This window comes from Sorangium sp. So ce834, assembly GCF_051521425.1.
GTDB classification, from domain to species: domain Bacteria; phylum Myxococcota_A; class Polyangia; order Polyangiales; family Polyangiaceae; genus Sorangium; species Sorangium cellulosum_D.
This window is the reverse complement of the sequence record NZ_CP150351.1, coordinates 13,007,475-13,065,145: the sequence shown is the minus strand read 5'-3', so window position 1 is coordinate 13,065,145 and position 57,671 is coordinate 13,007,475. Positions and strand designations below refer to the sequence as shown.

The window sequence follows — 57,671 nt, the reverse complement described above, 5'->3', positions numbered from 1 at the left end:
TCGAGGTCGGGCGGCAGCTTCGGGTTGTGCTCTACCTCGTCGGCGATGCCCGCCCGCAGGCGGGAGAGGAGGCCTATCGTGGCGGCGCGGAGCGCGCCCGCGCCCTTGCGCGAGGTCTCCTTCATGTCGGCGCGATCGCTGAGCATGGAGTGGAGCCGCTCGCCGGCGTCGAGGAAGCCGCTGATCCAGTCATGGAGGGTCTCTCCGCCGGCGGCGGGGAAGCGCTCGAGATCGGCCTTGTGCTGCTTGAGGATCTTCTTGCGCTCGATGGCCGCCCTGGCCTCGTCCGCGTAGCTCGCCTTGAGCTCGGACAGGGCGGGGATGAACGCGCGGCGGATCCGCGCCGCAGCGGCGACCGTCTCCGCCGAGACCTGCGGGTGCCGGAGGTAAGCCTCGGTCATGTACCAGACCGCCTTGCCGAAGCCATCATGCTCCACGTCGGTCTCCTCGAGCTCCGCCGCGAGGGCCTTCCCTCCGATCACGACGGGAGGAAGCGCGGAGATCTCCTCCAGCTTCTTCGCGAGCATCGGCTCGTAGGTCTTGCCGGAGCTGGAGCGCAAGAGCGCCGGTTTGCGCTTGTCGAACAGGTCGGTGAGCCCGAGCTTCAGATCGGACAGCGTGAGGTTTTGCATCCTGTCGAGGGTAGAAAGGCGAGCAGGAAGATCAAGCCGCCACGGCCGTCGGAACAGTGCCTGCCCGGCGGCGAACCGCGGGCGTCGCGCCGACCATCCCTGATGCCCCGGCGGCGAGGCGCGGGCGTCGCGCCGACCATCCCTGATGTCCCGGCGGCGAGGCGCGGGCGTCGCGCCGACCATCCCTGCTGTCCCGGCGGCGAGGCGCGGGCGTCGCGCCGACCACCCCTGATGCCCCGGCGGCGAGGCGCGGGCGTCGCGCCGACCACCCCTGATGCCCCGGCGGCGAGGCGAACAGACCGGAGCCACGACGGCGATCGGCAGGGCGCCGAGAAGGGACATCATGAGTCTTCCAGGACACGCCCAGGACACGAGGCCCACCTCCGCCCTGTGATACCCTCGCAACGCGCCATGGCCCCCTACCGATCGTCCCGCGAGGACCGCGCCGCGCCGAAGGCGCCGCCCCCAGGCCCCGTGGCCGACATGGTGCAGCAGTTCGCCGACCCCTACGCCTTCCTCCGCGAGCTCGTGCAGAACGGCATGGACGCCGGCGCGCGGAAGATCGCCGTGCGCGTCGAGACGCTGCCCGGCGCCTGCGCCACCTCGGTCACCGACGACGGGAGCGGCATGCGCCGCGAGGACATCGAAGGTCCGCTCCTCACCCTCTTCAGCTCGTCCAAGGAAGGCGACCCCAGCAAGATCGGCAAATACGGCGTCGGCTTCGTCTCCGTGTTCGCCATCCAGCCAGAGCAGGTCGACGTGGAGACGTGGCGCGACGGACAGGCCTGGCGCCTCCGCCTGCGCAGCGACACGAGCTACGAGCTCGAGGACGCCGGCCCCCGCCAGGGCAGCGGCACCCGCGTGACCCTGATCCAGCGGCTCAGCCGGGAGGCGTTCGTGGAGCACGCGCGGCGCGCGCGCGCGGCGCTCCGCCGCTGGTGCCGCCACGCCGAGTGCGAGATCGCCCTCAGCATCGCCGACCATGAAGGGAACGCGCGCGCACGCGTCGAGCGCGTCGACGCCCCGCTCTCCGTCGCAGCGCCCGTGTCCGTCACCGCCGTCGAGGAGGACACCACCGTCGTGGTCGGCCCCTCCGCCGGCGCCCAGCACCTCCCACCCCCCGCCGGCGGCGAGCCCGCCGCCGAGCAGGGCCAGAGCTTCGCCGGCTTCTACAACCGCGGCCTCACCCTGTTCGAGACCACCGACGAGCTCTTCGGCGGGCTGTCGGGCGTGCGGTTCAAGGTGATGAGCCCCCACCTCCAGCACACCCTGAGCCGCGACAACGTGCGCCGCGACGACGCCTTCTGGGAGGCGCTCGCCCGCGTGCGCGAGCTCGTCAAAGGGCCGCTCCGCCGCGAGCTCGCCGCCCGCCTCCCGAGGGCCGCGGCGAGCGCCGCCGCCAGCGAGGGCGCCGCCGCCACGTACGCGGCGCTGCTCGAGGCGGCGCTGTCGCCGCCGACCGCGCTCGATCCCGACGAGATCCCGTTCCCGCTCGCGAGCCCCGTCGCCGGCGACCGGGCGCGCGCCGGCCTGCGGGCGCTCGCGCCAGGGCGCGAGCCGCTGCTCGTCGCCGATCGGGCCGACGCGCTGACCGAGGCCATGGCGCAGGGCGGCCTGCCCGTCGTGCTGTGCAACCACCCCGCCACCATCGCGCTGCTCAAGCGGTGCTTCCCGGCGGCGCGCATCGAGCACGCGCGCGCGGCCTACCTGCTCGTGCGCGAGGCGCCCGAGAGCGCCCGCGCGGCCGACGCGCCGCTGCTCCAGGTGGTCGAAGGCGCGCTCGCCCGCGCCCGGCATAGGGTCGCCCGGGTGAGCCTCTGCCAGATCCAGGGCGCCCTCCGCGAGCGCGGCGCGATCCTCCTGCCCGCCCGCGAGCGCGGCGGGCCCGAGCGGAGCTGCCACGCCGCGCGCGACGTGGTGCGGCGCGCGGCGCGCTTCCGGCCAGGGCACGCCCTCTACCTCAACGTCGAGAGCGACACCGTGGCGCTCGCCCGCAGGCGCGCCGCCGTCGATCCCGTGACCGCCGGCAACCTGCTCGCCCGCGCGCTGCTCGTCGAGGCCAGGGGGCCGCTCGATCCCGACGACAGCGACCGGCTCCTCGACCTCGCCGCGAGCCCGCCGCCGCTCGCGCGCGCGCCGAGGGGGCTCCCGCGGTGAGCCGGGTCGTCGCCCGCGGCGCCATCCGCGTCGATGCCCGCCGCGCCGTCCAGAAGCTCCGGGAACACCTGCTCGTCGACCTGGACCTCTACCTGCTCGAGCTCGTCCGCGCCGCCGCGGCCGGCGGCGCGACGCGGATCGACCTCGAGTACGACGCCGACGACGTGGCCGTGACCTTCGACGGAGCGCCGCCCGACGCGCCCGTCCTCACGCGCCTGCTCGACCACGTGCTCAACGCCGCGCCCGACGCGCCGTCCCGGAGGCTCCGGCTGCTCGCGCTCGGCGTGAACGCGGCGCTCGGGCTGCGCCCCGCGCGCGTCGACCTGATCACCACCGGCCGCGGGCCGTCCGGCGAGGCCCCCGGGGCGACCTGCACGCGCGTGCGCTTCACGCCCGCCCTGCTCGAGGCGCCTGCCGACGCCCTCGCGCCGGCCGCCGCCCCCGCCTGCGACGAGGTGCCGAGGCCGCCCGGGATGCCCGCGGCCGGGCTGCGCGTCGAGGTGCGGCGGCGGCTCGGATGGTCGGTGCTGCGCCGGGCGATCACCGGCGACACCCCGCCGGAGCTCGCCCACCTGGCCGCGGCCACCGCCGACTTCCCGATCCCGATCACCCTCGCCGGCCAGCCGCTCCGCCGCGCCCTCCCGGGCGGTCAGCCCGCGGCGCTCGTGCGCGTGCCCTTCCACGTGCACGGCGCGCGCCGCGCCGCGCTCGAGATCGTCGCGCCCCGCGACCTCGCGGCCGCGCCGGCCACGGCCACGCCCCTGCCCGCGCCGCCCTCGTCGCCCCTCCCCAGCGCGCTCTCCCCCCTCCCCGCCCTCCCCGCCTTCGTCCCCCTTCCCCCCCTCTCCGGCCACCCCGCCGTCGACTACCTCGAGCACGGCGTGCGGCTCGTCCGCGAGCGCTTCCACTTCGAGCCGCGGTTCCCCTCGGCGCCCTACCAGGGCGTCGAGCTCCCGGTCCGCCTCGTCGTCGACGCGGACGAGCTGCCCACCAACGCGTCGCGCTCGGCGCTGCGCGAGGACGCGCCCCTCGGCGCGCGCCTGCGCGAGGCGGCGAGCGGCGCGCTGCTCGACGCGCTCGCGGCGCTCACCGCCGTCGCCCGCGGCGAGGGCGCCGTCCCCGAGGGCGCGCTCGTCCTCGACGCGGACCGCGGCCGGATCGAGGACGCGCTCGCGGCCTTCGCGTGCGTCGCGACCGGGGCGGCGCGCGCGGGCGGGCGGCTGCCGCCCGAGGCGCAGGCCGCGCGCGAGCTCCCGCTGCTCCGCGACGGGCACGGGCGGCCGGCGTCGCTCGCGTCGCTCGACGGGCGCGACGGGTCGCCCCTGTTCCTCCATCGCGGCGACGCGCGGCTCCCGGAGGAGCTCTCCCCCTGGGCCCACGACGTGATCTGGAGCCGCGGGGGGCTCGCCGAGCGCGCGCTCGCCGGGCTCCCGCTCGCCGACACCGAGGCGATGCTCGAGCAGGCGAAGCTCGGCGCCGGGCGCCGCAGGGCATTCCTGCTGCACGCGACCGGCGAGCCCGTGGTGCCGCCCTCGCCCGAGCACGCCTTCCGCGCCGCCTTCCACGTGGACGAGGGGCCGCTCGACGGCCTGCGCGGCGAGCTCGCCGTCTTCGCCGACGGCGGCGAGGCCCAGCGCGGCGCCGAGGTCCGGGTGTTCGTGGACGGGCGGCACCTCGAGACCGTGGCGCTCGACGCCGCCGCCGTCCCCCTGCCCGTCGAGATCGCGCTCGCGTGGGACGGGCGCGTGCGGCCGCGGTTCGGGTACGACGGCGTGGAGCGCGACGCGCGCTTCTTCCGCGCGGTCCGCCACGCGCTCGGCGTCGCGCTCGCCGCGGCCGACGCCGAGGCGCGGCGGCTCTTCGGGCCGAGGGCCGCGCACCAGGGCGCGCCGCCGCCCGAGCGCGAGCTCGCCCGCCTGAGGGGCCCGCTGCGCGCCGCGATCGGCGCGCTGTACTGCGCGCCGCCGCGCCTCGGCGCGCCCGGCGGCATGCAGGGGCGCCGGGGCAAGGCGGGGCGGCGCGACGGCGACGAGCTCGCGCCGTCGCGCCTCGGCGGCCTCCTGGAGGCGCGGCTCTGGCCGCTGCACGGGTCGAGCCGGTTCGTGAGCCTGAAAGGCCTCGCCGCGCTCGCGCGGCCGACGCGCGGCCTCTGCGCCGCGCCGCCCGAGGCGCGGGGGCGCGCGGCCGACCGGCGGCCCGTGCTCGCCGCGTCGCAGCGCGAGCTCGACTGGCTCGCCGCCGCGCTCCCGGGGTGCGAGCTCGTCCCCTACACGCCGGGGCTCTTCGGCGAGGACGAGCTCGCGGCGCGGGGCCCGGCGCGGCGGCGCGCGCTCGCGGCGTCGCTGGAGAAGCTCGCGCCGAAGGGCGCCGCGGGCGCGCCGGTCCTCGAGGTCGCCGGCGCCGGCTTCCTCGCCCTCGCCGCGCCCGGCGACGCGATGGTCGAGGTGTGGCACCACGCGTCGCAGCCGCTCGCCACCCTGAAGGCCGCGCCGCTCCTCGGCCCCGCCCACGTCGCGATCGACGACGACACGGCGGTGCCGAACCGGGCGTGGAACGGGGTCCTGTCGCCCCGCAACGACGCCGCGGTCCACGAGGTCGAGCGCGCGCTCTGCGAGGCGATCGTCGCCGCGCTGGAGGGCGACGCGGCGGCGCGCGCGCGGCTCGGGCTGCGGGACGATCCGCTCCGCCACGGCGGCAGGCCGGGCGCGCTCCTCGTCGCCTACCTCCTCGACAGCGCGCGGGCGCTCGCGGAGCGGGCCCGGGGCGCGCCGGTCGAGGCGGCTGGAGGCGGGCTCGCGGCGCGCATCCGGCGCCTGCCGCTGCTCGCGATGCTCGACGCGCGCGGCCAGGAGGTCGCGTGCTCGCTCGAGGCCCTCGACCGGGCGCACCCGTCGCCGGGGCCGATCCCGGTGCTCGACGAGGCGCCCGGCTTCGAGACGCTCGCCTGGCGCCCCCTCGTCGTCCGCGACCTGCGCGAGCGCGCGGCGCTCCTGCGGTGGGCCGGCGGCCGCGTCCTGCCGGCGGCCGGCGCGGTGCCGGCGCGGCGGCTCCGCGCCGCCATCGAGCAGAACCTCCGCAGGCGCGCCGAGAGGGCGCAAGAGACGCAAGAGACGCAAGAGACGGAAGGGGAGCGCCCGGCGCGCGGCGCGGGCGCGCCCGCGCCGCTCGCGCTGCCGGGCGCGCCGGCGCACCCGCGCCTCCGGATGAGCCCCGCGGCGCTCGGCGTGCGCGATCTCGAGGGCGAGGTCGAGATCGTCGAGGGGCCGGCGTCGGACGCCCGCCTCGTCGGCCCGGGCGGCGAGGAGCGGCGCGTCGAGGTGGATCTGCCGATCCCGCTGCGCATCGTGGCGCGCGCCTCCGCCGCGGACCCGCCGAGGGACGAGGTGCACGCGCTGCTGACGCGCCTCGCGAAGGGCGCGGGCCGCTACCTGATCTCGCTCGCGCCCCGCTTCGACGAGCTGCCGCCGTTCGTCCGGGGCCACGCGCGCCGCGCGGTCCTGCGCACGCTCGCCCAGGGCAAGCGCGTGGTCGCGGGCGCCGCGAGCGCGCCGCTGTTCCCCGACATCGAGGGGACCCTCTGGTCGCTCGACGAGCTCCGGCTCAACCCGCGCGCCACGTGGCTGTGCACCTCGACGCCGCCGCCCTACCCGACGCAGCGCTACGAGCGGCCGGTGCTCGCGCTGAGCACGCCCGAGCGGCTGCAGCTCGCGACGGCGGTGCTCGTCAAGGACATCACCGACGTCGTGGCGCGCGATCGCGCGACCGAGGAGCGGCTCGCGGCGCCGCCGCTCGCCGTCGTCGGCCTCGACGACGCGGCGCGCGCGGCGTGCTTCGCCGCCTTCCCCTTCGCCCAGCAGGAGGGCGCGCCGCCGGCGCACGGCGAGATCGGCCTGCTCGCCCCGGAGCACGCCGGCGCGGCCGGGATCGCGGTGCACGTCGGGCGGCGCCCGCTCTGCGCGATCGACGCCGGCGACGGGTGGCCGCTGTGCGCGGCCGTCAACGACGACGCGCTCGAGCCGAACCGCGCCTTCGACGGGCTCAAGGCGAGCGCGGACGCGGCGAGGCTCCGGCAGGCGGTGCGCGACGCCGCCGGCCGGTGGCTGCGCGGCCGGCTCGCGCCGCCCGGGGACGCGCTCGCGACGCGGTGGATCGACGCCGCGACGGGCGGGCCCCGGCCGCTGTTCGTGACCGGCGCGCTCTGGCTGCCGGCGCGGTGGCCCCGCGCGCCGCGGGTGCTCGTCGGCGCGCCCTCCGCGGCGATCTTCGACGAGGGTCGCGGCGCCGGCGAGGGCCGCGGCGCAGGCGAGGGCCGCGGCGCAGGCGAGGACCGCGGCGCAGGCGAGGACCGCGGCGCAGGCGAGGACCGCGGCGCAGACGAGGGCTTCACGCCGCGCGCGCTGCTCTCGGGAGCGGGCGCCGGCGGCGTGATCGGGCTCGCGCCGGTCGAGGGGATGCTCCTCGTGTGGCCGATCCACGCGGCGCCGTGGGAGGCGGTCGCGGAGCTCGCGATGGCGGCGGCGGCCTCGATGGCGGCCGAGCTCTCGGACGAGGCGGCCGCCGCGCCGTACCTGTGGAACCTGCACCTGCTCGGCCGCCTCTCCGGCGGCAGGCTCGCCGCGCGGACGGCCGGCGGGGAGGCCGTCGGCCCGGCGGCGATCCGCGCGGAGCTCGCGGCGCGCGGCTGCCTGTGGATCACCGACCGCCGCGGGAGCGCGGACGGCGATTTCCCGGAGGGGACGCCGGCGTTCGTGCTGCTCGACGACGGCTCGCCGCTCGTCGAGGTGCTGCGCCACCGGGCCGCCCCGGGCGCGCTGCGCGAGCTCGGCGCGCCCGCGGCGCCGCCGCCGTCGGCCCGCGCCGGCGCCGGCGCGGCGGAGGTCGGGGTCGCCGCCAAGGCCATCGTCTCCGCGGCGGGCGCCGCGGCGCCCGCGAGCTCGCGCGGCGCGCGGGCCGCGGCGGGCGCGCCCGGCGGCGAGGCGGCCGCGATCGCCGAGGCGCCGCCGAGCTCCCGCGGCGCGCCCGGCGGCGAGGCGGCCGCGATCGCCGAGGCGCCGCCGAGCTCCCGCGGCGCGCCCGGCGGCGAGGCGGCCGCGATCGCCGAAGCGCCGCCGAGCTCCCGCGGCGCGCCCGACTCGAGCCGCGCGCGCGCGTGGGTCGGCGCGCTGTGGCGCAGCGTGCGCGGCCTCATCGGCGGCGAGGCGGCGGCGCTGACCGGCGCCTCGCCCGAGCGGCGCGGCGCGGCGGCCGAGAGCCCGCTCGCGGCCGCGCTCGGCGAGGCCATCGCCAGGATGGGCCTCGCGGGGTCGCCGGTCCGCGCCGTCGTCGAGAGCCGCTCGGGGAGGCCGGTCCGTTACGACGCGAGCCGGTGCCACATCGTCGTCAACACCGAGCACGAGGCGCTCGCGTGGCTGCGCGGCCGCGGCGCGCCCGATCCCGCGGCCGTCGCGCTGCTGGCGGCGGCCGCCGTCGGCGAGGTGAACCGCGCGCTGAAGTCGGTCACCGACGCGGAGGAGCGCCGGGCGCTCGAGCACCTGCTGCGCTGGATGGGGTAGCGCGCGCCCGCCGGCGGGGCCGCCGCCAGCGGGACAGGGAGGCCGGGGTGGTGGCCGGATTTGAACATGAAGGCGGGAAGGCGGGAAGAAAAGATCAATGATCTTCCTGCCTTCCCGCCTTCATGTGAATCACTCCGGGGCAAATTGGGCCACCACCGAGGCCGGCGCCGGCGCGGCAGAGCCCGCCCCGCGCCTCCGCCGCGCGTTGCCCGCGCGCCGCCGGGACGCAAAGCTTCCCCCGTGGACACCGTCTTCACCGTCGGCCACGGCACGCGCAGCGTGGAGGAGCTCGTCGAGCTGCTCGGCGAGGGGCCGGCCGACACGCTGATCGACGTCCGGAGGTTCCCGGGATCCAGCCGGTCGCCGCACCTCGGCCGCGCCGCGCTGGCCGAGGCGCTGCCGCCGCTCGGGGTGACCTACGTCTTCCGCGGCGACGCGCTGGGCGGCCGGCGGACCGGGCGGGACGGCTCGCCCCACGTCGCCTGGGAGAACCCGAGCTTCCGGGCCTACGCCGACCACATGGAGACGGCCGAGTTCCAGCGCGCGCTCGCCGAGGTGGAGGCGGAAGCCCGGGCCGGACGGCGCATGGCCGTCATGTGCGCCGAGACGCTCTGGTGGCGCTGCCACCGCCGCCTCATCGCCGACGCCCTCGTGGCGCGCGGCCTCGCGGTCGTCCACCTGCTCGGCCCCGGCGCGCGGGCCTCGCACGCGCTGAGCCCCGCGGCGCGGATCGACCGCGCCGGCCGCCTCGTCTACGACGTCGGCGCCCAGCGCGCGCTGCCGCTCGGCGGCGCCGAGCGCGCCCCCGCGCCGGACCGGCCCGCGCGCCCGCGCCGCGCGCGATGATCCGCGGGCCGCGCCGCGCCGCCGGGTGCATCCGCCCCGGGTCCTGTGCTCCACTGCGGCCATGACCCAGGGCGCCGCGGCGCGAATGACCGAGAAGATTGCCACGGTGCTCGCCGGCCGCGAGCCGAGCCTGCCTGCCCGCGCCGGCGAGGCGCTCGCGCGCTGGCTCGAGCTCGTCCAGGGGTGGAACGCGAAGGTCGATCTGACGGCCGCGCGGAGCGCCGACGAGCTCGCGGACCTGATGCTCGCGGACGCGCGCCTCCTCTCGGAGCACGTCCCCGAGGGGCGGCGCGTGGTCGACGTCGGCACCGGGGCCGGCGCGCCCGGGCTGCCGCTCGCGCTGCTGCGGCCGGATCTGGACGTGACCCTGGTCGAGCCGCTGCAAAAGCGCGTCGCCTTCCTGCGGACCGCGATAGGCACGCTGGTGCAGGAAGGCGAGCTCAAGAAGGCGCCCCGGGTCGAGCGCGCGCGCGGCGAGGACCTCGTGCGGGCGGGGAGGTCGTTCGAGGTGGCGATCTCCCGCGCGACGCTCGCGCCGGACGCGTGGCTGCCCCTCGGCGCGGCGCTCACCGCGCGCGAGCCGGCGGAGCGGCGCGAAGCCTGGGTCCTGCTCGCCCGCGACGAGCCGCCGGCGCACGCCGGCTGGGCGCCCGCGATCGATCTCCGGTATCGCTGGCCGCTCACCGGCGCCGAACGACGCGCAGTGCGGTATGTGCCAGAAGCCACCAAGAATGCCTGATCGCCCGGTCGGGCGCTCCCTGAGAACGTCGCCAGTCGCGCCGATTGCGTTGCTGCCAGCGGCCGCACCGCGGTGCGCCGTCCGCTTTTGCGGAGGCTCCATTTCGCGCGCTCCTCGGTTCCCAGGTATGGCGGAGCCTCACCGATTCCGTTACTGTCCGGAAACCACATGCAGGCGCCCGACCTGGGCAGCGCCTCTTGGCTCCGGAGACAGGCATGAAAATTCAACGCATTTCGGCGGTTTTGCTGACCGCGGTCGCCACCTCGGCAGGATTCATCGGTTGTGGCTCTGACGATCCGGACGACGGCGCTGGCGGGACCGGGGCCTCGGGCTCGGCCTCGTCCTCGTCGTCGACCACGGGCGCCGTCGCCGTGAGCACCAGCAGCGGCGGCTCGCAGCTCGCGAAGTTCCTCGGCACCGCGTGCGAAGCGGACGCCGACTGCGGGCCGGAGGGCATCTGCTTTCTGGAGTCGGAAAACGACTTCTTCGGCGGCGGCCCTGCGGGCGGGTACTGCACGAAGCCGTGCGGCGGAGACGACGATTGCGAGGGGGAAGGCAGCGCGTGCATCGGCGACCTCTGCCTGCTCGGCTGCATTCCGGGCGATCCCCCGTTCACGAGCGGCGACCCGAGCGTCGATCCGGACAAGTGCCAGGGGCGCGAGGAGCTGCGCTGTGAGAGCTTCCAGGGGGCGACGGTCTGCTTGCCGGGCTGCGGCGCGGACGTCCAGTGCACCGACCGCGTGTGCGACCCCCGCAACAGCGTCTGCGTCGACGAGGCGCACACGGGGCTGCCCAACGGCGCCCAGTGCGAGCTGGACGAGGACGGCAACGATCCCTGCGCCGGGTGGTGCGTCGGCATCACCGACGAAGTCGCCATGTGCGCCGAGCTCTGCGGGCTCAATGGCGATCCCGCGCTCGACTGCGGAGGTCCGCAGAAGGGCGCCTGCGCTTACCCGCTCGAGCAGGACGGCGGTCCGGGCGACATCGGTCTCTGCGTCAATGCGTGCAAGGCCCACAGCGACTGCTTCCTGCCGCTCTTCTCCTGCGAGAACATCGGCACGGCGACGAACGTCGTGGGCTTCTGCCTCTTCGGGCCGGCCGAGTGCGAGGACGTCGGGGAAGAGTGCGGTGATGGGACCGTCTGCAGCGAGACGCCGGACGGCCTCTTCTGCCTCGATCCGGCCTTCCCGCTGGACGACGCCGGCACGGGCGGCGCCGGCGGCGGTGGTGGCGCCGGCGGCGACGGCGGCGGTGGTGGCGCCGGCGGCGAGGGCGGCGCGGGCGCTACGACGAGCGCTACGAGCGGCACCGGCGCGGCCGGCGGCGCCGGCGGTGAGGGCGGCGCGGGCGCTACGACGAGCGCTACGAGCGGCACCGGCGCGGCCGGCGGCGCCGGCGGCGAGGGCGGCACGGGCGCTACCGGCGGCGCGGGCGGCACGGGCGCTACCGGCGGAACCGGCGGCGCGGGCGGCACCGGCGCGGCCGGCGGCGCGGGCGGTGCTGGCGGCGCTGGCGGCGCCTGATCGCCAAGTCACCCGGACCCGGGCCTCGGCTCCCATCGAGCGCCGCGGACACCGCGGATGAGGCCCTCCAGGCCACACGCTTTCTCCAGCTCCTCGAACTCCCCTCCTCTCGTCGCGTCACCCTCTCTGCACCATCAAGGTCGAGCGCCGGGCTCGAACAGGAGGGGAAGGCGGGAAGAGACGCCCGCGACGCTTCCCCCTCCTCTCCTTCCACGTCCATTTCTCCGCGCAGATTGCGCCTCTCGGCGCGAGCACCACGAGGCGCGCCGTCTCACGCGGGGCAGATCGCCACACGAGACAACCGGCGTGTCGCGCCGGCCGCCCTCCGGGGCCGCTCGCCGCGCCGGCACCCCGTTTGCTCATGCGCCATGCGGCCAGGAGGACCGCATGAACAAGCTCGCTCTTCTCACCTCGGCCGCCGCCGTGGCGGTCGCGACATTGGGTTTCACCGAAGCCGCGTACGCTCAGGAAAGGACGCGCGACACGGTCACCATCACCGATTCCGTGCCGAACCGCGGGCTCATCTGGAGCGGCGTCGCCGTGCTCGGCACCACGTACGGGATCTCGACCGTCGTGGCGACGTTCAGCGACAAGCCCGCGGACCGCGCGCTCTGGGTGCCCATCGCGGGGCCCTGGATCGATCTCGGGTCGCGCGGCAAGTGCGGCGGCGATCGGGCGTGCAACACCGAGGCGACCAACAAGGTGCTTCTCGTGGCCGACGGGCTCGGTCAGGCCATCGGCGCGCTGCAGATCCTGAGCGGCTTCATCTTCCCGGCGAAGCGCACGGTGACCGAGGTCGGGAGCGTGCAGATCATCCCCATGGGCAAGGGGCTCGCCGCCAGGACGGTGTTCTGAGCCGAGATGGGACGTCGTGAGCCCGCCCTGGCCCCGCCGCGGGCCCGGGGCCTACCCGGCGACAGGCGGCGCGTCCGCCCGGAGCGACAGGCCGCGAACGAGCGTCGCGAGCGTGCGCAGCACCGGGGTGTCGATCCCCGCCCGGCGCCCGCGATCGACCACGGCGCCCTGGAGGATGTCGACCTCGGTCGCGCGGCCGGCGCGCACGTCCTGCAGCATCGACGGCTCGGTGAGCGGGAAGTCCGCGCGCGTGAGCGCGACCATCGCGTCCGCCGTCGCCTCGGAGATGTCCGCCCCCTCCGCCCGCGCGACCGCGATCACCTCGAGCATCGCCGCCCGGAGGAGGTCCTCCATGCGCTCCACGACCACCCCGGCGCGCTGGCCGGTCAGCGCGCAGATGGCGTTGAAGGGGGCGTTCCAGACCATCTTCTCCCAGAGCATGGCGCGGTAATCCGAGCCCCGGCGGACGGGGATGCCGGCGCGATCGAGCAGCGCGGCGGTCGCCTCGACCCGCGCCTCCTGCCCCGGCCGGTACGGCGCGAGGCCGGCGCGCGTCGGCGCGAGCGTCTCGATCTCGCCAGGGCCGCTGAGGCCCGCGGACATGTACGCGATGGCGGCCAGCACCCGCGAGGCGCCGACCTCGCGCGCGACAGCGTCCTCCGAATCGAGCCCGTTCAGCAGGGGCAGCGCGAGGCCGTCCGCCGCGAGCAGCCCGGGGAGCCTCGCGCCGACGTCGCCGAGCGACGGCCACTTCACGGCGATGAGCGCGAGATCGAACGGCCCGCGCACCCCGTCGAGCGGGGCCACGCGGAGCGGCGGCGTGCGCACCTCGCCGGCCGGCGTGCGGAGGATGAGCCCGCGCGACCGCATCGCCTCGGCGTGCGCGCCCCGCGCGACGAAGGTGACGTCTTGCCCCGCGAGGGCGAGCCTAGCCCCGAAATAACCCCCCACCGCGCCCGCGCCGACAACGAGGATCCGCATCGGCGGCGACCATAGCACGCTCGGACCGAGCGCAGAGAACCGACATGTGGCGATCAGCGCGGATTGCGGATATGCATGAGCCCAGATGCAAAGGCCGGACGTCCCCACCACGGCTCACGCCGGCGGCAGCATGATCGGAGGCGAAGAGCCGAGCGCGACGCTGGAAGCCGAGCAGATCCAGCTGTTGCTCGACGCCCTGCCGGCGCTCATCTCCTATATCGATGACGAGGAGCGCTATCGCATCGTCAACCGGGCCTACGAGCGCTGGTTCGGCGAGGATCGCGGCTCCCTCGCCGGCCGGCGCGTGGGCGAGGTGATCGGCGACTCCGCCTACGCCGCCGTGAAGCCGCGCATCGACGCCGTGCTCGGCGGGCAACCGCAAGACTTCGAGTCGCGGCTCGTGTACCGCAGGGGCGGCAGGCGCCACGTCCGCATCCAGTACATCCCTCATGTCGGCGCGAGCGGCGAGGTGCGCGGCTTCTTCACGCTCGTCACGGACATCAGCGAGCAGAAGCGCGCCGAGGAGGCGCGCCGCTTCCTGGCCGACGCGACCGCCCTGCTCGATCCGGTGCTCGACCGCGACACGAGCTACCGGCGCGTCGCGGAGCTCGCGGTCACCTCCGTGGCGGACTGGTGCTCCGTCCACACGATCGAGCCGGACGGCGCCCTGCGCGCCCGGGTCATCGCGCACGCGGACCCGGACAAGGCAGAGCTCGTGTCCAGGCTGGCCCAGCGCAGCCGGATCCCGCCGGAGGCCGAGACGCCGCTGCACGAGGTGCTCCAGGGCGGCCCCGGCCGGCTCCTGTCCGAGATCCCCGACAGCGTGTTCGCCGGCGTGGCGCGCGACGCCGAGCACTTCGCCGCCCTGCGCGCGCTCGGCTGCCGCTCGGCGGTGATCGTGCCGATCCGCGGCGAGGAGTGCGTCCTCGCGGCGCTCACGCTCGCCTCCGCCGAGTCGGGCCGCGCCTACACCGCGGCCGATCTCGCCTTCGCCGAGGAGCTCGCGCAGTGCATCCAGGTGGCCCTGCAGCGCATGCGCCTCTACGACATGGCCCGCGACGCCGAGGCCGAGGCGCGGCGGCGCTTCCTGGCCGAGCAGGAGGCGCGCCGGGCCGCCGAGCGCGCGGCGCAGCGCATGGCCGGCCTCCAGCGCATCACCGCGGCGCTCGCCGACGCGCTCACCTTCGACGCGGTGGCGGAGGTCGTCGTCGACCAGGGCGTCGCCGCCGCGGGCGCGTACGGCGGGTCGATCGTGGTGACGGCGGGCGACGCGGTCGAGTGCCTCAAGGCGGTCGGCTACGCGCCCGGGATCGTCGAGCGCTTCCGGAGGATGGCCGCCTCCGACGGCCTCCCCATCACCGACCCCCTGCGGACCGGAGCGCCCGTCTGGCTGCGCACGCGCAAGGAGTGCGCCGCCCGGTACCCGGATTTCGCGGCCGCCGCGCTGACCTCGACGACCTCCTCGCTCTGCTGTCTCCCGCTCGTCGTCCAGGAGCGGCGGATCGGCGTGCTCGGGCTGAGCTTCGCGGAGCCGCGCCCGTTCGATCACGAGGAGCAGGAGTTCCTGCTCGCGCTGTCGCGCCAGTGCGCGCAGGCCCTCGAGCGCGCGCGCCTGCACGAGGAGCGCGCCGCCATCATCGAGCGCGAGCGGCGCGTCGCCCTCGAGAACGCCCGGCTGTACCGCGAGGCCCACGAGGCGGACCGGCGCAAGGACGAGTTCATCGCGATGCTCTCGCACGAGCTCCGCAACCCGCTCGCGCCCATCACCACCGGCCTCGAGCTCCTGCGCATGACCACGGGCGAGCGCGGCGACCGCGACGACAGCCAGATCCTCGCGACCCTCGAGCGGCAGGTGAAGACGATCGTGCGGCTCGTGGACGACCTGCTCGACGTCTCCCGGATCACGCGCGGCAAGATCGAGCTGAAGCGGGAGCGGCTCGACGTCGGCGCCGTGGTCGAGACCGCGGTCGAGTCCGTGCGCCCGCTCCTCGCGCAGCGCCGGCACGAGCTCGCCCTGTCGGTCGAGCCGGGCGTGTTCGTGCACGGCGACCGGGTGCGGATCGAGCAGATCGTCGTGAACCTGCTCACCAACGCCATCAAGTACACGAACCCGGGCGGCCGCGTGTCGCTCTCCTGCGCGGCGAGCGACGGCGACGCGTGGATCCGGGTGACGGACACCGGCGTCGGCATCTCCGCCGAGCTCTTGCCGCGCGTCTTCGAGCCGTTCATGCAGGCGCGGCGCACGCTGGATCGCTCGCAGGGGGGCCTCGGGGTCGGGCTCACGCTCGTGAAGCGGCTGGCCGAGCTGCACGGCGGGCGCGTCGAGGCCGTGAGCGCCGGCCCCGGCGAGGGCACCGCCATCAGCGTCTGGCTCCCGCTCGCGGGCGCCTCGGTGGAGAGCGCCGCGGCGCCCTCGACCGAGGCCCCGCGCTCCGGGGCGGGCGCCCTCCGCGTCCTCCTCGTCGACGACAACGTCGACGCCGCCGAGGGCCTGCGGCGCATCCTCCAGCTCCACGGGCACACCGTCGCCATGGCGCACGACGGCCCGGCGGCGCTCGAGGCCGCGCGCGCGTCGAAGCCCGAGCTCGTCCTGCTCGACATCGGCCTGCCCGGGATGGACGGCTACGAGGTCGTCCGGCGCCTGCGCGCCGAGCCCGAGCTCCGGGGCTCCTACATCGCCGCCGTCTCCGGCTATGGGCAGGACCAGGACCGCCGCCGCTCGCGCGAGGCCGGCTTCGACGCGCACCTGACCAAGCCGGTCGCCACGGCGCAGCTGCTCGCCCTCGTCGCCGAGGCCGCCCCGCGCGGGTGACCGGCCCGCCGCCGCCTTTCAGAGCTGCAAGGCAGTCGCCCCGGGGGCGCGACACACGCGCGAAACATTCACCCGATGTTTCGCGAGAATCGCCCATTTCCTTTCATTGACGCTGCGGAGATCGCCCCCGCGCGGAGCCTTGTTGCGCTCGCCGGTCGCCGCGAAACACGCAGGAAACAGAGGGAATGTCCGCGATCGAGCGCGCCATTGGACACACAATTTATTCCAGCGAAACAGTTGTGAAACAGAGCCCACAGTAGACAAGATCCGGTCCGAGATTACGGCCTGCGCCGCGCTCGGACGGCAGTACGGCAGTGACGGTGAGAGTGACTCACCGGGTCCAAAGGTGGGTTTGCATGAGCAAGAAGAAGGACCTCCTCGTCATCGGCAACGGCATGGTCGGGCACAAGCTCATCGAGAACATGGTCCTCGGTGGCTCCCTGCGCGAATGGAACATCACGACCTTCTGCGAGGAGCCTCGGCTTGCCTATGATCGGGTGAACCTGTCCGCCTTCTTCAGCGGCAAATCGGCCGACGACCTCTCGATGGTGAAGCCCGGCCTCTACGAGGAGGCGGGGATTCAGGTCCACCTGGGCGACAAGGCGGTATCGATCGACCGCCGCAAGAAGGCCGTGACCTCCGCGAAGGGGCGGACGGTCTATTACGACAAGCTCATCCTCGCCACGGGCTCGTACCCGTTCGTGCCGCCCATCAAGGGCAAGGACGCGAAGGGCTGCTTCGTCTACCGCACGATCGAGGACCTCGAGGCCATGGCGGCCCACGCCAAGGGGGCGAAGGTCGGCACGGTCATCGGCGGCGGCCTGCTCGGGCTGGAGGCGGCCAACGCGCTCAAGAACATGGGGCTCGAGGTCCACGTCGTGGAGTTCGCCCCGCGCCTGATGGCCCTCCAGGTCGACGACGCCGGCGGGACGATCCTCCGCCGGAAGATCGAGTCGCTCGGCGTCCACGTGCACACGAGCACCTCGACCACGGAGATCGTCGCGGAGCACGGCCGCGTGGCGCGGATGCTCTTCGCCGACCAGACCGATCTCGCGACCGACATGATCGTCTTCTCCGCCGGCATCCGGCCGCGGGACGAGCTCGCCAGGGCGTGCGACCTCGCGCTCGGCAGCCGCGGCGGCGTGGTCATCAACGAGCGCTGTCAGACGTCCGATCCCGACATCTACGCGATCGGCGAGTGCGCGAGCTACCAAGGCCAGCTCTACGGCCTGGTGGCGCCCGGCTACCACATGGCCAAGGTCGCGGCCGACGCCCTCACCGGCGGGAAGGAGACCTTCGGCGGCTTCGACATGAGCACCAAGCTCAAGCTGATGGGCGTGGACGTCGCGAGCTTCGGCGACGCGTTCGCGGCGCAGCCGGGCGCGCGCGTGGTCAGCTTCATGAACGCGACGTCGAACGTCTACAAGAAGCTCGTCGTCAGCGCGGACGGCAAGCACCTCCTCGGCGGCATCCTGGTCGGCGACGCCTCGAACTACGGGCAGCTGCTCCAGCTCGTGCAGAACAAGATCGTCCTCCCGCCGAACCCCGAGGACCTCATCGTGACGGCGCGCGAGGGCGCGAAGCCGGCGGGCTTCGGGGTCGAGGCGCTGCCCGACACCGCGACGATCTGCTCGTGCCTCAACGTCACGAAGAAGGCCATCTGCTCGGCCATCTGCGACGACAAGCACGTCACGCTCGCCGCCATCAAGGGGCACACGAAGGCGGGCACCGGCTGCGGCTCGTGCACCACGCTGATCACCGACATCCTGAAGAAGGAGCTCAAGAAGGCCGGCGTCGCGGTCACGAACTACATCTGCGAGCACTTCAACTACTCGCGGCAGGAGCTCTATCACCTCGTCCGGGTCCACGCGATCAAGACCTTCGACGACCTCATCGCGCGCCACGGCAAGGGCAACGGGTGCGAGATCTGCAAGCCGGCGGTGGCCTCGATCCTCGCCTCGACGTGGAACGAGCACATCCTGAGCAAGAAGCACCTCCCGCTCCAGGACACGAACGATCGCTTCCTGGCCAACGTCCAGCGGGACGGCACCTATTCGGTGGTGCCGCGCGTGCCGGCCGGCGAGATCACGCCCGATCAGCTCATCGCCCTCGGGCGCGTCGCGAAGAAATACAACCTGTACTCGAAGATCACGGGCGGCCAGCGCGTCGACCTGTTCGGGGCGCGGCTGGAGCAGCTGCCCGACATCTGGGGCGAGCTCATCGACGCCGGCTTCGAGTCGGGGCACGCCTACGGCAAGGCGCTCCGCACCGTGAAGTCGTGCGTGGGCAGCACCTGGTGCCGCTACGGCGTGCAGGACTCGGTGGGCTTCGCGGTCGCGGTCGAGAACCGCTACAAGGGGCTGCGCAGCCCGCACAAGCTGAAGTCCGCGGTGTCCGGCTGCGCGCGCGAGTGCGCCGAGGCGCAGAGCAAGGACTTCGGGATCATCGCGACGGAGAAGGGCTACAACCTCTACCTCTGCGGCAACGGCGGGATGAAGCCGCAGCACGCCCAGCTCTTCGCCGCGGATCTCGACGAGGCGACGCTCATCAAGTACCTCGACCGGTTCTTGATGTTCTACATCCGCACGGCGGACCGGCTCCAGCGCACGGCCACCTGGTTCAACAACCTCGAGGGCGGCATGGATTACCTCCGCCAGGTCATCATCGAGGACTCGCTCGGGATCTGCGAGGAGCTCGAGAAGGAGATGGCCCACCTCATCGCGACCTACGAGTGCGAGTGGAAGGCCGCGGTCTCCGATCCCGAGAAGCTCAAGCAGTTCCGCCCGTTCGTGAACGCCGGCGAGCCCGACCGGAGCATCGTCTTCGTCAGCGAGCGGGCGCAGCACCGCCCCGCCGCCTGGAAGGAAAAGTCGACGCTCGTCGAGGAGATGATCTGACCGCGGGCCGAGGGGCCTCTTCTGAGGGAAATCGCCATGAACGAGCTGCACACGTCGGAGTCGCTTCGGAGCGAGGGCGCGGGCCAGGGCTGGGTCGAGGTCTGCGGGGTCGAGGACATCATCCCGAACACGGGGGTCTGCGCGCTCGTCGGGAGGCGCCAGGTCGCGGTGGTCCGGGTCGGCGAGGGCGAGGAGATCTACGCCATCAGCAACTTCGACCCGTTCAGCAAGGCGTTCGTCCTCTCCCGCGGGATCGTGGGCGACAAGGGGGGCGTCCCCAAGATCGCCTCGCCGATCTACAAGCAGAGCTTCGACCTGCGCACGGGCCAGTGCCTCGACGACCCGACCGTGCGCATCCCCGTGTATCCCACCCGGATCCGGAGCGGGCGCGTCGAGGTCCACGGCGCGGCGCAGCCGCCCGGCGCGGCGAGCTGACCGCGTGAGCGCTCGGGGCAGCGCCGCGCTCCGCTCCGCGACGGTCACGTCGCCGCTTTCGTTGTGCCTCTTGGAGCTCTCCGGGCTGGGCTTCCGCGCCGGGTAGACAGGAATCTCGATGAGCGTTGCAAAGGTGTCGGACACTCACTTTCGTTTGCCCATCGTCAACTCGCCGCCGAAGATCCAGGACAGCAACAAGAACCTGCTCCAGGCGCTCCTCGCCGACCAGCAGAAGCTCACGGCGGTCGAGCGGTTCTCCAGGCTGCACGAGGAGCACGCGCTCCCGGCCCAGTCCAAGTACTACCGCGACCTCATCCCCCTCGAGCGGCCGAAGCCCGGGCAGCAGTACGCCTTCGAGGTCGATCTGGACGCCTGCACCGCGTGCAAGGCGTGCGTCACCGCCTGCCACAGCCTGAACGGCCTCGACGAGGACGAGGTGTGGCGCTCGGTCGGGCTCCTCCACGGCGGCACGCCCCAGGCGCCGGCGCAGCAGAGCGTGACCACGGCGTGCCACCACTGCCTGGACCCGGCGTGCATGTCGGGGTGTCCGGTCAAGGCCTACGAGAAGGACCCGATCACCGGCATCGTCAAGCACCTCGATGATCAGTGCATCGGCTGCCAGTACTGCATCCTGATGTGCCCCTACGACGCTCCGAAGTTCAACGCGGAGCGGGGGATCGTGCGCAAGTGCGACATGTGCAGCGACCGGCTGGCCAACGACGAGGCCCCGGCGTGCGTGCAGTCGTGCCCGAACGGCGCCATCCGCATCACGGTGGTCGACCAGGCGCAGGCCGTGCAGGAGAGCCAGACCAACGTCTTCCTGCCGGGGGCGGCGGCGCCGGAGATCACGATCCCGACGACGAGCTACAAGACGAAGAAGTCGCTCCCGCGCAACATGCTCCCCGCGGACTTCTACCAGGTGAGCCGGGAGCACTCCCACCCTCCGCTCGTCGCGATGCTCGTGCTCACGCAGCTCTCGGTCGGCGCGTTCTGCGTGAGCCTCGCCCTGAACGAGCTCCTCGGCGCGCAGGCGACCCGGGGCTTCGGCGGCCAGAGCGCCACGTTCGCGCTCGTCTTCGGGCTCGCCGCGCTGGGCGCGAGCCTCCTCCACCTGGGCCGCCCGCAGTTCGCGTTCCGGGCGTTCCTCGGGCTCAAGACGTCGTGGCTCAGCCGGGAGATCCTCGGGTTCTCGCTCTTCGCCGGGGCCGGGACGCTCTACGCCGCCTCGTTCTGGGTGCCCTCGATGCCGGCGCTCGCGCCGCTCTCGCCGCTCGGCCAGCTGCAGACGCCGCTGTCCTACGCGGTGGCGCTGAGCGGGATGCTCGGCGTGTTCTGCTCGGTGATGGTGTACGCGGCGACCCAGCGAGACCACTGGAGCGGCGGGCTCACGGGCTTCAAGTTCGCGAGCACGGCGGCCGTGCTCGGGAGCTCGACGGTCCTGATGGTGGCGCTGCTCCTCAGCCGCGAGCACGCCGCGCTGCTCCTGACCGGCGGCTTCCGCGCGCTGAGCGGGTTCCTGTGCGTGGCGATGGGGCTCAAGCTGCTCGTGGAGCTCTCGATGTTCCGGCACCTCCGGAAGCGGAGCCACTCGACGCTCAAGCGGAGCGCGATCCTGATGACGGGGGAGCTGAAGGGCGCGACGGGCTGGCGGTTCGCCTGCGGCGCGCTCGGCGGCCTCGTCCTGCCGGCGCTCAGCCTCTTCTCGGCGCCGAACAGCGGCGTCAGCTCCGAGGTCCTGATGGCCATGGCGGTCGTGGCGTTCCTGTTCTGCCTCGCGGGCGAGCTCCTCGAGCGGTACCTCTTCTTCGCCGCGGCGCCCGCGTCCAAGATGCCTGGAGGGCTCTCCTGATGACCACCCCCGACGCCAAGAAGACGGACGCGGAGCCCAGGAAGGCGGACAACCTGCTCCTCCAGCGGAACGGGCCGCTCACGCGCGAGCTCTTGCTCACGCCCGGCGAGTTCGGCCTCGGGCGGGTGCCCGCGCGGCTGAAGCCCGATCAGACGACCACGGTCGTGTGCGGCTTCTGCTCGACGGGGTGCGGGCTGAACGTCCACCTCAAGGACGGCGAGGCGATCAACCTCTCGCCGAACACCGACTATCCGGTCAACCTCGGGATGGCGTGCCCGAAGGGCTGGGAGGCGCTCACGCCGCTCCGGGCGAGCGACCGCGCCACCACGCCGCTCCTCAGGAACGCCCGCGGGAAGCTGGAGCGGGTGGAGTGGGACGTCGCGCTGCGCACGTTCGTCGACCGGTTCAAGGCGATCCAGGAGGCGCACGGCAAGGAGTCGGTCGCCTTCATCAGCACGGGGCAGATCGTCACCGAGGAGATGGCCTTCCTCGGGGCGCTCGCGAAGTTCGGGATGGGCATGCTGCACGGGGACGGCAACACCCGGCAGTGCATGGCGACGGCGGTGGTGGCCTACAAGGAGTCGTTCGGGTTCGACGCGCCGCCCTACACCTACCGCGATTTCGAGGAGTCCGACGTCGTGGTGCTCGTCGGCTCGAACCTCTGCATCGCCCACCCGATCATGTGGGAGCGGCTGTGCAAGAACAAGCACCGTCCGGCGATCCTCGTCGTGGATCCGCGCAAGACCGAGACGGCGATGGCGGCGACGGCGCATGTTGCGCTGAAGCCGAAGTCGGATCTGACGCTGTTCTACGGCATCGCGCACATCCTCATCCAGCGCGGGTGGATCGACCGGGAGTTCATCGACGCGCACACGGTCGATTTCGAGCAGTTCAAGGCGCACGTCCAGGAGTTCACGCCGGCGCGGGTCGCCGCGGCGACGGGGATCGGCGAGGAGCAGCTCGCGACGTTCGCGGAGACGATCCACAGCGGGAAGCGGGTGTCGTTCTGGTGGACCATGGGCGTCAACCAGAGCCACGAGGGCGTGCGGGTCGCGCAGTCGCTCATCAACCTCGCGCTGATGACGGGGAACATCGGGCGGCCCGGGACCGGGGCGAACTCCATCACGGGCCAGTGCAACGCGATGGGCTCGCGGATGTTCAGCAACACGACGGGCCTGTTCGCCGGCCACGACTTCACGAAGGAGGAGCACCGGAAGAAGATCGCCGGGATCCTCGGCGTCCCGGAGGAGGTCATCCCGACCCGGAACAGCCTCGCGTACGATCAGATCATCGAAGGCATCCTGAAGGGGAAGATCAAGGGCCTCTGGATCATCGCGACGAACCCGGCGCACTCGTGGATCAACCAGGAGGATCTGCACGAGCTCCTCGGCCGCCTGGAGTTCCTCGTGGTGCAGGACATGTACGCCACGACCGAGACGGCGGAGCGCGCCCACCTCGTGCTGCCGGCGGCCTCGTGGGCCGAGAAGGAGGGCACGTTCATCAACTCGGAGCGGCGCATCGGCCTCGTGAAGAAGGTCGCGCGGGCGCCGGGGCAGGCGCTGGCCGACTTCCACATCTTCCAGCTCGTCGCGCAGTACTGGGGGTGCGGCGATCTGTTCAAGGAGTGGAAGAGCCCGGAGGCGGTCTTCCAGATCCTGAAGCGGCTCTCGAAGGGGCAGCCGTGCGACATCACGGGGATCGAGGACTACGCGATGATCGACGAGCGGGGCGGCGTCCAGTGGCCGTACCCCGAGGGGGCGTCGTTCGAGACGAACGAGCGGCGGCTGTTCGAGGACGGCCGGTTCTACCGGCCGGATGAGAAGGCGAAGTTCGCGTTCCAGGCGCCGAGGCAGCTGCCGGAGCCGACCGACGAGCAGTATCCGTTCACGCTGCTCACCGGGCGAGGGAGCTCCAGCCAGTGGCACACGCAGACGCGGACCAAGAAGTCGGCGGTGCTGCAGCGGCTCTATCCGAAGGAGATCTACGCCGAGGTGAGCCCTGTCGACGCGAAGAGGCTCGGCGTCGAGATGAACGAGTGGGTGGTCATCGCGTCGCGCCGCGCGGAGATCAAGGCGCGGGCGTTCGTCACGAACGCGGTGCAGCCGGGGGAGATCTTCATCCCGATGCACTACGAGATCACGAACAAGCTGACGTTCCCGGCGTTCGATCAGTACTCGAGGCAGCCCTCGTACAAGGCGTGCGCGGTGAAGGTGCGTCGCGAGGAGGATCGCGGGTAGATGGGTTGGTTGCCCTACCCGGCTCCCGTGGAGGGAGCTCGTCGCGCGGGGCGGCCTCCCGAGGCGCCCCCGACGCGAGATCGCATCAGCGCGGCGTCAACCGCGATCCAGGAAGTCCATCAGCCACTGCATGGCCGGCCGCAGCCTGCCGTCCGGGTGCTGGAGGCCGGTGTTGTCCCTCCAGGTGGCGCCGACGATGTAGCCCCACAGGGTGATGCCCGGGACCGACGGGTGATTCCAGAACATCGTGAACTGCTCCTCCATCACCCGCTTCTGCTGGTTGTCGTCCCCGATGCCGATGTCGTACTCGGTGATGTACACGGGCTTGCCCAGAGAGGCCATCTTGTCGATGTAGCTCTTCACCGTGTTCGTGTTGATCTTGTAGGCGTCATGGGCCTGCGCGCCGAGCGCGTCGACCGGGGCGCCCGCCCCGATGACGGCCCTCGCGATCCTCATGAAGTTGTTGTGGTCGTTCTCGTATTCGATGTTGTTGTAGTCGTTGAGGATCAGGACCGCGCCCGGACAGAACTCGCGAGCCCACTTGAAGGAGTTCACGATCCAGTCCCAGCCGCTGGCGCCGTCGCCGCCGATGCCGTTCTTGTACGAGGGCGTGGTGTGGGGCGGCGGCTCGTTGACGACGTCGATGTACTTCGTGTCGGGGTAGCGCTCGCAGAACGCCTTCATCCAGTCCCGCACGGCCGACTGCTGCTCCGCCCCGGAGAGGCGCCCGACCCAGTCCGGCTGCTGGGCGCCCCACACGAAGACGTGGTGCTTGAAGATGATGTGGTTGTCCTTGGCGTACTTGTAGATCCTGTCGAGCGCGCTCCAGTCCCTGTTCCCGCGGGACTTCTCGACGGAGCCCCACTTGCCCTCGTTCTCGGGCGTGATCTGGTTCCAGTACTTGGCGAAGCCGTCGCGCACGTTGCCGTTGGTCGTGATGTTGCCGACGAACTTCCCCATGGGCTCGGGGACGCCCGTCCCGGTGGAGGTGGTGCTCGAGGCGTCCGAACCGCCGCCGCCCTCGTTCGACCCGCCGGCGCCGGCGCTGGTCGTGCTCGCGCTGGTCGTGCTCGCGCTGGTGGTCGTGCTCGCGCTGGTCGTGCTCGCGCTGGTGGTCGTGCTCGCGCTGGTGGTGGCGCTGGTGCTGCCCGCCGCCCCCGCGCCGCCGCCGCCGCCGTCACCTCCTTCGCCGCCATCACCGCAGGCAGAGAGCGCCGCGATTCCGAGCGCGATCCAGGCCGTGTTGCAAAGCCATCGAGAAGAGCGGTTCTTGTTCACGTTGGACTTCCCCTTCAGTGATTGGGTAAGTTTTTGATAGGCGCAGTATTTTCAGGGCAGTCGGATGGGAAGGCTGCCGGAGCCGGTGCGCGTGCCAATCGCACCAGCGCCCGCGCGCCCGGCGCGGGTAGGGCCTGACCGCTGCCTCGGCGAGCGAGGTGTCGCGCGCGTCCGCGGCGGCCGAACGAACGGAGTCGACGCCGCGACCGATCCCGAAAGTTTCCGGTTCGCATAACGGCCCTGCTGAGCAAGCCTTAAGGACGATTTGGCATGTTAACGATAACAGGGACTAAGTCAACACTATTTACTTACTCGGTGGGCTCGGACACCGACGGCTGGGGGGTCTCCTCCGGAGCGGCGCGTCACGAGGGGGTCGCTTGGGGGGCGCGTTCGAGCGGCGCGAGATCGGCGCGGGTCATCGGGTCATCCGAGCGCGGCGGCGCCGAGCATGACGCCTGCGAGCGCGGCGCCCTCGGCGCGACCGATCCATTTTGGTTGACATCGGCCATGTTAACGTTCACAACGGTTCCTGGTATCCTTTCGCTTCGTGCGGGTAGGCCTCCGTGTGCGCCCGCACTTTTCGGCCCCGAGGGCCGCTCGACAGCGATGCAACGGCGCCCGCGCAGGGCCGGCCATCGAACCGCGTCCGAAGGGACAGCAGGAAGGGAGAAGAGCATGCACCGCCAGAACCACGTGTCACGGAGGGCGCTCCTGGCCATCTTGGGCGCACTATCCATCGGCGCCGGCTGCTCCCGCGGGGAGAGCGAGGCCGACAGCGCCACGCCGAAGCCGGCATCGGGCACCGAGCCCGCGGGAAAGAAGCCGAAGAAGCTGTCCGAGATCGTGGTCGGCTTCTCGCAGACGGGCGCCGAGAGTTCCTGGAGGATCGCGCACAGCAAGTCGATCCAGGAGGAGGCGGAGAAGCGCGGCGTGAAGCTCCTCTTCGCCGACGGCCAGAACGTGCACAACAACCAGGTCAACGCCGTCAACGGGTTCATCACCAAGGGCGTCGACGTCATCGTCGTCGCGCCGCAAGAGTCCGTGGGCTGGAAGCCGACGCTGAAGGAGGCCAAGCGCGCCGGGATCCCGGTGGTGCTCACGAGCCGGGGCGTGGACGCCGAAGAGGATCTGTACGCGACGGTGATGGTCGCGGACTTCGTCTGGGAGGGGCGCCGGGCTGGCGAGTGGCTCGCGAAGCAGACGAACGGCAGCGCGCGCATCATCGAGCTCGTCGGCACGCCGGCGGCGGACGTGGCGGTGATGCGCAAAGCCGGCTTCGCCGAGGCCATCGCGAAGTTTCCCGACATGAAGATCCTCGCGAGCCAGAGCGGTGACTTCACGCGCACCAAGGGCAAGGCCGTGATGGAGACGCTGCTCTCGGCCCACAAGGGGGAGATCAACGCCGTCTACGCCCACAACGACGACATGGCGCTCGGGGCGATCCAGGCGATCCAGGCGGCGGGGTTGAAGCCCGGGCAGGACATCGTGGTGGTCTCGGTCGACGCCGTGAAGCCGGCCTTCGAGGCGATGGTGGAGGGGAAGCTGAACGCGACGGTCGAGTGCAACCCCCTGCACGGCCCCCTGCTCTTCGATACCATCGAGAAGATCGCGCGCGGCGAGGCGGTGCCGAAGCGCACGGTCGTCCCTGGCCAGATCTTCGAGCGCGAGCAGGCGGCGGCGACCATCGGCTCGCGGGCCTACTGACGAGGGAGCGGCGGCGGCGCGAGCACCACCACGCCCGTGAGCTCTCTGGTCGAGCGGCCCTCACCCACGGAGTAGCAGCCGCATGTCTGGTTCGAAAGCGTTGCTCTCCGTCGAGGGCCTCAGCAAATCCTTCCCCGGCGTTCGCGCGCTGCACGACGTGCACATCGAGGCGCACGCGGGCGAGATCCAGGCGCTGATGGGGGAGAACGGGGCCGGCAAGTCGACGCTGATCAAGCTGCTCACCGGCGTGTATTCCCCGGACTCGGGTGCCTTGCGGCTCGACGGGACGTCGATCCGGCCGACCTCCCCCCGCCACGCGGAGTCGCTGGGGATCAGCGCGGTGCACCAGGAGATCAGCCTCATCCCGCACCTCTCCATCGCGGACAACATCATGCTGGGCCGGCAGCCCCGGCGCTTCGGCCTGATCGACCAGCGCGCCATGCGCGCGAAGGCGCGTCAGGCCCTCGCGCGCCTCTCGCTGGACCTCGACGTGTCGCGATCGGTGGCGTCGCTCTCCACCGCGCTGCAGCAGATGGTCGCGATCGCCCGCGCGCTCGCCGTGGACGCCCGGCTCCTGATCCTCGATGAGCCTACCTCCAGCCTGGATGAAGCGGAGACGCAGCGGCTCTTCGACGTGATGCGGAGGCTGAAGGCGCAGGGGCTGGCGGTGCTCTTCGTGACCCACTTCCTGGATCAGGTCTACGCCGTCAGCGACACCATCACGGTGCTCAGGAACGGCTGCCTGGTCGGGCAATACGCGAGCAGCGCGCTGCCTCGCCTGGCGCTCGTCCAGGCGATGCTCGGCGTGGAGCTCGGCGACGAGGACAAGCCCGCGAAGGGCAGCGCCGCCGTCGCTGGAGAGGACGCGAGCGCCGCCGAGCCGGTGCTCGCCGCGCGCGGCCTCGAGCGGAAGGGGGTCGTCGGGCCGATCGATCTCGCGCTGCGGCCCGGCGAGGTGGTGGGGCTGGCGGGGCTGCTCGGCTCGGGCCGGAGCGAGACCGCCAGGATGCTCTTCGGGATCGAGCCGGCCGATCGCGGCGAGCTCACGGTGGACGGCCGCGGGATCGAGATCAAGACGCCGCGGCGCGCGATCCGGGCGGGCCTCGCGTACTGCCCGGAAGACCGGAAGGTGGATGGCATCGTCCCGAACCTCTCCGTGCGAGAGAACCTCGTGCTGGCCTTGCAGGCCTCCCGCGGGGCGCTGCGGGTGCTCCCGCGGAGCGAGCAAGATCGTCTGGTCCAGCATTACATCAAGGCCCTGAGCATCAAGACGCCGTCCCCGGAGACGCCCGTCAAGCTGCTCTCGGGCGGCAACCAGCAGAAGGTGCTGCTCGCGCGCTGGATGGCCATGCAGCCGCGGGTCATGCTGCTCGACGAGCCCACGCGCGGCGTGGACATCGGCGCCAAGCTGGAGATCGAGGCGCTGGTGAGGTCGCTCGGCGAGAAGGGGGTCGCCACCGTCTTGATCTCGTCGGAGCTCGAGGAGATCGCGCGCAACTGCTCCAGGGTGGTGGTCCTGAGGGACCGCAAGCAGCAGGGCGAGCTCGCGGGAGGGTCGGTGACCCCTTCGTCGATCATCCAGGCCATTGCCCAGCAGAAGGAGGCGCCGCGCAATGCTCGAGAAGATGGCTGAAGCCGCGCGCACGAACGCGAGTCCGACGGGCATCGGGATCATCCTCTTCACCGGCGGCGCCGGCGCCCTGCTGCTCAGGCGCGGGCGCCGCGAAGCGTGGCCTTTGCTCGGCCTCCTGGCGCTCCTGCTGTTCAATTTCTTCCTGTCCAAGAACTTCTTCTCGATCGTCGAGCGCGACGGGGCGTATTACGGGACACCCATCAACCTGCTCAACCAGGGCGCGGAGGTGATGCTCCTCGCCATCGGCCTGACCCTGGTGATCGCCGTCCGGGGCATCGACCTGTCGGTCGGCTCGGTCATGGCGCTCTCCGGCGCCACCTGCGTCATCCTGATGAAGGACGCCGGCCACGGGCCGCTCCTCGCGGCGCTCCTGTCCCTCTTGGTCGCCGGCGGCGTCGGCCTGTTCAACGGCGCGCTGGTGACGTCGCTGAACATCCAGCCCATCGTCGTGACGTTGATCAGCATGGTCGGCGTCCGCGGCGTCGCCATGCTCATCACCCGCGCCGAGCCCGTGACGCACGTGGACGCGACGTTCGCGTTCATCGGCAACGGTCACGTCGGCGGCTTGCCGTTCTCCATGCTGCTCGTCGCCGCCGTGTTCGTCGTCGCCGCCCTGCTCTGCCGGAAGACGGCGCTCGGCCTGTTCATGGAAGCGATCGGCGACGGCGAGCGCGCGAGCCGGCTCGCGGGGGTCGGCGACCGCCGCATCAAGCTCTGGCTGTACGGGTTCTCCGGCCTGTGCGCCGGCATCGCCGGGCTCGTGGCCGCCTCGTACATCTCCACGGCCGATCCCGATCGCGTGGGGCGCCTGCGGGAGCTGGACGCCATCTTCGCCGCGGTGATCGGCGGCACGGCGCTCACCGGCGGGCGCTTCTACCTGGGCGGCACGCTGATAGGAGCGTTGCTCATCCAGACGCTCTCCACCACGATGTACATCCAGCACGTCCCCTCGGAGATCGAGCCGATGCCCAAGGCCGGCGTGATGCTGGTGAGCTGCCTGCTCGTCTCGGAGGAGTCGCGCCGGCGGCTCATCGCGCTGCTCGGGCTCAAGCGGGGGCAGTAGAGATGCGGAGCTTGGATCGGCGAGATGTGCCGCTCGTGGCGACCGCGGTCCTCCTTATCGCGCTCTACGCGGGGGTGCTGGTCGGTTACGAGTCGGCGCGCAGCCTGCGCTTCCTGGTCGACCTGATCAAGGGGAACGCGGCGATGGGCATCTGCGCGGTGGGCATGACGTTCGTCATCCTGTCGGGGGGTATCGACCTCTCGGTCGGGTCCGTCGTCGCGCTGACGACGGTCCTCGTGGGCACGCTGGTGACAGGCGGTTGCCATCCGCTGCTCGCGTTCTGTATCGGCCTGGCGGTGGCGGTCTCGTTCGGCGCGATGACGGGGTACCTGATCCATGAGTTCTCTTTGCCCCCGTTCCTGGTGACGCTCGCGGGCATGTTCTTCGCGCGCGGCGCGGCGTTCCTCGTCAGCATGCAGCCCATCGCCGTCGATCATCCCGCGCTGGACTGGATCGTCGATGAGCTCGGCTTCGCGGTGATGATCCCGGGCCTGGACCGGACCTGGGTCCCCGCGACGGCGCTCTTGTTCTTGATCGTCCTCGCGCTCGGCGTGGTCCTTCACCGCAGCACGAGCTTCGGCCGGAACGTCCTGGCCGTCGGCGGGGACAGGCAGGCTGCGCTGCTCATGGGGGTGCCGCTGGGCGCCACGACGGTGGGCCTGTACGCGCTCAGCGGTCTTTGCGCGGGGCTCGGCGGGGTCACGACGGCGCTGATCGACAGCGCCGGAAAGCCGAACATCGGCGCCGGCCTGGAGCTCGAGGCCATCGCCTCGGTGGTGATCGGCGGAACGCTGCTGACCGGGGGTGCTGGCAGCGTCGTCGGCACCGTGATGGGCGTGATGATCACGGGCATGGTGCGGGCGGTGATCAACCTGGATGGACGGCTGCCGTCGCCGTGGCACCACATCAGCATCGGGCTGCTGCTGCTCGGCTTCATCGTCATGCAGCAGCTCCTGATCCGCTCGGCGCCCGCGGCCAGGGGTGATGAAGCACGGTCTCATCGATGATGCTGGAGAGCGAGGAGCGATAGAATGGGCGAGACGAAGCGAATCCTTGTCGCCGGGGCGGCCGGCAAGGTGGGCCAGGCGTTCATCCGCAGGTTCCTGTCCGACCCCAGGTTCGAGGCATGGAAGGTCCGCGCGCTGTGCCATAACCGCATGCTGGCGCCGACGGCGCGCATGGAGGTGGTGCGCGGGTCCATCGAGAACAGGGCCGTGGTCGACGAGGCCCTGGAGGGCGTGACCCACGTGCTGCACCTGGCGACCTGCAAGGAGACCCCCGAGAGCATCATGGACGTGGCCATCAAGGGCATGTTCTGGCTGCTCGAAGCGTGCCGCGTCAGCCCCACGTTCGAGCAATTCATCCTGATCGGGGGCGACGCCGGCATGGGCCACTTCTTTTACCCGCACCCCGTGCCCGTCACGGAGGCGCAGAAGCACAGCGCCTACCCGGGCTGTTACGCGCTGTCCAAGGTGCTCGAGGAGGTCATGCTCGAGCAGTATTATATCCAGTATGCGATGAATGGTTGCTGCCTGCGCGCGCCATGGATCATGGAGAAGGACGACTTCAAAGCGCAGCTCTCCTTCGGCGACGACGTGTTCGGGGGGCCGAGGTGGCGCGATCTGGTCGGCGCCGAGGCGGCAGAGGGCTATATCCGCTCGGGCGCTGTCCCCGTGATGCTCGACCCTGACGGCGAGCCCGTGAAGCGGAACTTCGTGCATGTGGAGGATCTGGTCGCCGCGATCCTCAAGGCCATCGACCACGAGAAGGCTCGTCAGCAGACCTTCAACATCTGCATGGATGAGCCCGTGGACTACGGTGAGCTGGCGCGTTACCTGGAGTCCACGCGGGGCCTGCCGAGCGTGAAGGTGAAGACGCCGTACCGGTCGACCTGGCTGGACAACACCAAGGCGAAGTTCCTGCTCGGCTGGCGGCCGCACTACGATCTGGCGCGGCTCACGGACGCCGCCTTCGACTACGTGCGCGCGCCCGATGACCCGCGGATCACGTGGTATCCCGGTTGATGAGCCCCGCCGCCGGGCCGAGGCGCCGCGCCGTGGGCTCGCCAGCAGCCGCGGCGCCGTAGCGCGCCGTCATGAGGCGGGCCCTCCCACAAGCACCGTCGCGCTTCGGCCCTGCGCGGCCGGCGCTCGCTCGTAGGCCTCGACGACGGCCTGCCCCACCCGCGCCGCGCACCCGCGCTTCACCAGGGCCACGATCGAGCCGCCGAAGCCGCCGCCGGTCAGCCGGGCGCCGAAGACGTCCGGCTGCGCCCGCGCGCTCTCCACCAGCGCGTCGACCGCCGGCACCGACACCTCGAAGTCGTCGCGCATCGACCGGTGCGACGCGTCGAAGAGCTCGCCCAGGCGGCCGAGATCCCCGGCGCGGAGCGCGGCCACGGCGGCGAGCACCCGGGCGTTCTCGGTCACGACGTGGCGCGCGCGCCGGTCGAGCGGCGCCGGCAGCGACGCGATGCGCTGCTCGGCGGCCGCGTCGACGTCCCGGAGCTGCGGCACCCCGAGCAGCGCGGCGGCGCGCTCGCACTCCGCGCGACGCGTCTTGTAGTCGCCGCTCGCGTGCTGGTGCGCCACCCCCGAGTTCACGACCAGCAGCTCGGCCTCGGCGGGCAGCGGGATGCGCTCGAACGCGAGCGTCCTCGTGTCGAGGAACAGCGCCGTGTGCTCGTCGGCGAGGCTCGCGGCCATCTGATCCATCGTCCCGACGGGCGCGCCCACGAAGTCGTGCTCCGCCGCGTGCGCGATCCGGGCGATCTCCACGTCGTCGATGGACAGGCCGAGCATCGCCCGCACGGCGCGGGCGAGCGCGACGAGCAGCGAGGCGCTCGACGAGAGGCCGCTGCCGAGCGGCACCGACGACTCTATCCTCGCGTCGAAGCCCGAGATCGGCGCGCCCCGGCCGCGCAGGACCGCGGTGATGCCCTGCACATAGTCGAGCCATATGCCGCCGCGCGACTCCTCGCCGACGCGAAACCAGCGCTGGGCGCCGCGATTCACGTTCATGGTGGCGACGTGGATGAGCCCGTCTCCCCGCGGCGCGATCTCGACGCGCGTCGTCTGCGGGATCGCCGTCGGCAGCACGTACCCGCCGCTATAATCGGTGTGCTCGCCGATGAGGTTCACGCGCCCAGGCGCCTCGGCCACGACCTGCGCCGAACGGCCGAAGACGGCCTCGAAGCTTTGCCCCTTCATCGTCACCGCGGCGTCCGTGCTCACGTGGAGAAGGAAACCCAAACGCATCCGAAACGTCAAGCCTCGACCGCGAGACCTGCCCGGGTCGTTAGAACATTCTTATTTTACGCGATCTACCGATCTCCAGGGTCACGCGGCCGCATTGGGGTGCTGACGCCACCCTCATGGGCTCACCTCATCGCCAGGGCCATGGGCCGCCCAGCCTCTTCGGGCAGACGAACGAATCGATGTTGACATCGATGATGTTAACGTTAACATATGGGTCTAGTACTTCGGCTTTGCCCTGAGGGGATCGTCATGCGTACCGGCATCATCGCCGCCGGGACCGGGTCTGCCGCCGGTTCCGAGAGGCTCCACCTGAGCACGCTCGCGAGCATCAGGACCGCTGTCGCCAGGTGGTGTCTGGTGACGGCGCTCTCGCCGCTCGCGGCGTGCGCGTCGTCTTCCTCGACCACCACCCCGCCGCCCGAGACGGCGGACGACACGAGCAAAGCGGCGGCCCCGCTCACCGTGCCGGCGGGGCAGCGCGGTCCGATCCTCGACACGCACATCCATCTCTACCAGGTCACGCGTCCGGGCGGCGTCGTTTGGCCGGAAGCCAAGCAGAAGCCGATCTACCGCGACGTGCTGCCCGACGAGTACAAAGCCATCGCGATGCAGAACGGCATCGTCGGCACCGGCGTCGTCGAGGCCAGCCCCATCGTCGAGGACAACTTCAAGGTCCTCGAGATGACGAAGGGCAACGACTTCTTCAAGTTCCTCGTGGCGCAGCTCGAGATCGGCTCGCCGACCTTCGGCGCCGATCTGGCGCGCCTCGCCGCGGACCCGCGCGTGGTCGGCATTCGCGGCTTCCTCTGGAGCCCGAAGCTGACGCTCGACGAGAAGCAGCTCGCCTCGCTGGAGGAGCTCGCGGCCAAGGGCATGACGCTCGACATCATCAGCCGCGGCGCCTTGAACCCGAAGGACAAGGTCGAGGCGCTCGCGACCGCGGTGCCCAAGCTCCGCATCATCATCGACCACATGGCGGGCGCGAGAGGGGCGACGCCGGATCCGGCCTGGGTCGATGCGATGCAGCGGCTGGCCAAGCACCCGAACATCTACATCAAATTCTCATCGTTCTTCGACATGTACAACCCGGCCGCCACCGAGGACGATCCCTGGAGCGCGCCGACCGACCTCGCGGCGTACAAGGCGCACTTCGACGTGCTGATGAACGCCTTCGGCGAAGACCGGCTGATCTGGGGCAGCAACTGGCCCGTGGTCGACATGGGCGGCAGCCTGGCTTCGGAGATCGCGATCGCCGAGCTTTACCTCAAGGATCTCGGTCAGGGAGTACGTGACAAGGTCATGTACACGAACGCGCAGAAATTCTATGCCCGTCGGCCCTGAACACCGGCGCCCGGTGCGCCGCCGCGAAGGCGGCGGCCGCCGCCCCGATCACGGGTCGTGAAGCGACGCCGCGTCGCTCCGGCTCCGGCCGCTCGACGTGGCGCTGCGCCTTGTCTCGCCGAACGAAGCGGCCTCGGCCTCGGAGCGCGCCGTGAGAGCCGCGAGTGAACGAAGTCGCTCCGCGAGGTGATGACCGCATGAAAGCCCTGACGATCACCGGTCCGTCGGTCGCGCAGGTGACCCAGATCAGCGAGCCCAAGCCGGCGCACGACCAGGTGTTGGTCCGCGTGCGGCAGGTCGGTCTGTGCGGCTCCGACTTGAACACCTTCCTGGGCAGGAACCCGATGGTCACGTACCCTCGGGTGCTGGGTCACGAGGTCGCCGGCACGATCGTGGAGCTCGGCTCCGGCGTCGAGGCGGACTGGCGCGTCGGCACCGACGTCACGTTCACGCCGTACACGGCGTGCGGCGTGTGTCCCTCGTGCGCCGCGGGGCGGCGCAACGCCTGTCGAAACAACAAGACCATGGGCGTTCAGCGCGACGGCGCGCTCACCGAGCTCGTGGCCGTGCCGTACCAGAAGCTGTTCACGTCACGGAAGCTGAGCCTCACGGAGCTCGCGCTCGTCGAGCCGTTCTCCGTCGGCTTCCACGCGGCGGCGCGAGGGCGCGTCGAGGCCGAGGAGACCGTCCTCGTGATGGGCTGCGGCGGCGTGGGGCTGGGCGCCATCGCCGGCGCGGTGAGCCGCGGCGCGCGCGTGATCGCGCTCGACACGCAGGACGAGAAGCTCGCGCTCGCCAGGGCGCTCGGCGCGCGCGAGGCGGTGCGGTCGAACGCCGATGCGCGCGAGCGCGTCATGGACCTGACGAACGGCGACGGCCCGGACGTCGTGATCGAGGCCGTGGGCGCGATAGCGACGTACCGCGACGCCGTGGAGTGGGTGAAGTTTTGCGGTCGCGTCGTGTACATCGGGTACGGCAAAGAGCCGGTGAGCTACGAGACCAAGCTGTTCGTGATGAAGGAGCTCGACATCCTCGGGTCGCGCAACTGCATGGGCGAGTTCTCGGACGTGATCGCCTTCTTCGAGCGGCGCACGTTCGACGCGAACATCCTCATCTCGAAATCGATCCCCATCGAAGGCGTGCCCGAGGCGCTCGCCGACTGGGCTGCGTACCCCGGTCGAACGGCCAAGATCATGGTCGGCGTGTCGTGAGCGCGCGCGGCTCGACGCCTCCCCTGAGCGGATTTCGCATGACGACGATCCATCAGCCTCTGCTCGAGGACGAGCAGCGACTTCAAACATCCCCTCATCGAGAGCCGCCGGAGCGCTGACATGGGCAATCCGATCCTTCAATTCGGCACGAGCCGGTTCCTCCAGGCTCACGCGGACCTCTTCATCTCGGAGGCGCTCCGCGCCGGCGACGCGCTCGGGGCGGTCACCATGGTGCAGACCACGTCGAACCCCGAGAGCCGCGCGCGCGTCGACGCGCTGCGCGCGCAGGCGCGCTACCCCGTGCGGATCCGCGGGCTGCGCCGCGATGAGGTGGTCGATACGACGATCGAGTGCAGCTCGATCACGGAGGCGCTCGACGCGAAGACCGACTGGCCGCTCGTGCGCGAGCGCTTCGCGCGGGATGCGCGCGTCGTGCTCTCGAACACGAGCGACACCGGATACGCCTGTTTCCACGAGGACACGGCGGAGTTGCTCGCGCCCGGCGCGGGCGTGCCGCGCGGGTTCGCCGCGAAGCTCGTCGTCCTGCTGCGCGCGCGCTTCGAGGCGGGCGCCGCGCCGCTCACGCTGCTGCCGTGCGAGCTCGTGTCGAACAACGGCGACACGCTGCGCGGGCTGGTCGCCGGCGTCGCGCGCCGGTGGGGCGCCGACGCCGCCTTCCTGCGCTACATCAAGCACACGTGCGTCTGGGTGAACTCGCTCGTCGACCGGATCGTCTCCGAGCCGATCCGCCCCGTCGGCGCGATCGCCGAGCCCTACGCGCTCTGGGCGATCGAGCGGCGCGAGGGCATGGTGCTGCCGTGCCGGCATGAGGCGATGATCGTGACGGACGACCTGCCCCACTACGAACGCCTGAAGCTGCTGCTGCTGAACCTCGGGCACACCTACCTCGCCGAGCGCTGGCAGACGGACGGGCGCCCCGCCGACGAGAACACGCGGAGCGCGATGCGCGATCGGGCCTTGCGCGCCGATCTCGAGGCGCTCTGGCGCGACGAGGTGGTGCCCGTCTTCGACGCCCTCGGCAAGGGCGCCGCCGCGCGCGCCTACCTCGACGAGGTGCGCGATCGCTTCGAGAACCCGTTCCTCGATCACCGGCTGTCCGACATCTCGCGGAGCCACGGCGAGAAGAAGCGGCGCCGCTTCGCCCCCGTGATCGAGCTCGCGCGCGAGCTCGGCTTGAAGATCGAGCAGCCCCGGCTGCACCGGTCGCTTCGCGCGAGCGTGCCCGCGTGAGCCCGTGAGGCTGCCGCAGGCGGGCTCGCGCGGTAGGCCGACCGCGCGAGCCGCCGCACTCGCGACGCCGATAACCCCACGAGCCCGGCGCCGTCGCCGTCGGTCCGCGCGCGCGACGTACCGCGCGGCGGCGCCGCCCGGCGGACATCGCGCGAGAGCCGCCGATCGCGCGAACAGAACCGCTACCCAGGGAGACATGCAGATGAGAAAGATGCGTTGGGTCGTGCTTTTCCTGTGCTTTCTCGCCGTCGCCATCAACTACATCGATCGCGCCAACCTGGCGGTCGCGGCGCCGGAGATCGAGAAGGCGCTCGGCATCGGCCCTGCCCAGATGGGGCTCATCATGAGCGGCTTCTTCTGGACGTACGCGCTCATGCAGATGCCGTTCGGCTGGTTCATCGACCGCGTGGGGGCGCGGATGGCGCTGCCGCTCGCCGTCGGCTGGTGGTCGCTCTTCACCGCGGCGACGGCCGGCGCGTCGAGCGTCGCGGGGATGTTCGGCTGCCGATTGCTGCTCGGCGTCGGCGAGGCCGGCGCCTACCCGGCCTGCGCGAAGCTCGTGAGCCAATGGTTCAAGCCGCGCGAGCGCGCGCTCGCGACGGGCATCTTCGACAGCGGCGCGCGCGTCGGCTCGGCGCTGTCGATCCCCCTCGTCGCCCTCATCGTCGACGCGCTCGGATGGAAGGCGGCCTTCATCATCACGGGCTTGCTCGGCGCTGTGTGGATCCTCGGCTGGGTCGTCATCTACCGCGGCCCCGCGCATGGCGACATGACGGGCGAGGCCGACGTGGTCCACGCGGCGCCCGCCGCGGACGCGCGAGGCGGCGTGACGTGGGCGTCGCTCTTCCGCCATCGCACGCTCTGGGGCATGATGCTCGGCTTCTTCTGCCTCAACTTCACCAACTACTTCTTCATCACGTGGTTCCCGAGCTACCTCGTGCAGACGCGCGGCTTCTCGGTCAAGTCGCTCGGCACGCTCGGCATGATCCCAGCGTTGATGGCGATCCCTGGGGGCTGGCTCGGCGGCTTCGTCTCCGACGCGCTCTATCGCCGCGGCTTCAGCCTCACCGCCGCGCGCAAGACCTGCATGGTCGGCGGCATGCTGATGTCGTCGGCGATCACGCTGTCGGCGCTGACGTCCAACATCACGCTGATGCTCTTCTTCTTCGGCGTCTCGTACGCGAGCCTCGCGTTCGCCGGCGCCAGCATCTGGTCCCTCCCCGGCGACGTCGCGCCCACGCCGCGCCACGTGGCTTCCATCGGCGGCATCCAGAACTTCGCGTCGAACCTGGCCGGCATCGTCATCACGACGTTCACCGGCGTGATGGTCTCGCTGACCAAAGGCTCGTTCACGATCCCGCTCGTCGTGGCGGGCGGCTTCTGCCTGCTCGGCGCGTTCAGCTACCTCGTCATCGTCGGCAAGATCGAGCCGCTCCAGCTCGACGTCGAGCGCCGCGAGGCGGCCTAGCCTCAGAGGGTGACGCCCCGCTTCCAGAGCGCGATCTCGCGCTCGTCGTTCTCCTCGGCGCGGGTCTTCCGGCCCGAGGCGGTGGCCAGCACCAGGTCCATCAGCCCGTCGGCGGCCGCGTCCATCGATTCTCCCGAGGCGACGCGGCCGGCGTCGAAGTCGATCCAGCGCTGCTTGCGCTGGGCGAGGCTGGAGTTGGTCGCGAGCTTGAGGGTCGGCACGGGAAAGCCGAGCGGCGTGCCCCGGCCGGTGGTGAAGAGGATGACCGTCGCGCCGGCGGCGGCGAGCGCCGTGGACGAGACCGCGTCGTTGCCGGGGGCCTCCAGCAGCGCCACGCCCGGCTTCCCGCGGATCTGACCGCCGTAGCGGACCACCTCGGCCACCGGGGCGCGGCCGGCCTTCTGCACCGCGCCGAGGGACTTCTCCTCCAGCGTGGTGATGCCGCCGGCGATGTTGCCGGGCGAGGGGTTCTCCGATACCGGCTCTCCGTGAGCGATGAAGTAGCCCTTGAAGTCGTTCACCACGCCGACGATGTCGGCATAGACCACCTCGCTCTCGGCGCGGGCCATGAGCAGGCGCTCGGCGCCGAAGATCTCCGGGATCTCGGTGAGGATGGCCGAGCCGCCGGCGGCGCAGACCCTGTCGGCGATGCGGCCCACCAGCGGGTTGGCGGTCAGCCCCGAGAATCCGTCCGAACCGCCGCATTTGAGGCCGATCACCAGGTCGGAGGCAGGGCAGGGCTCGCGGCGGTCCTGCTCGGCGACCCTGACCAGCGCTTCGACGGCCTCAAGGCCCGCTTCGAGCTCATCCTCGGCCCCCTGGGCGTCGAAGGACCGCAGGCGCTCGCGATCGAGCTGCGGGGCGCTCTCGAGGAGCACGCCGAGCTGGTTGTTCTCGCAGCCCAGGCCGATGATCAGCGCGCCGCCCGCGTTCGGGTGGCCAGCCAGGGCCGCGGTCATCCGGCGGGTGGCCTCGAGGTCGCCCCCGAGCTGCGAGCAGCCGTAAGGGTGGGTCAAGGCGTAGACCCCATCCACCCGGCCCTTGAAGCGTCTGTCCGCCTCGGCGGCCACCTTCTGCGCGGTGCGCGCGACGCAGCCGACCGTCGACAGGATCCAGATCTCGTTGCGGGTGCCCACCCGCCCGTTCTTCCGCCGGTAACCCATGAAGGTGCGGTCTTCGGTCGCGGAGAGCGGCTCCGGGCGCGTGGGGTCGTAGGCGTAGGTGTCGAGGCCCGAGAGCGCGGTGGCCAGGTTGTGCGTGTGCACGTGGTCGCCCGGCTGGATGTCCGCAGTCGCCCGCCCGATCGGCCAGCCGTACTTCCGCACCGGCTCGCCGGCGGCCACCGCGCGCAGCGCCACCTTGTGCCCGGCCGGGATGTCGACGCGGGCGGTGATCGCATCGGCCACCGGATCGCCGGCGGCCAGGCCGCGCACGGCGACGGCCACATCGTCTCGAGGATCGATCCGCAACAGGGAGGCTGCCAAGCTCATATCACCCCTCGTAACCGGTGTGTCATTGGCGCGGCAATCCCGCGCGGCCCCGCACGCACGAGCGCCGAGAGGGGCGATGATGCTTACGCCGTCGGCGCTGCACCAGCGCTCGATCCGGGCGCTCTTCTCGATGTGAAATCCGCGCTCAGAGACCCAGGACGCCGATCATCTTCTCGGCGTAGCGGGTGCCCAGGGTGACCAGCGCGTCGTGGCCGAAGTGGAGGTTCCAGGTGTCGGCAGGATCGATGGCGAGCCCTTCCGCCGAGACGACATGGGCGTTGGCGATCAGCCCTGGGAGCTGGCCCACGAGCGAGTTGTGCCTCGCGCACGACCCCGAATAGAGGAGCTCCCCTGCGAGGAACGGCACGTCGCCGAGGCCGAGGTCCGCGCGCAGGTCCGAGACGAGCGTCTTCACCTTGCCGGGCCACGCGGCGTCGCCGCAGTTCGACTCGCCTTGATGGAACAGAACGCCCTCGATCACGCCCCCGGCCTCCTGCGCCGCCTTCGCGCGCGACAGGATCCAAGTGTACTTGCTCCCCCCCGCCTTCATGAACGTCTCCACCTTCTCCCCGCTGAGGGCGGACGGGACGAGGCCAATGCTGTCCTGGGCGGGGTAGCGGTCGAGGATGGTCTTGGCGAAATAGTCGCCGGGCCCGATCGCTCCGTTCCAGCACTCGTGGAGCGGCGGGGCAGCGATGTCCCACTCGCCCTCGACGCGCCCGGTCGCGGCGCAGTCGTCGAAGCCGAGGACCTTGATGCGGGGATTCTCCACCTTGTCCGCGTTCGAGGCCTTCGGGTACCCGGCCATGTTCGATTGCCCGAGGAGGAGGAAGACATGAAACACGGGCGCGGCCGGCTCTCCACTGCTGCTCGTGCCGCCCGCGCCGCCAGTCCCGGAGGCCGCTCCGCCTCCCCCGCCTCCACCACCGCCCGCGGACGCCGAGGACGCGGCATCGGAAGGCGCGCCGCCCGACCCTGTGCCCGCCGCCGAGGTGGACCCGGAGCTGGCGCTGACGGATGCGCTGCCCGTCGCGCCAGCCCCGCCTGTGCCCGCCGGTCCGGTCGCTCCGGCCGAGACGTCTGCTTCACTACAGGCAAGAGCCCCGATCAACGAGAACGCGACGCACGAGGAGATGAGCCCGGGCGAACATCGAAGCATGCTTCTCATAAGAAAATTTTCCCGGCAGGCCCGTGTCCTGGGCAAAGCCGAAGCAGCGGCCCTGGACGCAATGTTAACGTTAACAATATCTGTGTCAATTCCAAATGGCACACCGGCCCCCGGCGGACGCCTGGCCGAGCCGGAGGCGCTCCTCGGCCGACCCGAGATGCGCGCCGCGCGAGGGCTCTACCCCCCGAGCGCCCGCGCGAGCGCGCCTCTCAACACCGACGCTGCATCCCGCTCCTCGCCGCGCGCCCGCCACGCCACCACGCCGTCGGGTCGCACCAGCAGCGCCCCGCGCCGCCCGATGCCCACGAGCCGCTGCCAGCGGTCGCGCTCGTCCTCGAAGTCGATCCCTGCGCGCAGCACGCCGACGGTCGCCCCGATCGCGCGCGCCGCCTCGCCCCACGCCTCTGCCTCGCGCCCGGCGATCAGCGTGAAGCGCCCGTCGATCAGGTCGAGCGTCGACACCCGCGCTCCGTCGCGCGCGACCCACGCGTGCGGCATTCGCGTGCCCGGGCGGCCGTCGAGCCGAAAGCGCGCCGCGCGCCCATCCGCCGTGATCGCCGAGGATTCGTATCGATAGCCGACGCCCAGGAGCTTGTGCAAGCGCCCCGGGCTCGGCGGCGTCCGGCCGGTCAGGCGCCCCGAGATCGAGCGGCGATCGAGGCCGAGCGTCTTCGAGAACGCGGCGCGCGCCATGAGGCCGTGCTCGTCGGCGTTGTTCGCCGAGTCCTCGGCCGCCACGACGGCGACGGGCCGGCGCTCCGCTTCGTACGTGTCGAGCAGGGCGGGGCGCGCCTCGCCGCGCAGCACGAACGCGAGCTTCCACGCGAGGTCGTGGGCGTCGGCGACTCCGGTGTTCGCGCCCATGCCGCCCCACGGAGGCATGAGGTGCGCGGCGTCCCCCGCGAGGAAGACGCGCCCGACCCGGTAACGATCCGCGACGCGGGCCGCCGATTCCCACGGTAAAACGCTCTCGATCCGGATCGGCACCTCGCCCGCGCCGAGCGCCTTTTGCACGAGCGAGGCGCAGCGCTCGGGCGGGTAGTCCTTCGGCGACTCGCGCGCCGGGTCGTACACGAGGTGGAACACCCAGCGCGCGCGGTTGTCGATGGCGGCGAAGAGGCCGCGCACCTCGGGGTGGTGGACGATCGCGAGGCTGAACTCCCGATCTCGGACGAAGTCGGCGAGATCGGCCTCGAAGAGGACGTTGAGCAAATGGCCCAGCGATCCGCGGCCGCTCGTGGAGATGCCGAGCGCCTGCCGCACCGGGCTCTTCGCGCCGTCCGCCGCGACGAGGTAGCTCGCGCGGACGCGCCGCGTGGCCCCGGTCGTCCGATCGCGCAGCACGGCGCGCACGCGCTCGTCGTCCTGCTCGAACGAGGCGAGCTCGGTCGAGAACGACAGGCGCGCGCCGCGCTCGCGGGCCGCGGCCGCGAGCACCGGCTCGAGCAAGTCCTGCGTGATCCGGCAGGCGCGCGTGGGGCTCGCCGATCCGAGCCCGATCTCGCGCCCGAGCAGCGCGCGGAAGAGCCGGCGCAAGAGCTTGCCGAGCGGCGCGTCGATCGCCTGCGCGAGCGTCTCGCCGAAGAGGAAGCCCAGGTGGATCGGCGTCTTGGCGCCCGCCTCGCGGATGGCCGGCTCGAGGCCGAGCTCGCGATAGAGCTCCATCGTGCGGGCGTTCACGCCGCGGGCGCGCGGGTGGATCGACGTGCCCGCGTGGCGCTCGACCAGCGCCACGTCGACGCCGTGACGACGCAGGAACAGCGCGGCCGTGAGGCCGACGACGCCTCCACCGACGATCAGGACGGGGACCGGCGGCTCGCTCTCGGTAGGCTCGTGATCCATGCCTTCACCTCGCTCGCAGGGTGGCGGTGCGCAGCGCGAGCCCAGGCCGGCGCGCGCGCTTTTCGGGTGAGCGCGCGGGGGCGATGATCTACGGTTGGACTCGGCAGTTCAACAGATTGGACTGATGAGTCTCATGATCCGCCTCGTCGGCTACCTCGCGCGCGAGACCGAGCGCGGCCGGCTCGACGTGGCGAAGCCGGAGCGCGCCGCGCGCCAGCTCATCGCGCTCCTCTCGGCGGAGGCGCAGGACGTCTCGGTCTACGGCACGCTCCCGCTCGCGCCGTCGCAGATCGACGCCATCGTCGACGAGAACCTGGAGATGTTCCTCCGCGCGTACGGGGCGCGGCCGAAGCCTCCGGTGAGCCCGCGGGCGACCCGGAGGGGGAAGAAGAAGCAGGCCGGAGCGTGACGGCCGGGGCGCGCGGGCCCGGCTCGCCCGCGCCGTGGGATCGCGGCGGCGAGCGCGCCGGGCGATCTCCGCGCGGCTCGGCGCACCTCGCGCTGGGGTCAGACCCCGCGCGGGAAGTCGCCCTGCGGCGGGATGCGCGGGTCCTGGGTGGGGTCGGGCGAGGGCGGCTCGGGCTGCTCAGGCCCCGGGTCACCCGGGTTGGGCGGCAGCGGGACCTCCTCGTCGCCGCCGGGTACGTCCGTCTTTGCGAGCTCATGCGTGCGGTTCTTCATGTGCTCCTCCAGCAATCGTTCAGTGCAACCGTTGAGCCACTGCATTTTTGCAATTTTCGAGCCGCAGCGTACGAGCGGCGCCCGGCTTGACGCCCCGCCCCGGCATCCGTGATCTGCGGCCGGCGTGCTCTCGATCCGCCACGACCCCTTCCCGCTGGAGGCCGCCCGCGACCTGCTCGGCATCGTGCGCGCGCTCTACGCCGCGGCGCGCACGCGGGGGGCGAGCGTGGCAGATCTCCACGCCATCGCCGCGGTGGGCGACGATCTGCGGCAGGCGATCGCCCTCGCCGCGGCCCACCCGCCCGGCACGCTCGGCTTCTCGTCGGCGTGGACCCGCGCCGAGCGCGCCGCAGCCCGCGTCGGCGAGCTCGCGGACGCGCTCGCGCCCGCGGCGCCGATCGTCCACGCCGCCCTGGCGCGCGTCGGCGGCGGCAAGGTCACGCCCGGCGGGTGAACGCCGCCGCGCCCCGCCGAGGAGCGCCGTCGCGCGGGGCCGGGGAGCGCGTCACGCCCGACGGGTGAGCGCCCCCGCGATGGGGTGGTCCGGCGGGATGGGCCAGGCGAGGGCGCGCGAGGCGACCGCGCAGTACGCGGCGAGGCGCTCGCGCGGCACGGGGGCGCGCGCGCCGAGGCGACCGAGGTTGTCGAGGAGCAGCTCGAGACAGCTGTTGCCCACCCGCTCCCCGACGCCGAGCGCCGTGGCGTGAACCCGCTCGACCCCGCACGCCACCGCCCAGAGCGCGGCGGAGAGGCCGAGCCCGCGGTCGTTGTGGCCGTGCCAGTCGAGCTCGATCCCGGGCGCGCCCAGGGCGGCGAGCTCGCGCCGGGCGAACGCGACGAGCGCCGCGACCCCGGGCGGGGTGACGTGGCCCGTCGTGTCGCAGAGGCAGAGGCGCGCGGCGCCGGCGTCCACCGCGGCGCGGAAGAGCGCGTGGAGCATGCCGGGAGGCGCGCGGGTCGCGTCCTCCGCGACGAGGCAGAAGGGCAGGCCGGCCGCGGCGGCGGCCCGGCCGGCGGCCTCGACGCTGCGGGCCAGGAAATCGGGCCCCCACCCCTCGACGAAATGCCGGATCGGCGAGCTGCCGATGAACGCGTAGACCACCATCGGCGCCCCGACGCGCTCGGCCACGCGGGCGACCTCCTCGATGTCCGCGGCGGTCGTGCGCGCGGCCGCGGTCAGGGCGAGCGGCAGCCGGGAGGAGACGATCTCCCGGGCGAGCAGGCACGCGTCCTCGAACTGACGCGGCCCGGACGCCGGGATGCCGAGGTTCACCGCGTCGACGCCGACGCTCGCCATGGCGTGGAGCAGCTCGATCTTCTGCGCGCTCGGCGGGTTCACCGTGGAGACGCCCTGGATGCCGTCGCGCAGCGTCTCGTCGAGCACCTCGACCGGCCGGGCCGCGCGCTCGAAGGGCAGCCACGCCTCGTCCTCGGCGCGGGCCGCCGCCCAGGCCTCGGCGGGCACGCCGCCCGGCGGGAGCCGGCGCTCCGCCGGCGCGGGCTCCGCGCGATTCCAGTCGAACAGGGCCGCTGCGCCGGGATCCCGGCCGTCGGTGCTCATGCGCTGCATGTCATGTCGCGGGGGATCTCGGCGTGGCGCATGCACAGCGCGCCGCGGCGACCGGCGCGGGGGAGAGGTTACTTCATGTCGGGCGTCGGAGCAGGTCCCGATCTCCGGCGGACGCCGCCCGGGCCTCGACCAGCGCGCCGCGCGACCCGGCTCACCGCGCGCCCCAGGTTGCCGCGCGCCCCAGGTTGCCGCGCGCCCCAGGTTGCCGCGCGCCCCGGCTCACTGCGCGCCCGGTTTGCCGGGATCGTCGCTCCAGACATTGGCGTTGCCGTGCGCCTCGAGCGGGCCGCGCTGCGGGCGGACGACGCAGAACCGCTGGCCCGTCGGCGCCTCCATCACCCACCAGCGCTGGATGAACTCCACGCGCCGCGCCCCGAGCGCCTCGAGCCGCCGCACCTCGGCGTCGAGGTCGTCCGTCTCGATGTCGAGGTGCGTCCGGCTCGGGTGCTCGACCTGCTGCACGAGGACGATGAGCTCATCGTCCCGGGTCTCGATCTCGCGGTAGCCGCTGCCGACCGGCGCGTCCTTCTTGACGGGCTTGCCGAGCGCGCGCCCCCAGAAATCCGCCGCGGCGTCGATGTCCTCCACCTTGCAGTCAATCACGAGAGCACAAAGGCGACTCCGGTGCATGCGATCTCCCTCCTGCCGGATGGCGCCGCGACCTTACGCGGCGCCGCCAGAGGCGTCTCCCCCAAACCAGCGCGCCGGTGCGCCGGCGCGGGGCGCTCCAGCGCCGGCGGGCGTCGGGATCTTGCCGGCCAGACCCGCTTTCCGTGCGGGCAGCGGCATCGTAAAAAGCTGTTCCAGGAGCAACCTGCTGCTCCGGGACACCTGCCGCTTCAGGAGCTTCGATGACGCACATGCCTCGCTTGCTGACGAACTCGCTGGCGCTCTTCACCCTCGCGCTCTGCGCCGGCTGCTCGCCCTCCGAGCGGAACTTCGCGACGGGCACAGGCGGTCAAGGCGGCGACGCCGGCCACGGCGGCGCGGGCGGCGCGGGCGCCGGAGGCGGCGCGGGCGGCGCGGGCGGCCAGGGCGACGCGTGCGCCTCGCCGGAGGACTGTCCCGCCGCGGACAACGAGACGCCGACGTGCGAGGCGGGCGTCTGCGGCGTCGCCTGCGACGCCGGCTTCCTGGACTGCGACGCCGCGGCCCCGGGCTGCGAGACGCGCGCGAACGACCCCGAGCATTGCGGCGCCTGCGGCAACCGCTGCGCGACGTCGTGCGTGGAGGCCGACGAGGGCGCCTTCTGCAACGACCCGATCGAGATCTCGGCCGGGTTCGCCCACACGTGCGTGCTCCGGCGCGACGGCAGCGTCTGGTGCTGGGGCAGGAACGCGTTCGCCGAGGCGGGGAAGCCGGCCACCGAGCCGGTCGTCCCCGTGCCGGCGCAGGTCGCCCTCCCCGGCAAGGCCCTCCACGTGGCGGCGGGCGGCGGGTTCGCGCGCGACGACGACCAGTTCCCTGCCCACTCGTGCGCCATCCTGGAGGACACGACGGTCACCTGCTGGGGGCGCGGCACGCTGGGGCAGCTCGGCAACGGCTCCTTCTACGCGGCGAGCGAGCCGGCGCGGGTGCCGAGCCTGATCAACGTCGTGCAGCTCTCGCTCGGCGCGGCGCACTCGTGCGCGGTGAAGACGGGCGACGAGCTCTACTGCTGGGGCACCGACGACGAGGGCCAGCTCGGCAACGGGGAGTCGCCGCAGACCGGCACCCCGGACTTCATCCGGAGCGACGTCCGGCAGGTCGCCGCCGGCCAGGATCACACCTGCGCCATCAAGGCGTCCGACCGAGGCCTCCTCTGCTGGGGCCGGAACTTCGACGGACAGCTCGGCGTCGGGGCCCGCGAGAACGCCACCTCTGCGTTGGAGGTCGCGGCGCCGCTCACCGCGGGCGTCGACGAGGTGGCCGCGGGCGACCGGCACACCTGCGCGCGCAAGGGCGTGGAGGTCTACTGCTTCGGCAACGACTACAACGGCGCGGTGGGCGCCGACCGCTACGGGCCCGTGCCGGAGCCCACGCTCGTCGCCGTGCCTCAAGCCGCGAGCATCGACGTCGGCCGCGAGCGGAGCGGCGCGGTGTCCGGCGCCGCGCGGGGTCTCAAGATGTGGGGCGTCGGCGCCCTCGGCCACGGGAAGCCAGGGCTGTCGTCGCAGCCGGTCGACGTGCCCATCGACGGCGTGGCGCAGCTCGCGGCCGGCTATCACCACACGTGCGCGCTGCGGACGACCGGCGAGGTGCTCTGCTGGGGCGAGAACACCGACGGACAGCTCGGCGTGGGCCTCGACGTCGGCGAGGAGCAGCTCTCGCCGGTCGCGGTCAAGCTCGCGCCCTGAGCGCGAGCGCCCGGCGGCCGCCGCCCCGCTCCGCCGGGAGCGCGGGGGCTCTCCTCGCGACAAGGGCCCTGTCCGGCGGTAGAGTTGCCGCCCTTTCCACCCAGGGATGAGACGATGAAGACAACCTCGCTCCGTTTCGCGCTCGCGCTGGGCGCCCTGCTCCTCTCCGCCGTCGGGTGCGAGGAGAAGAAGACGACGACCGCGGCCGAGGGGAGCGCGGAGGGCCGGGTCGCGAAGCTCTCGGTCGCGTCCTACGACCCCACCCGCGAGCTCTACCAGGAGCTCAATCCCGCGTTCGAGCGGTGGTACAAGCAGAAGACCGGCAGGGACGTCGACGTGGAGACCGATCACGGCCCGTCGGGCAAGCAGGCGCGCGACATCGCCGCCGGCAAGGAGACGGACGTGGCCGCGCTGTCGGTCGACTTCGACGTCGACACCATCGCCAAGGCGGGCCTGCTTCCCGCGACCTGGCGCGATCGGCTGCCGAACGGCTCGGTGCCGTACACGTCGGCCGTCATCTTCCTGGTCCGCAAGGGCAACCCCAAGCAGGTGAAGGGCTGGGAGGACCTCGCGCGGCCCGAGGTCGTGTCGCTGTGCCCGGATCCGAAGACCGGCGGCGGGGCGCGGTGGATCTACCTGTCGACCTGGGCGCACGCCGCGCGCAAGGCGAAGGCCGAGGGCCGGAACGACGCCGAGGCCGAGGCCGCGGCGCGCGAGTTCACGGCCAAGGTCTACGACGACGCCATCCTCGACCCGGCCATGCGCGGCTCGTCGACGCGCTTCATCGTGCAGCGCACGGGCGACGTCCTCTTCGGCTGGGAGAACGAGATCCTCCAGATCGCGGCCGATCCGGCGACGGCCGACCAGTTCGAGGTCGTCGTCCCCTCGGACTCGATCACGATCGAGGTCCCCCTCGCGGTCGTCGACAAGGTCGCCGAGCGGCACGGCGTCAAGGACATCGCCGAGGCGTACGTGGAGTTCCACTTCTCCGACGAGGGCCAGGAGCTCATCGCGAAGCGCTACAACCGCCCGTACAGCGAGGCGATCGCGAAGAAGCACGCGGATCGGCTGAGGCCCCTCACGCTGTTCCGGTTCAAGGAGCATTTCACCGACTGGCCGACCGTGATGAGCGTCCATTTCGGCCAGGGGGCCGAGCTCGACAAGATGCGGAAGAAGTGATGTCGCGCCGCGCGCGCGTGCTCCCCGGGTTCTCGCTCTCCCTGGGCGTCGCGGTGCTCTACCTGAGCCTCGTCGTCCTCCTGCCGCTCTCCGCCCTGTTCCTGAAGACGGCGGAGCTCGGCTGGGACCGCTTCTTCGCGGTGATCACGAGCGGCTGGGTCGCCGCGGCGGTTCGGTTCACGCTGGGCGCCTCGGTCGCCGCGGCGCTCCTCAACGTCGTCGTCGGCCTGCTCATCGCGTGGGTGCTCGGCCGGTACACCTTCCCGTTCGCGCGCGTCATCGACGCGGTGATCGACCTGCCGTTCGCGCTCCCCACGGCCGTGGCCGGGATCGCGCTCTCCACGCTGTACGCCGAGGGCGGTTTGCTCGGCGGGGCGCTCTCCAGCGTGGGTTTCCGGTACCCCTGGCCCGTCTGGCGGGGGTTCGCGGCCGGCGGGTGGCGCGAATCGCCGATCGCGTGGACGGTGTACGACCGGATCTCCCTGGCGCCGCTCGGCGTGGTGATCGCGATGGCCTTCGTCGGCCTGCCGTTCGTCGTGCGCACGGTGCAGCCGGTGATCGAGGACCTGAGCCGGGACGTCGAGGAGGTGGCGGCGACGCTCGGCGCCAGCCGATTCCAAATCTTCCGCGCCGTGGTCCTGCCCGAGCTCGCGCCGGCGCTCCTCACCGGGTTCGCGCTGGCGCTCGCGCGCGGCCTCGGCGAGTACGGGTCGGTGATCTTCATCTCGGGCAACCGGCCGGACACCGAGATCGCGTCCCAGGTGATCATCAAGATGATCGAGGTGAACGAGACGGGCACCTACGCCGACGCGACGGCGGTCGCGGTCCTGCTGCTCGGGGCGTCGTTCGCGCTCCTCCTCGCGATCAACCTCCTCCAGCGCGCCGCCGCGCGCGGCCACGCGGGCTGACGCCCGCGGCCGGTGGACCCGAGTCGAGCGATGCTCTCCTCCCGCTCCCAGATAGGCCGCGAGGACACCGCCGGGGGCCGCGGGGCGCGCCGGCTGCTGATCGGCCTGTGCGTGCTGCTCGTCGGCGTGTTCCTCGCCCTGCCGCTCGGGGTGGTGTTCTGGCACGCCTTCAGCGAGGGCCTGAGCGCCTATGGACAGGCGGTCTTCGACCGCGCGACGTTCCGCGCGGCGGCGCTCACGCTCCTCACCACGGCCGTCGCGGTGCCGCTCAACACGCTGTTCGGCGTCGCGGCGGCGTGGGCCATCACCAAGTTCGAGTTCCGGGGCAGGAGCCTGCTCGTCACCCTGATCGATCTGCCGTTCTCGATCTCACCGGTGGTCGCCGGGCTGTGCTTCGTCCTGCTCTTCGGGGCGAACGGCTTCTTCGGGGCGTTCGTGAACCGGACCTACACGGTGAGCCTCGGGTTCACGAGCCTCGACGTCTCCACCCGGGTGATCTTCGCCTTGCCCGGCATCGTGCTCGCCACGGTGTTCATCACCTTCCCGTTCGTCGCGCGCGAGCTCATCCCGCTGATGCAGGCCCAGGGGAGCGAGGAGGAGCAGGTGGCCCGCGTCCTCGGCGCGAACGGGTGGCAGATCTTCTGGCGCGTCACGCTGCCCAACATCCGGTGGGGCCTCCTTTATGGCGTCATCCTCTGCACCGCCCGGGCGATGGGCGAGTTCGGCGCCGTGTACGTGGTCTCCGCGGGCTCGTCGGATCAGGTGACGCTGCCGCTCCACGTCGAGCGCGTCTATTACGCCAACATGGTCCGCGTCGTGCCCGCGTTCGCCGTCGCCAGCCTCCTCGCCGGCGTGTCGGTGTTCACGCTGGCCGTGAAGGCGGCGGTGGAGTGGCGGTTCAAGGGCGAGCTGAAGAAGAAGGACGCCGGATAGATCGGAGTTGCCGAGGCGCGGAGTCGCCCTCAGCAGCGGGATGGGTTGGCGAGCATCTCGACGGCCTCCGCGGAGAGCTCCACGCCGTCGAGGCCCCCGACGAACTCGCTCCACGCGGCGGCGTCGCCCTGCGTCAGCGCGAAGGCGACGCACACCAGCCAGCCGTCGAACGGCGTCGTCGACGGCGCGCGCAGCTGCTGGCTCAGGGCGGCCAGGGCCCCCGCGTTCTCCGCCGCGGTGGGCGCCATCGTGCGGCTCATCCCCATGAGCGCCTCGGTGAGGAGATCGGGCACCCCCGTGGACGCGACGATCTCGGAGAAGAAGGCGCGGAAGGCGGGGAAATCGTCCGGCGGAGCGCGATCGGCCTCGGTGCGGATCCTGGTCACGGCGAGAGAGCGCGCGCGCAGCGAGCTGGACTGCCTGGCGACGTTCCCCCAGGCCGACAGCACCGTTTCGAGCGGCAGGTCGAAGTTGTACAGGAACCTCAGGTGCGCGTCGGAGAGGTCGCCGGCCGGAGGCCCCGCCGCGAGCGCCGACCACTCGTCCGCGTAGAGCGCCAGCACATCGACGACCTCGCCGCACACCCCGTACTCCAGCCACGGCGTGAACTCGGTCCAGCGCGCGTAGGGAGGCCCCGCGAGCAGCGGCGCGAGCGCGCTCGACCACGCCGCCCGCAGCGCTGGATCCAGCGCCGGATCCGCGGCCCGAACGCACGCCACCCTGACCGCCATGGCCTTGGCGTCCTCAGCGTCGAGGCCGTCGAGGAAGGCCGCGAACGCGTCCGGGGTCACGGGCTCCGGCAAGCCGGCGCCGACGACGGCCATCTGGTGGACGCCGCCGGCCTCGAGGAGGCGCGCGACCTGCGAGGGGCTCGTGGGAAGGCGGAACGAGGCGAGGCGCGCCGGGAGTTCGTCCGGATGCAGGCTGAAATCGACCAGGTGGTACCAGGAGACGTGGCGATCGAGCGGGTCGAGGATCAGCAGCTCGCCCTCCCGCTGCGGGGCGACGTCCACGCCCTGGTCGAGCTCGAGCACCTGCGAGCGCGTCGTGCCGTCGTCCGCGATCCAGAGGAGATCGATCGGCGCAACCAGCGCCCCATCCGGATCGCGCAACGTCACGAGCACGCCGCCGGAGGGCGACCGCCCGAGATCGAGGTGCGGGAGCGCGCTGGCCCGGACCGCCCGCCGCGCGCGGGCGGCCGCGTCGGGGCCGAGGGGCCCCGCGAAGGCGTCGAGGAACTCGTCCGTACCGATGGCGCCGAAGCGGTGGTCGTTGAGGACGTCGCGCAGCGTGCCCCAGAAAGCCTCCTCCCCGACGAGGCTCCGGATCTGGGTGAGCAGCCACGCAGCGCGACCGTAGGGCCCGGACGTGTACTTATCGGCGGGAGCGCGGTCCGGATCCACGATGGGGTTGTGCGACCCGGCCGAGAAGGAGTCGCCGTTCAGCGTTCCCTCGCCGCTCTCGTCCAGGTAGACGCGGGCGCCCTCGCTCGCGAGCAACGTCGCCATGCCCTCCTTGATCCACAGGTCGTCCCAGCTCTTGACGGTCACGAGGTCGCCGAACCACTGGTGGCCGATCTCGTGGATCGTGAGCTTCAGGTCTTCGGAGATCGTCGGAGCGGTGCTCCCGATCTCCCCCTGGAAGCTGATGCCGAGGTTCTCGATGCCCCCGCCGAACTCCGGCACGAGCACCACCGCGTACTTCTCGAAGGGATAGGGCACGAGCAGCTCCTCGAAGAGGCCGATCGAGCGGACCATCTCGTCGAGCAGGCGGCCGTAGTCGCCCGGGACGCCGCGCCGGTGCCAGACCGAGACGGGGAGGCTCCCCTTCATCGCGCGCTCTTCCTCGAAGTCGCCGATGGCGAAGGCCATGAGATAGATTGGCACCGTGTAGTCCGTCGCGTACTTCATGCGACGGCCGGACGCGCCCTGCTCGTCGGAGACGAGCGTGCCGTTCGCGATCATCGTCTCATGCGCGTCCATCGCGAGGTCGATGGAGAAGACGGCGCGGTCCTCGGGCGTGTTGTGGCACGGCATCCAGAGCGCGGCGTTGAGCGGCTCCGAGATCGTGTAGACCGCGCGCGACGCGGCGGGGTCCCCCCGGCGGGCGGGGATCGCGCGGAGCGCCTCGCCCTCGGCGGCCTCATAGTCGATCTCGAGCGTGATCGCCTGGTCCGCCGCGACGCCGGGCACGCGCGAGAGGTCGACGCGGAGCGCCCCGAGCTCGGCGTCGACCGCGTAGGGCAGGTCGGCGCCCCCGGCCAGCCGGACCGCCTCGACCTCGGCCACCGCGCTGTCGAGGCGCAGAGAGCGCAGGCCGTCGTCGCCTGGCAGGAGCGTCATCGCGACCGTCGCGACGAGCCGCCCCCGGCTCCAGTCGAACTCTCCCGTCACCTCGTAGCGCTGGACGTCGATCGCCGCGCCTGCCGGCGGCTCGGTGTCGGGCGGCGGAGGGTCGGGCGTGGGCTGCTGCGTGTCGTCGGGCGGCGATTGCCCTGGAGCGACGGGATCGACGCCGGAGCACGCGGCCGCGAGCGACGCCAGGAGGACGGCGGCGAGCCGCGCCCCCCGGCGGACAAGGGATCTGGCAAGGTCCATTCGAACACCTCGATGGAGGAAGAAGAAGCCGTGGACCTCCGTTCATTGGCTCCCCTCCCCGCCGATTTCGTGCTCCTGGCACGGAGAGCGCCGATCGAGCGCGCGGCGCGCCGCGCTTGGAGGCTCGTGGCCCCTGGATCGAGGCGCTGACCCGAGGGGACGTGCAAGGAGCGAGCAACCCATGTAGAAGAGAATGACCGTGAGAACGTCGTTTTCGCCCTCCTGGAGCTGGCCCGGTCCGCTCGCGATGTCCATTGCGCTGCTCGTCGCCTGCGGCGACGCCGCGGAGGAGCCCCGGCCGGACGGCAGCAGCGTGGGCAGCGCAGGCGCCGGCGGCGACGCAGGGGCCGCCGGCTCCGGCGGTCTGGGCGGCGCGGGCGGTGGGACCGGCGCCGGCGGCGCCGGCGGGGAGGAGCCGCCGCCGCCCGATCCTGCAGCGCCGCTCTTCGCCGGAACGAGCATCCCGCGGTTCGAGATCGCGCTGTCGCAGGTGTCGATCGATCGGCTCAGCGCCGCGCCCGACGACTACGTCCCCGGGGAGCTCACGGTGACCCTGGACGGCGAGGTGATCGAGCTCGCCGACATCGGCGTGCGGCTCAAGGGCGTCCACGGCTCGTTCCGGACCCTGGACGAAAAGGCCGCATTCCTGCTGAAATTCGACGAGTTCACCGACGACCAGACCCTGCTCGGGGTGGAGAAGCTCGCGCTCAACAACATGGTCCAGGACCAGAGCATGATCCACGAGCGCCTGGCCTACGCGCTGTTCCGCGCGATGGACGTGCCCGCGCCGCGCTCGGCCCACGCGACGGTGTGGGTGAACGGCTCGCTCTACGGCCTGTATGCGACCGTCGAAGCAGCGGATAACCGTCGCTTCCTCGATCGATGGTTCGGTGGCCACAAGGGCAGCCTGTACGAGGGGGCTTATGGGAGCGATCTCGAGCGCTCGAGCGTCGGGACCTTCGACCAGGACAACGGCGACGACGTCGGGTTCGCCGATCTGGTCGAGCTCGTGGAGGCGCTCGACGAGATGGAGAGCCCGGACACGTTCCTCGCCGAGGCGTCGCAGCGCATCGACATGGAGCGCTACCTCGCGTTCGCGGCCGCGGAGACCTACATCGGCCACTGGGACGGCTATGCTTGGTTTCGCAACAACTACTTCATCGCGCGGCGCCCGGACGACGGCCGCTGGACCTTCTTGCCGTGGGGCGTCGACCAGACCTTCGTGGACCCTCTTTATCCCTTCGGCGGCGATGCCCGACTCCAGCGGATGTGCACCGCCTCGCCGCCGTGCCTGCAGGCGCTCGCCGCGGCGTTCGAGCGCGTGCTCGAGCGCGCGTCGGCGCTCGACCTCGTGAGCGACGCCGAGGCGGCGCGCGACCTCATCTGGGCCGACGTGCTCGCGGATCCGCGCCGGGAGGTGAGCGCCGATGTCGTCGCCGCGCAGATCGACGCCACCATCGCCTTCCTGAACGACCGTCCCGCCGGCGTGCGGGCGTCGCTCGCCTGCGCGGACCCCTCGGGGCTCGACGCGGACGGCGACCTCTGGTCCGGCTGCGGGGAAGACTGCGACGACGGCGATGCCTCGGTGTACCCGGGCGCCCCCGAGCTGTGCGATCTGATCGACAACAACTGCGATGGGCGCGTGGACGACGACCCGTCGTGCCCGCATTGCGCCCTGCAGGCGCTCCCGGAGGGCGGCGCCCTGGCGCTCTGCTTCGCGCCCGCGACATGGGCGGACGCGGAGCTCGACTGCATCGCGCAGGGCGGGCACCTCGCGTCCATTCACGACGCGGAGACGCAGGATCTCGTGGTCTCGAGCGCCGCCGCGGTCCAGCCGGGCGACTACTGGATCGGGCTCACCGACGCGGCGTCCGAGGGAGACTTCGCGTGGACCGACGGAACGCCGTACGACGACGAGCGCTGGGCCCGCGGCGAGCCGAACAACGCCGGCGACGGAGAGCACTGCGTGGAGCTGGCGAGCTGGGCCAGCGGACAGTGGAACGACATGCCCTGCGACGCCGAGCTGTCCTACGTGTGCAAGCTGCCCTGACGAGGACCGCCGGCGCAGGGCGACGGCCTCGCCCGTTCAGTTGCGCCACCTCGCCGGTCCAGCCCAGATTCACGGCCCATGTGGCGACGCTCCCCGCCCGTATCAGGCGAGCCAGCGGCCGGCACCGTCGACGACATCGATCTGTCGATAGGCGACAGCTGCCCGTCTGACTGCCATGCGATCCCCCGGCGTTACGGCGGGGCCGTCCTGGCGGGCATCGCGGCCGTCGGGATGACGGCCCTCGTCTGGCCGAACATCGATCTCCGGAACGGCTATTTTCTTCTGCCGCTCATCGCCATCGTCTTCGTGTCCGTCCGCGCCGGCTTCGGGCCCGCCATCGCGACCGGGATCATCGGAGGGATCGGGGGCGCGTACCTCGTCCTGGAGCCTCGCGGCTCCTTCGCCATCGACTCGAGAGCCGATGTGCTCGTGCTCTCGCTGTACGGCGTCGTCGGGCTCGCCACCGGCGCGATGGGCGCCGCCGTGCGGTCGACCCACGTGCGCACGGGGGCGCTGGCGGCCCAGCACGCGGCGCTGCACGAGCAGGCGAGGCGCCGGGCAGCTCAGCAGACGGCGGTCGCCGCCCTCGGGCAGCAGGCGCTCGCGGGCGCCGCGATCGACGACCTCCTGGAAACCGCCGCCCGGCAGACGGCGGCGGCGCTCGGGACCGAGAAGGGGATCGTCCTCGAGACGCGGCCCGACGGCGTCACGGTCGTGCCACGCGCGGCCGTGGGCCTCTGCCCGAGCGTCGCCGGGGCCGAGGGGGTCGACGCCGGGCCCGGGACCCAGGCCGGCCACACGCTCTCGCGCGTGGAGCCGGTCGTGTTCGACGACCTGCCCGCCGACCGGCGGTTCCGGCCTGCCCCCTGCCTCCTCGCGCAGGGCATCACGAGCGGGATGAGCGTGAGGATCCACGGCTTCGGCGCCCTCTGCGCGTGCACGGCGCGCAGGCGGAGGTTCACGGCGGACGACGCCCACTTCATCCGGGCGATCGCGAACGTGCTCGCCGGCGCGATCCTCCGCAACCGCGTCGAGGCGCAGCGCGCGCGGCTGTACCAGGACGCGGAGGACGCCATCAAGCGGCGCGACGAGTTCCTGGCGCTGGCGGCGCACGAGCTCAAGACGCCGCTCACGCCGCTGAGGCTCCTCGCGGGCAGCGTCCTGCGGGCCCTGCAGCGGAACGCGCCGGTGGAGGCGCTGCAGGAGAAGACGGCGGTCATCCTCCGGCAGGTCGATCGGCTCTCGGAGCTCGTGGACGAGCTGCTCGACGTCTCGCGCCTCACCGCGGGGCGCCTCGGTCTGCAGATCGAGGAGGTCGATCTGGCGGCGGTGGTGCGCGACGTGGCGTGGCGCTTCCGAGACTCGCTCTCGCGCGCGGGCTACGATCTGCGCGTCGCCGCGGACGAGCCGGTCAGCGGGCGGTGGGACCGGACGCGCGTCGACCAGATCGTCACGAACCTCCTGTCCAACGCCGCGAAGTACGGCGCGGGCAAGCCCATCGACGTCGAGGTCGCGGGGGACGACCGGACGGCGCGCCTCGTGGTGCGGGACCAGGGCATCGGCATCGCGCCGCAGGATCACGTCCGCATCTTCGAGCGGTTCGAGCGCGCCGCGGATCACGCGTCGTACAGCGGGCTCGGGCTCGGGCTCTGGATCGTGCGCCACGTCCTCGCGGCGCTCGGCGGCACCATCCGGGTCGAGAGCGAGCTCGGCGCGGGCACGACGTTCATCGTCGAGCTGCCGCGGCGCGCGGCCGGCGAGGACGGCGCGGGGGCCGCTCGCCCGTGAGCCGCGCGCCGCCCTCGCCCCCCACGGGCTACGCAAGCCGGCCCGAGCCGGACGCCCTCACCGCAGCTCGGGCTCGGGTGAGCCCGGCGGTCGACCCCGGCTGACGCCGGCGCCCCGGCCGCCATTGCGCGCTCCGCGCGGGTGCTAGGGTGGCGCCCATGTCGAACGTGCTCCGAGCGGCGCTCCTGAGCCTCTTCGGCAGCCTCGCCCTCGGCTGTGCCTCCCCGGGCGCGCCCGCCCCGGGCCCGCCCGCCAGGGCGGCGGCGCCCTCGCCGCCCGCCGATCTCGTGATCACGGCCGGCGTCGTCCGGACGATGGACCCGAGGAGCCCGCGCGCCGAGGCGGTCGCCGTGCGCGGCGAGCGGATCGCCTTCGTGGGCAGCGCGGCCGGCGCGAAGGCGTTCGTCGGGCCGGCGACGCGCGTCGTGGAGCTGCCGGGGCGCGCGATCGTGCCCGGGCTCGTCGACGGGCACGCGCACCTCTACGGGCTCGGCGTCGCGCTGGAGACGCCGAGCGTGCGCGGCGCGAGGAGCGCGGAGGAGGCGGCGGCGGTCGTGGCCGAGGCGGCGAAGACCCGGCCGAGGGGCGAGTGGATCACCGGGCGCGGCTGGGACCAGAACCTCTGGCCGGGCGCGGCGTTCCCCACGCACGCCCCGCTGGACGCCGCGGCGCCGGAGCACCCGGTGGCGTTGCGCCGCGTCGACGGGCACGCGCTCTGGGCGAACGCGGCGGCGATGCGCGCGGCCGGGGTCGGCAGGGGCACGCACGATCCGCCGGGCGGGCGCATCCTGCGCGGCGCGGCGGGCGAGCCGACGGGCGTCTTCATCGACGGCGCGATGGCCCTCGTCGAAGCCAAGATCCCGGCCGATCCGCCCGCCGTGCGCGAGCGGCGCATCCTGCGCGCCGCCGAGGAGGCGCTCTCGTCCGGGCTCACGGGCGTGCACGAGATGGGCGTCGACGACGAGACCGTGGCGGTCTACCGCGCGCTCGCCGCCGCCGGGCGGCTGCCGATCCGCGTGTATGCCTACCTCGCGGGCGCGGGGCGGCTCCAGGGGCTGAGGGAGCGCGCGCCCGACGCGGACGCGACGGGCACGGCGATGTTCGTGCTGCGCGGGGTCAAGCTCTTCGCCGACGGCGCGCTCGGCTCGCGCGGCGCGGCGCTCCTCGAGCCGTACGCGGACGAGCCCTCGACGAGCGGCCTCCTGCTGATGGATCGCGAGGCGCTCGCGCGGGCGGCGCGGCTCGTCGCCGACGCGGGCTTCCAGCTCGCGGTGCACGCGATCGGCGACCGCGCCAACCGCGCCGTGCTCGACGCGTTCGAGGCGCTCGGCCCGGGGCGGGCCGCGGCGCTGCGGTTCCGGGTCGAGCACGCGCAGATCGTCTCGCCCGACGATCTGCCGCGCTTCGC

General features: G+C 72.5%; 41 protein-coding genes (2 of these 41 cut by a window edge). 30 read left to right on the top strand and 11 right to left on the bottom strand.

The features are described 5' to 3' along the window. Nucleotides 1-632, bottom strand: the 5' portion of a protein-coding gene (locus tag WMF20_RS47770; RefSeq protein ID WP_437608478.1) for a hypothetical protein. It extends 115 nt beyond the left edge of the window; 632 of the gene's 747 nt are visible here — the first part of the coding sequence; its start codon is at nt 630-632; its stop codon lies off the left edge, out of view. A 411-nt stretch (nt 633-1,043) separates the two neighbouring features. Here WMF20_RS47770 and WMF20_RS47765 point away from each other — a divergent pair, with 411 nt between their 5' ends. The 6 genes from WMF20_RS47765 (at nt 1,044) to WMF20_RS47740 (ending at nt 12,304) form a co-directional block, all read left to right on the top strand. Further along, entirely contained in the window at nt 1,044-2,789 is a 1,746-nt protein-coding gene (locus WMF20_RS47765) for an ATP-binding protein (RefSeq protein WP_437608476.1), read from the top strand. Then, on the top strand, nt 2,786-8,341 hold the full coding sequence (locus WMF20_RS47760; protein WP_437608474.1) for a hypothetical protein: 5,556 nt from the start codon (nt 2,786-2,788) through the stop codon (nt 8,339-8,341). The genes WMF20_RS47765 and WMF20_RS47760 overlap by 4 nt, the downstream gene beginning before the upstream one ends. Nucleotides 8,342-8,581: 240 nt before the next feature. After that, nucleotides 8,582-9,187 (top strand): DUF488 domain-containing protein, encoded by a 606-nt coding sequence (locus WMF20_RS47755; protein WP_437608472.1) that lies wholly within the window; start codon nt 8,582-8,584, stop codon nt 9,185-9,187. 85 nt (nt 9,188-9,272) lie between these two features. Continuing rightward, nucleotides 9,273-9,926 (top strand): 16S rRNA (guanine(527)-N(7))-methyltransferase RsmG, encoded by a 654-nt coding sequence (locus WMF20_RS47750; RefSeq protein ID WP_207217678.1) that lies wholly within the window; start codon nt 9,273-9,275, stop codon nt 9,924-9,926. 215 nt (nt 9,927-10,141) lie between these two features. After that, entirely contained in the window at nt 10,142-11,449 is a 1,308-nt protein-coding gene (locus WMF20_RS47745; RefSeq protein ID WP_437608469.1) for a hypothetical protein, read from the top strand. 387 nt (nt 11,450-11,836) lie between these two features. Continuing rightward, complete coding sequence (locus WMF20_RS47740; RefSeq protein WP_437608467.1) at nt 11,837-12,304, top strand: hypothetical protein; 468 nt, start codon at nt 11,837-11,839, stop codon at nt 12,302-12,304. A 51-nt stretch (nt 12,305-12,355) separates the two neighbouring features. Here the strand turns inward: WMF20_RS47740 and WMF20_RS47735 are convergent, their stop codons facing one another. Continuing rightward, nucleotides 12,356-13,285: a ketopantoate reductase family protein gene (locus tag WMF20_RS47735; RefSeq protein WP_437608465.1), complete on the bottom strand. Its 930-nt coding sequence runs from the start codon at nt 13,283-13,285 to the stop codon at nt 12,356-12,358. An 85-nt stretch (nt 13,286-13,370) separates the two neighbouring features. Here WMF20_RS47735 and WMF20_RS47730 point away from each other — a divergent pair, with 85 nt between their 5' ends. From WMF20_RS47730 to WMF20_RS47710, 5 genes are all read left to right on the top strand, one after another. After that, the gene (locus WMF20_RS47730) at nt 13,371-16,097 is read left to right on the top strand and encodes an ATP-binding protein (RefSeq protein ID WP_437608463.1); all 2,727 of its coding nucleotides are present in this window, start codon (nt 13,371-13,373) and stop codon (nt 16,095-16,097) included. 356 nt (nt 16,098-16,453) lie between these two features. Then, nucleotides 16,454-18,994: a nitrite reductase large subunit NirB gene (nirB, locus tag WMF20_RS47725; protein ID WP_437608461.1), complete on the top strand. Its 2,541-nt coding sequence runs from the start codon at nt 16,454-16,456 to the stop codon at nt 18,992-18,994. Between the two features lie 36 nt (nt 18,995-19,030). Continuing rightward, a complete protein-coding gene (gene nirD / locus WMF20_RS47720) occupies nt 19,031-19,429 on the top strand; it encodes a nitrite reductase small subunit NirD (protein ID WP_437608459.1) in 399 nt (132 codons plus the stop codon). Between the two features lie 118 nt (nt 19,430-19,547). Next, nucleotides 19,548-21,278: a DmsC/YnfH family molybdoenzyme membrane anchor subunit gene (locus tag WMF20_RS47715; protein WP_437608457.1), complete on the top strand. Its 1,731-nt coding sequence runs from the start codon at nt 19,548-19,550 to the stop codon at nt 21,276-21,278. Next, complete coding sequence (locus WMF20_RS47710; RefSeq protein ID WP_437608455.1) at nt 21,278-23,515, top strand: molybdopterin oxidoreductase family protein; 2,238 nt, start codon at nt 21,278-21,280, stop codon at nt 23,513-23,515. The genes WMF20_RS47715 and WMF20_RS47710 overlap by 1 nt, the downstream gene beginning before the upstream one ends. Nucleotides 23,516-23,611: 96 nt before the next feature. Here WMF20_RS47710 and WMF20_RS47705 read toward each other — a convergent pair whose 3' ends face one another. Then, nucleotides 23,612-24,475 carry an endo-1,4-beta-xylanase gene (locus tag WMF20_RS47705; RefSeq protein WP_129580474.1) on the bottom strand — a complete coding sequence of 288 codons (864 nt, stop codon included), beginning with the start codon at nt 24,473-24,475 and terminating at the stop codon, nt 23,612-23,614. Here WMF20_RS47705 and WMF20_RS47700 point away from each other — a divergent pair. The 6 genes from WMF20_RS47700 (at nt 24,474) to WMF20_RS47675 (ending at nt 31,217) form a co-directional block, all read left to right on the top strand. Continuing rightward, a complete protein-coding gene (locus WMF20_RS47700) occupies nt 24,474-24,830 on the top strand; it encodes a hypothetical protein (RefSeq protein ID WP_437608453.1) in 357 nt (118 codons plus the stop codon). The two genes, WMF20_RS47705 and WMF20_RS47700, sit on opposite strands and share 2 nt — an antisense overlap. A gap of 638 nt (nt 24,831-25,468) precedes the next feature. Continuing rightward, complete coding sequence (locus WMF20_RS47695) at nt 25,469-26,497, top strand: ABC transporter substrate-binding protein (protein ID WP_437608451.1); 1,029 nt, start codon at nt 25,469-25,471, stop codon at nt 26,495-26,497. Between the two features lie 82 nt (nt 26,498-26,579). Further along, a complete protein-coding gene (locus WMF20_RS47690; RefSeq protein WP_437608449.1) occupies nt 26,580-28,130 on the top strand; it encodes a sugar ABC transporter ATP-binding protein in 1,551 nt (516 codons plus the stop codon). Next, nucleotides 28,123-29,193: an ABC transporter permease gene (locus WMF20_RS47685; RefSeq protein WP_437608447.1), complete on the top strand. Its 1,071-nt coding sequence runs from the start codon at nt 28,123-28,125 to the stop codon at nt 29,191-29,193. Before WMF20_RS47690 ends, WMF20_RS47685 begins: the two co-directional genes overlap by 8 nt. Nucleotides 29,194-29,204: 11 nt before the next feature. Continuing rightward, nucleotides 29,205-30,200, top strand: a complete 996-nt coding sequence (locus WMF20_RS47680) for an ABC transporter permease subunit (protein ID WP_437608445.1) — start codon at nt 29,205-29,207, stop codon at nt 30,198-30,200. A 24-nt stretch (nt 30,201-30,224) separates the two neighbouring features. Then, complete coding sequence (locus WMF20_RS47675) at nt 30,225-31,217, top strand: NAD-dependent epimerase/dehydratase family protein (RefSeq protein WP_437608443.1); 993 nt, start codon at nt 30,225-30,227, stop codon at nt 31,215-31,217. Nucleotides 31,218-31,286: 69 nt separating this feature from the next. On the opposite strand, the gene galK is transcribed toward WMF20_RS47675, so the two are convergent. Then, nucleotides 31,287-32,402, bottom strand: coding sequence for a galactokinase (galK, locus tag WMF20_RS47670; RefSeq protein ID WP_437617242.1), 1,116 nt, complete (start codon nt 32,400-32,402; stop codon nt 31,287-31,289). A gap of 297 nt (nt 32,403-32,699) precedes the next feature. On the opposite strand from galK, the gene WMF20_RS47665 reads away from it, so the two are divergent. From WMF20_RS47665 to WMF20_RS47650, 4 genes are all read left to right on the top strand, one after another. Further along, on the top strand, nt 32,700-33,791 hold the full coding sequence (locus WMF20_RS47665; protein WP_437608441.1) for an amidohydrolase family protein: 1,092 nt from the start codon (nt 32,700-32,702) through the stop codon (nt 33,789-33,791). Nucleotides 33,792-33,988: 197 nt separating this feature from the next. Continuing rightward, complete coding sequence (locus tag WMF20_RS47660; RefSeq protein WP_437608439.1) at nt 33,989-35,002, top strand: zinc-binding alcohol dehydrogenase family protein; 1,014 nt, start codon at nt 33,989-33,991, stop codon at nt 35,000-35,002. A gap of 120 nt (nt 35,003-35,122) precedes the next feature. After that, nucleotides 35,123-36,253: a mannitol dehydrogenase family protein gene (locus WMF20_RS47655; RefSeq protein WP_437608437.1), complete on the top strand. Its 1,131-nt coding sequence runs from the start codon at nt 35,123-35,125 to the stop codon at nt 36,251-36,253. A 202-nt stretch (nt 36,254-36,455) separates the two neighbouring features. Beyond that, nucleotides 36,456-37,721 (top strand): MFS transporter, encoded by a 1,266-nt coding sequence (locus WMF20_RS47650; RefSeq protein WP_437608435.1) that lies wholly within the window; start codon nt 36,456-36,458, stop codon nt 37,719-37,721. Between the two features lie 2 nt (nt 37,722-37,723). Here WMF20_RS47650 and WMF20_RS47645 read toward each other — a convergent pair whose 3' ends face one another. From WMF20_RS47645 to WMF20_RS47635, 3 genes are all read right to left on the bottom strand, one after another. Beyond that, nucleotides 37,724-39,211 carry a UxaA family hydrolase gene (locus tag WMF20_RS47645; RefSeq protein WP_437608433.1) on the bottom strand — a complete coding sequence of 496 codons (1,488 nt, stop codon included), beginning with the start codon at nt 39,209-39,211 and terminating at the stop codon, nt 37,724-37,726. A gap of 145 nt (nt 39,212-39,356) precedes the next feature. Continuing rightward, nucleotides 39,357-40,055 (bottom strand): sialate O-acetylesterase, encoded by a 699-nt coding sequence (locus tag WMF20_RS47640; protein ID WP_437608431.1) that lies wholly within the window; start codon nt 40,053-40,055, stop codon nt 39,357-39,359. Nucleotides 40,056-40,556: 501 nt separating this feature from the next. After that, nucleotides 40,557-42,221 (bottom strand): FAD-dependent oxidoreductase, encoded by a 1,665-nt coding sequence (locus WMF20_RS47635; protein WP_437608429.1) that lies wholly within the window; start codon nt 42,219-42,221, stop codon nt 40,557-40,559. A 94-nt stretch (nt 42,222-42,315) separates the two neighbouring features. On the opposite strand from WMF20_RS47635, the gene WMF20_RS47630 reads away from it, so the two are divergent. Then, the gene (locus WMF20_RS47630) at nt 42,316-42,630 is read left to right on the top strand and encodes a TetR/AcrR family transcriptional regulator C-terminal domain-containing protein (RefSeq protein WP_257792756.1); all 315 of its coding nucleotides are present in this window, start codon (nt 42,316-42,318) and stop codon (nt 42,628-42,630) included. Nucleotides 42,631-42,728: 98 nt separating this feature from the next. Here WMF20_RS47630 and WMF20_RS47625 read toward each other — a convergent pair whose 3' ends face one another. After that, the gene (locus WMF20_RS47625; protein ID WP_437334628.1) at nt 42,729-42,902 is read right to left on the bottom strand and encodes a hypothetical protein; all 174 of its coding nucleotides are present in this window, start codon (nt 42,900-42,902) and stop codon (nt 42,729-42,731) included. A gap of 124 nt (nt 42,903-43,026) precedes the next feature. Here WMF20_RS47625 and WMF20_RS47620 point away from each other — a divergent pair, with 124 nt between their 5' ends. Next, on the top strand, nt 43,027-43,356 hold the full coding sequence (locus tag WMF20_RS47620) for a hypothetical protein (RefSeq protein WP_437608427.1): 330 nt from the start codon (nt 43,027-43,029) through the stop codon (nt 43,354-43,356). Between the two features lie 51 nt (nt 43,357-43,407). Here the strand turns inward: WMF20_RS47620 and WMF20_RS47615 are convergent, their stop codons facing one another. Continuing rightward, complete coding sequence (locus WMF20_RS47615) at nt 43,408-44,463, bottom strand: 2-isopropylmalate synthase (protein WP_437608425.1); 1,056 nt, start codon at nt 44,461-44,463, stop codon at nt 43,408-43,410. 228 nt (nt 44,464-44,691) lie between these two features. Next, nucleotides 44,692-45,102 carry a VOC family protein gene (locus tag WMF20_RS47610; RefSeq protein WP_437608423.1) on the bottom strand — a complete coding sequence of 137 codons (411 nt, stop codon included), beginning with the start codon at nt 45,100-45,102 and terminating at the stop codon, nt 44,692-44,694. Between the two features lie 230 nt (nt 45,103-45,332). Between WMF20_RS47610 and WMF20_RS47605 the strand changes: the two genes are divergently transcribed. From WMF20_RS47605 to WMF20_RS47590, 4 genes are all read left to right on the top strand, one after another. After that, nucleotides 45,333-46,808, top strand: coding sequence for a hypothetical protein (locus tag WMF20_RS47605; protein WP_437608421.1), 1,476 nt, complete (start codon nt 45,333-45,335; stop codon nt 46,806-46,808). Between the two features lie 114 nt (nt 46,809-46,922). Next, complete coding sequence (locus WMF20_RS47600; RefSeq protein WP_129580456.1) at nt 46,923-47,987, top strand: sulfate ABC transporter substrate-binding protein; 1,065 nt, start codon at nt 46,923-46,925, stop codon at nt 47,985-47,987. Further along, the gene (locus WMF20_RS47595) at nt 47,987-48,895 is read left to right on the top strand and encodes an ABC transporter permease (RefSeq protein ID WP_437608419.1); all 909 of its coding nucleotides are present in this window, start codon (nt 47,987-47,989) and stop codon (nt 48,893-48,895) included. Before WMF20_RS47600 ends, WMF20_RS47595 begins: the two co-directional genes overlap by 1 nt. Before the next feature lie 30 nt (nt 48,896-48,925). Further along, nucleotides 48,926-49,828, top strand: coding sequence for a sulfate ABC transporter permease (locus WMF20_RS47590; RefSeq protein ID WP_437608417.1), 903 nt, complete (start codon nt 48,926-48,928; stop codon nt 49,826-49,828). A gap of 29 nt (nt 49,829-49,857) precedes the next feature. On the opposite strand, the gene WMF20_RS47585 is transcribed toward WMF20_RS47590, so the two are convergent. Further along, the gene (locus WMF20_RS47585; protein WP_437608415.1) at nt 49,858-52,425 is read right to left on the bottom strand and encodes a M1 family metallopeptidase; all 2,568 of its coding nucleotides are present in this window, start codon (nt 52,423-52,425) and stop codon (nt 49,858-49,860) included. A 199-nt stretch (nt 52,426-52,624) separates the two neighbouring features. Between WMF20_RS47585 and WMF20_RS47580 the strand changes: the two genes are divergently transcribed. The 3 genes from WMF20_RS47580 to WMF20_RS47570 form a co-directional block, all read left to right on the top strand. Continuing rightward, on the top strand, nt 52,625-54,475 hold the full coding sequence (locus WMF20_RS47580) for a CotH kinase family protein (RefSeq protein ID WP_437608413.1): 1,851 nt from the start codon (nt 52,625-52,627) through the stop codon (nt 54,473-54,475). Nucleotides 54,476-54,553: 78 nt separating this feature from the next. Further along, nucleotides 54,554-56,263 (top strand): ATP-binding protein, encoded by a 1,710-nt coding sequence (locus WMF20_RS47575; RefSeq protein WP_437608411.1) that lies wholly within the window; start codon nt 54,554-54,556, stop codon nt 56,261-56,263. 158 nt (nt 56,264-56,421) lie between these two features. Continuing rightward, nucleotides 56,422-57,671, top strand: the 5' portion of a protein-coding gene (locus WMF20_RS47570) for an amidohydrolase (protein WP_437608409.1). 472 nt of this gene lie beyond the right edge of the window; the window shows 1,250 of its 1,722 coding nt (coding positions 1-1,250); its start codon is at nt 56,422-56,424; the stop codon falls past the right edge of the window.

Excerpts from the sequence above, each read along its gene's own strand:
- WMF20_RS47765 (WP_437608476.1), top strand. The coding sequence starts at position 1,044 with ATGGCCCCCTACCGATCGTCCCGCGAGGACCGCGCCGCGCCGAAGGCG.
- WMF20_RS47750 (WP_207217678.1), top strand. The coding sequence starts at position 9,273 with ATGACCGAGAAGATTGCCACGGTGCTCGCCGGCCGCGAGCCGAGCCTG.
- WMF20_RS47745 (WP_437608469.1), top strand. The coding sequence starts at position 10,142 with ATGAAAATTCAACGCATTTCGGCGGTTTTGCTGACCGCGGTCGCCACC.
- WMF20_RS47740 (WP_437608467.1), top strand. The coding sequence starts at position 11,837 with ATGAACAAGCTCGCTCTTCTCACCTCGGCCGCCGCCGTGGCGGTCGCG.
- WMF20_RS47735 (WP_437608465.1), bottom strand. The coding sequence starts at position 13,285 with ATGCGGATCCTCGTTGTCGGCGCGGGCGCGGTGGGGGGTTATTTCGGG.
- WMF20_RS47730 (WP_437608463.1), top strand. The coding sequence starts at position 13,371 with ATGCAAAGGCCGGACGTCCCCACCACGGCTCACGCCGGCGGCAGCATG.
- nirB (WP_437608461.1), top strand. The coding sequence starts at position 16,454 with ATGAGCAAGAAGAAGGACCTCCTCGTCATCGGCAACGGCATGGTCGGG.
- nirD (WP_437608459.1), top strand. The coding sequence starts at position 19,031 with ATGAACGAGCTGCACACGTCGGAGTCGCTTCGGAGCGAGGGCGCGGGC.
- WMF20_RS47715 (WP_437608457.1), top strand. The coding sequence starts at position 19,548 with ATGAGCGTTGCAAAGGTGTCGGACACTCACTTTCGTTTGCCCATCGTC.
- WMF20_RS47710 (WP_437608455.1), top strand. The coding sequence starts at position 21,278 with ATGACCACCCCCGACGCCAAGAAGACGGACGCGGAGCCCAGGAAGGCG.
- WMF20_RS47700 (WP_437608453.1), top strand. The coding sequence starts at position 24,474 with ATGGGCTCGGGGACGCCCGTCCCGGTGGAGGTGGTGCTCGAGGCGTCC.
- WMF20_RS47705 (WP_129580474.1), bottom strand. The coding sequence starts at position 24,475 with ATGGGGAAGTTCGTCGGCAACATCACGACCAACGGCAACGTGCGCGAC.
- WMF20_RS47695 (WP_437608451.1), top strand. The coding sequence starts at position 25,469 with ATGCACCGCCAGAACCACGTGTCACGGAGGGCGCTCCTGGCCATCTTG.
- WMF20_RS47690 (WP_437608449.1), top strand. The coding sequence starts at position 26,580 with ATGTCTGGTTCGAAAGCGTTGCTCTCCGTCGAGGGCCTCAGCAAATCC.
- WMF20_RS47685 (WP_437608447.1), top strand. The coding sequence starts at position 28,123 with ATGGCTGAAGCCGCGCGCACGAACGCGAGTCCGACGGGCATCGGGATC.
- WMF20_RS47675 (WP_437608443.1), top strand. The coding sequence starts at position 30,225 with ATGGGCGAGACGAAGCGAATCCTTGTCGCCGGGGCGGCCGGCAAGGTG.
- galK (WP_437617242.1), bottom strand. The coding sequence starts at position 32,402 with ATGAAGGGGCAAAGCTTCGAGGCCGTCTTCGGCCGTTCGGCGCAGGTC.
- WMF20_RS47665 (WP_437608441.1), top strand. The coding sequence starts at position 32,700 with ATGCGTACCGGCATCATCGCCGCCGGGACCGGGTCTGCCGCCGGTTCC.
- WMF20_RS47660 (WP_437608439.1), top strand. The coding sequence starts at position 33,989 with ATGAAAGCCCTGACGATCACCGGTCCGTCGGTCGCGCAGGTGACCCAG.
- WMF20_RS47655 (WP_437608437.1), top strand. The coding sequence starts at position 35,123 with ATGGGCAATCCGATCCTTCAATTCGGCACGAGCCGGTTCCTCCAGGCT.
- WMF20_RS47650 (WP_437608435.1), top strand. The coding sequence starts at position 36,456 with ATGAGAAAGATGCGTTGGGTCGTGCTTTTCCTGTGCTTTCTCGCCGTC.
- WMF20_RS47645 (WP_437608433.1), bottom strand. The coding sequence starts at position 39,211 with ATGAGCTTGGCAGCCTCCCTGTTGCGGATCGATCCTCGAGACGATGTG.
- WMF20_RS47635 (WP_437608429.1), bottom strand. The coding sequence starts at position 42,221 with ATGGATCACGAGCCTACCGAGAGCGAGCCGCCGGTCCCCGTCCTGATC.
- WMF20_RS47625 (WP_437334628.1), bottom strand. The coding sequence starts at position 42,902 with ATGAAGAACCGCACGCATGAGCTCGCAAAGACGGACGTACCCGGCGGC.
- WMF20_RS47615 (WP_437608425.1), bottom strand. The coding sequence starts at position 44,463 with ATGAGCACCGACGGCCGGGATCCCGGCGCAGCGGCCCTGTTCGACTGG.
- WMF20_RS47610 (WP_437608423.1), bottom strand. The coding sequence starts at position 45,102 with ATGCACCGGAGTCGCCTTTGTGCTCTCGTGATTGACTGCAAGGTGGAG.
- WMF20_RS47605 (WP_437608421.1), top strand. The coding sequence starts at position 45,333 with ATGCCTCGCTTGCTGACGAACTCGCTGGCGCTCTTCACCCTCGCGCTC.
- WMF20_RS47600 (WP_129580456.1), top strand. The coding sequence starts at position 46,923 with ATGAAGACAACCTCGCTCCGTTTCGCGCTCGCGCTGGGCGCCCTGCTC.
- WMF20_RS47595 (WP_437608419.1), top strand. The coding sequence starts at position 47,987 with ATGTCGCGCCGCGCGCGCGTGCTCCCCGGGTTCTCGCTCTCCCTGGGC.
- WMF20_RS47590 (WP_437608417.1), top strand. The coding sequence starts at position 48,926 with ATGCTCTCCTCCCGCTCCCAGATAGGCCGCGAGGACACCGCCGGGGGC.
- WMF20_RS47585 (WP_437608415.1), bottom strand. The coding sequence starts at position 52,425 with ATGGACCTTGCCAGATCCCTTGTCCGCCGGGGGGCGCGGCTCGCCGCC.
- WMF20_RS47575 (WP_437608411.1), top strand. The coding sequence starts at position 54,554 with ATGTGGCGACGCTCCCCGCCCGTATCAGGCGAGCCAGCGGCCGGCACC.